This is a genomic window from Acinetobacter pragensis (assembly GCF_001605895.1).
Classification (GTDB): domain Bacteria; phylum Pseudomonadota; class Gammaproteobacteria; order Pseudomonadales; family Moraxellaceae; genus Acinetobacter; species Acinetobacter pragensis.
Genome location: NZ_LUAW01000022.1, coordinates 1 through 57,671, shown reverse-complemented (window position 1 = coordinate 57,671; position 57,671 = coordinate 1). Strand labels below are relative to the sequence as shown.

Sequence of the window (57,671 nt, the reverse complement as noted above, 5' to 3'; positions counted from 1 at the left end):
GCATTTCGGTAAAACGCGAAGATGAAAAAGGCAGCTTGGCGGCAGGCTGGGTATCCAATACCTTGCACAGCCTTGCGGAAGGTTCTGAAATAGAAGTTTCTGCACCTAATGGAAATTTCTACTTAATTGCCCCGAATAAGCGCAATGTATTCATCAGCGGCGGCGTAGGCCTGACCCCAATGATTGCAATGCTGAATCAGCTGGTCACTTTAGATATGCTGCAGCCTGTGACGTTCATTCATGCCTGCCGCAGCAAGCAGGTTCATGCCATGAAGCAGCATGTTCATGATTTGAAGGCAAAATATCCACGCTTAAATACAGTGACTGCCTATGAGTTCCCGCATGCCAGCGACAAATTAGGTGAAGATTACGAAATCGAAGGCCGTCTAGACCTCAGCAAAATTGACAGCGCTTTACTGCCGGCAAATGCAGACTATTACCTGTGCGGCCCGATGCCATTTATGGCTGAACAGCACAAAGCCTTGGTTGCCCGCGGTATTCCAGCTGAGAACATCCACAGCGAGGCTTTCGGCACAGGCGGTGTTAAGCACTAACTTGCGCGTCAGCCTGAAATAGACAGAGGGTTAGTTTAGGTATGCTAGACTAACCCTAATTTATTTCCCCCAAATTTACAGTATTATCATGCAGCTGAATAAATTCACCGATTACGCATTACGAGTTTTGATGTATATCGCTCAGCCCAAAGAGATGCCGTATACCATTGCGGAAATTGCAGAAAGCCTGAATGTCTCGCAAAATCATTTGGTGAAAATTGTGCATTTCATGGCGAAACAGGACTGGCTGATCACCTCTCGCGGCAAAGGCGGCGGCATTCGCCTCAACCCGCAAGCCCTGACCTTGCAGCTGGGCCAGATTGTTCGGATCCTGCAGCGCGAAACGCCAATTGTCGAGTGCAATACACCCCCTTGCGTCCTGCGCAGCAACTGCGGGCTGAAAGGCATTTTAGATCAAGCCATGGAACAGTTTTATCAAACATTGGATCAATATACGCTGGCTGATGTGCTGAGTACTCCGCCGTCATCAAAATACACCACTCACTCGCCAATTCAGATGATCAATCTTTAATTCTGCTTGCTCCTCTGCATAGTATTGATCAAAGTTCGCTTGACCGAACGACTTCCTTTATAATAGCTGCTTGTAAATCAGTCATTGAAGTTAAGTTATGCATCAGCACAGAGGAAAATCCAGAAACAGTAAGACAGCAAATGCGCCTAAGCAAAAGATCAGCTATGAAAAAAAGGCTGATCCTGCCATTACTGAATACTCTGAACGCGCTCTGAATTGGCTGCGCAGAGCTGAATTCTTAATGAGTGCGCCTAAACTGAATTTATGCGTAGAAGATACAGGCTATGAAATTGCTTTTGCTGGCCGCTCCAATGCCGGCAAGTCCAGCGCTATTAATGCGCTGACCAACCAAAAGCAGCTGGCGCGTGCATCGAAAAAACCCGGCCGCACCCAAATGATCAACTTTTTCAGCCTGGGAAACCCTGACCAGCGCTTGGTCGATTTGCCCGGCTATGGCTATGCCGCCGTGCCCGAAGCCATGAAAATTGTCTGGCAAAAAGAGCTGGAAAATTACCTAATTCACCGTGAAAGCCTGCAAGGGCTTGTTCTGCTGATGGATATCCGCCATCCCTTGCAGCACTTTGATATCATGATGCTGGAATGGGCGTATTCACGGAAGCTGTTCGTGCATGTGCTGCTGACCAAATCAGATAAACTGAACCGCGGCCCAGCGTCTAAAGCGCTGCAGGAAGTGAAAGCGCAGCTGAAAAAAATGAAGCTGCAGTTTTCGATTCAGCTGTTCTCATCGCTGAATAAAGAAGGCCTACAGGAATTGGCCAGTGTCATGGGCGGGCGCTTAAACTTCACATTGGAGCAGTCTGTAGCGTTTGACTTAGACAGCATTCCTGATGCCGAAGCAGATGACGGCGAGATGGATAATGACGAGTTCGAACATGATACGGACGATGAATTTATCGATGAAGCGCTTGAAGATGCTGCAGCCTTAGAGGAAGAGCAGATGCCGGAGGCTGACAGCAAATAAACCTCAGCGGCGTTTTGTCTGACAAAAAGCATCATGTTTTGATATTAAATGTCCTGTATTGCTAATCACAATACGGGATTTTTTTTTCATACTGGGCCCATGATACGCAGCGCCAAAATTGAATCACTCAATGCACGGCGCGCAAAAAATAAGGATATTTTCATGACCCTGCTCTCCCGCCTTAAAAAAACAAAAATCGGCTCATCTATCCGCTACAGCATTAAACCCCGGAAAGTGAAATTTGAATGGCAGGATACGCCTGTCGACTGGATTCCGAACCAGCCCTTTGTCAGTTACTTCGTCAATGAAATCAATATGATTCTTCCTGCGGGTGAATTTTGGTTCTGCCGCCTGTATAACAAAGTCCTGCCTAAAATTACCGATGAAAAACTGGCTGAAGACGTCAGGGCCTTTATCCGCCAAGAAGCGATGCATGCTCAAGCCCACAGCTCCGCCAACAAAGAATATCTTACCCTTCAGCATATCGATGTCAGCCGTAATCTGAAAGTCATGGATTATCTTTTTGGCACCATGCTGGCGGATCAGCCCATGGGCCTGAAAGTACCAAAGGCCTTAGAACATCAATGGGATCTATTCCGCCTTGGGATTATTGCCACGGTTGAACACATGACCTGTGTACTGGGTAAATATGTCCTGTACAACAAAGAATGGGAACGCTTAGGCGCAGATCCAAACATGCTGGATTTGGTGAAATGGCACGGCGCTGAAGAAATTGAGCATCGCACTGTCGCATTTGATCTTTATCGCCACTTAGGCGGCGGCTATATCTCACGTTACTATCAAAGCGTCATTGTGATTGCTGCCGTACTGGGCCTTTGGGTGGATGGCGCAGCGCATATTATGAAGCAAGACCCGCGGTATGCATCGATTAAGCCAGCCGTATATAAGCCTTGGATTTGGCGCGAATGGGCGCGTATTGCGCAAAAAGACAATCGCATGATGCCGCATCCGCTGTGGCTGGTTTCACAACAGCTCGGCTATCTCATGCCTTGGTACGATCCAGTGCATGAAGCCAAAACAGAAGATGCGATTGCTTATTTAGACCAGTCGCCCGCTGCCAAACGCGCTGTGCTGAAAGTCGCTTAAGGCACTGCATATCCAAATTTAAAAGCAGGGTTTGGCCCTGCTTTTTTTGTATCTCGTAGATGCCCTGAGCCACATTGCCCCCTGCCTAACCATCAGATGCTGCAGCAGATTCAAGTAGGCGCCCAAAAAGTGCCTGCACAGCCCATTTTTTACGGCAGCTATGCAAGGCTATTTTCAAGGCGTAGATATGTCTGCGGGAAACTGCAATCCTCAGTTCAATTCAAACTGCGTTTAATTCGATACTGCAGGCTGTTCTAAATCTTTGGTATGGCGGTCCACCACCACGCTGATCATCATATCGCCCTGCACATTCACTACTGTGCGCACGGTATCCAGCAAACGGTCGATCGGCAGCAAAATTGCAATGGCTTCGGCAGGCAAGCCCACCGACTGCAGCACCATAATCATGGTGACCATACCTGCGCTTGGAATGCCGGGCGCGCCCAGTGATGCAATCATTGCGGTCGCGCAGACAATCAGCTGCTGGCCCAGACTTAAATCCAGCCCCATTAAATTGGCAATAAACAATGCCGCTGCCGCTTCATATAAAGCGGTGCCATCCATATTCAGCTGCGTGCCTAACGGAATCACAAAACCTGCCGTTTGCGGCCGCACGCCCAAATTTTCCTGCGCGCACTTCATTGACAGCGGCATGGTGGCAGAGCTTGAGCTGGTTGCAAATGCCGTAATGAGCGCTGCACGCGTGCCTTTAAAGAACGTCATCGGACTCATTTTGCCAAAAATCCACAGCAGCAGCGGCAGCACCACAGCGCCATGAAAAATAGTCGTTCCCGTCACTACGGCCGCAAATTCAGCCAAGCGGCTTAGCACCGTAATATCTTCAGTCGAAATCAATTTAGCCAGCAGCGCAAAAATACCGAAGGGCGCCAGCTTCATTACCCAGCCAATCATCAGCATCATGATGTCGAAAAACTGCTGGCTGAGCTTGCGCACGCTGCGGAATTTATCTCCGCCTTTGACCAGCGCCGCGCCAATGAATAAGGCAAACACCACCACAGCCAAAACATTGCCTTCAGCAAAAGCTTTAAACGGATTGATTAAGGTATTTTGAATAAAGTTGGTAAAGAAGGATGCTGGCGTTAAGGTATCAGGGGTCTGATGCTGATTCATCGCATCCTGAAACATCACAATATCCACACCCTTGCCCACTTGGAAAATATGCGCGCACGCCAAGCCCAGAATCAGCGCTAAAGTAGTGGTGGTGACGCAGCAGGCCAAGGTGATTTTCCATACCCGGCTGAGCTGACCGCCTGCCTGGAGGTTAGATACCCCCACCACAATAGAACTGAAAATTAAGGGAATCAGCAGCATTTTCAGCAGGCCGATAAATACGCTGCTGATGATGCCCAAACCGTATAGGCTGGCATCAAAAAATTGAGTTTGCGGAAACAGGTTCAGTAAAAAACCAAAGGCCACGCCCAATATCGCGGCTATTAAAATCTGTGTATTCAAGCTCATGGCATATGCTTATTGATATCTTCCTGCTGGCACTATGCCATGCCGAACCTGCAGAATCGAGAATTTTTTTGTCACAAGCTCAGCATAAATCCATCTATTTAAATGCTGTTTGAGCGCTAAAACCAGCCGTAAAAAAACCGGAAATCATTTCCGGCTTTTTGAGTCTGCATGATCTTTACTGCGTTTCAATTTCACGCAGACGGATTAAGCCTTCCTGCGTGGTGCTGCAGACCAATTCGCCATTTTGCCACATGCGGCCAAAATTCAAACCGCGTGAATTGGCGCTGACTGTTGCATCCATGTCATACAGCATCCACTCATCGACGCGGAAGGGCTTATGAAAATACATGGCATGGTCAATGCTGGCGCATTGCAGGCTTGGCGATAAATAACTCAGCCCGTGCGGACGCAATGCGGTGGTCATTAATGTGAAGTCTGAATAAAATGCGGCAATCGCCTGATGCAGCGATATTTCATCAACCTCAGCCGCGATCTGATCATGCGTGCGCAAATAATGCGCATAGGTCGGCGCTTCCGGCTGCGGCTGATACGGATTGCTTGGATTGATCGGGCGGATTTCGATATGGCGGTCGCGCATAAAGCTGGCGCGGACATTTTCCGGCACAAATTCTACGATTTGCTTTTTCAGCTCGGCTTCATTTTGCAAAGTTTCCGGCGCAGGAAACTCCGGTTCTGAAATTTGATAATTCAGCCCTTCTTCCGCGCCTGCGAATGAAATCATCGCGGTAAAAATAGTCCGGCCATGCTGAATGGCGCGAACTTGGCGGCTGACAAAGCTTTTACCGTCACGCAGGCGGTCGACTTCATAAATGATCGGGGCATGGATATCGCCGCCATATAAAAAATAGGCATGCAGTGAATGCGCTGGACGGTCTGCTGTATATGATGCAGCCCGCAAAGCCTGCCCTAGAACCTGCCCGCCAAAAACCCGCTTGCCAACCAAATTGCGGCTTTGGCCGCGGAAAATATTTTCTTCCAGCTTTTCCAAACTAAGCAAATCTACCAGTTCTTGTGTTAAGGCATTCATAAGCAACCTATCAAATGTGGGATAGCCCTAAGTCAGGCAAAAAACAATGGGTGCAGCATACGCTTATATTGCCATAAATCCAGAGTAAATCCCTAGAGATTGGTTGACTGCCGTGTCACATCGCCTTTTTTTAATAATCTTATCAAAATACGCTTTTTAACGATAAAATCTTACACTTAGCCTGTGAATTATCAGAAAATAGCATACTGATTTTCAGTACAATGACGCAAAATAGCCGGCCGCCGCTGTATTTCTGATGCTTGGGCCGTTTAACTAGGAGTTTGTATGTCCAAAAGTGGTTTTGGTCAAATGTATAGAAAGCTTTCCAGTAAGCTTCTTGACCTTGTCGTAACCCCGCACGTTCTAGGAGAAGTCCCTGCTGAACCGGCAGTGCCCGCTCAGAGCGAAGACAGCGCAAGCTCCCCGCAGAAAGTTGTGTGTTATGTACTGCTGAATCATTCCCGCAGCAATGCGCTGGTGGTAGATGGCGAAACACGCCGCCTGAAGCTTCAGCCTGCGCTGAACCCTTTAGTGCTGGGCAGCCATTCAGAAAAAGCCTCTGTGCTTTTTTTACAGCACCGTGATGAAAACAATCTGCTGAACCCGCCGCCGCATGCATTTCCGCCGCGCTTATTGCGTTTAATTGAAGCCTTAGAAAAGCAGCCCGAGCTAGATGTAGAACTGATTCCTGTAACCCTGCTGTGGGGCCGTGATCCAGAAAAAGAAGATTCTTGGCTCAAGCTGTTATTTACCGATACCTGGTCAACACCCAGCAAAATCAAGCAGCTGGTGAATATTGGCTTGCATGGCCGCCAAACCTATATCGAATTTCATGACGGCCAGTCTTTACGTGAACTGATTGCCCATGCAAAAACCACGCACCCGAATTCCTCCCCAGCCACCTTTATTACCAGCGCGTTAAATGATTATTTAGACGCGCAGCGGGAAGTAGTACTTGGCCCCGATTTATCGGACCGCCGCAATGTCATGCATGGCCTGATTAAAGCGCCGGATGTGCAGGATGCGATTCGCCGTGAAAGCATCCGCGGAAAAGTCAGCATGGTTGAAGCTGAACGGCGCGCCATTGGCTATTTAAACGAAATTGTTTCTGACTATTCGCATTCGACCGTGCGCTTTGCCGATGTAGCCCTGACCCGCTTATGGACACAGCTCTATGACGGCGTTGAAGTGCATAACTTCAGCACTGTGCGTGAATTGGCGAAAGATTATGAAATTATCTATACCCCATGCCACCGCAGTCATATTGACTACCTGCTGCTGTCTTACGTCATTTATAAACGCGGCTTAATGGTGCCGTACATTGCCGCCGGCGATAACCTGAACATGCCTTTTGTCGGTCAAATTCTGCGTGGCGGCGGCGCCTTTTTCATCCGCCGCACCTTCCGCGGCAACGGCCTTTACACCACCGTATTCAAAGAATATTTATACAGCATTCTGTCGCGCAACACGCCAATTGAGTACTTCATAGAAGGCGGGCGTTCACGGACCGGCCGCCTGCTGCCGCCTAAAACCGGCATGCTGGCCATGACCGTGCACAGCCACTTGCGCGGACGCGCCAAACCGATTGTGTTCTTGCCGACCTACGTCGGTTATGAACGCCTGATGGAAGGCGCAACCTATGTCGGCGAAATGAACGGCAAGCCCAAAGAAGGTGAATCCATTTTAGGCATTGTGAAAACCTTGCGTAAAATCGAACGCATTTTTGGCAAAGTGCATGTGAACTTCGGAGAGCCGGTATTTTTGGATGATATGCTGAAAAAGCATGGCGCAGACCAAATTACCGTAGACCGCAATGATGCGCCAATTCCGCAAGAAGTGTCTGATGCCGTAAACAGCTCGGCGCATGCCATTTTAGAAAACATTAACCGCGCTGTCGTCATCAACCCAGTTTCCTTGCTGTCACTTATTTTGCTGGCGACAGCCAAACATACGCTGGATGAAGAAATCTGCGTAAAACAGCTGGATACTTACCGCAATTTGCTGACCGCGCTGCCTTATGATGAGCGCATGCAAGTCACCCCGCTGTCAGGCAAAGAAATTATCGCGTATGGCTTGAAACTCAAGCTGATCAAGCGGGTTAAGCATGTCTTGGGCGATATTATTGCCATTGCAGACAATCAAGCTGTGCTGCTGACTTATTTCCGCAACAATATTCTGCATGCCTTTGTCTTGCCATCGCTGATTGCCGCATTGGTCGAACATAACGGTTCGATCCGCCGCGGTGATTTAATCAATGTCATCCGTACGCTGTATCCGTTCTTAAAAGCTGAACTGTTCCTAAAATGGCAGGATGAAGAGCTGAAAGATCAAATCTGCGCATATGCAGACGCATTGATTCAAGCCAAGCTGATTTCAGAAGATGCTGAAGGCAATCTGCTTTCGCCACTGCCGAACAGTGAAGATCACAATCAGCTGGTGGTATTGGCGGCACCTGTCATGCAAAGCCTAGAACGCTATTACATGACGCTGGCTTTAATTACTCAGCGCGGTTCAGGCAATATTTCGACCCGTCAGGTGGAAGAGCTGAGCCATTTAGTCGGTCAGCGCCTGTCTGTGCTATATGAATTTAATTCGCCTGAATTCTTTGATAAGGCGCTGTTCCAAAGCTTTATTAAAGTACTGACCGAGCAAGGCTATATCGACAAAAATGAAGAAGGCGCTATTGTCTTTGACGATAACTTCAAAAATGTCGCACAGTACGCCAATTTGGTTTTGGATGATGTGACCCTGCAAATGCTGCAGCATATCACCACCTTCAGCGATGATGAACTGAAAGATACCTTGGATAAGGTAGCCGCTGAACAGGCGAAAAAACGCCTGAAGCGCAAAAAGAAGTAAAAGCCTTATTCTCCTTCTAAGAAATATGCAGCACTACTGCGCAAGGAAGAAGTTTCTTATGAGCTGCTAATCAAGCATTGATTAGCAGCTCAAGTAAAGACTGGTATTAGGGGGAAAAATTTTTATAAGATTGCCCCTCATCCTGATCTGTTTAGCCATACAAAGCCATAAGCAAATAAAATCATAAAGGATTTCGTATAATCGCCATTATGTTAAATAATCATATTTCAAAAAAATTGATAGAAATATAGTTTAAATTAGTGATCTAAGTCATTCAGACTATTAAAAGCAATGAAAATAAAAAATTATCGCCCGTCTAAAGGTTTTATGTGGACTTTATTAATCATCATTTTGATGGCATGGATAGTTCCTAAATGTATTCCTTTAACTAAGAAAAAGCAGGATTCTCTTATTCGTTCAAATATAGAAAGACAGAGGCTTAGATTGGCTCAAGAGTTTGACATAGTTAAACCAGAGGAACGCGCAAGATTACCTAAGTTTGATTCTCGAAAGTATGCTCTAGAAAAGCGTAATGGCCGATTTTGGTTAATACCAAGGCAATACTATGGTGATACTGGATTTAATATAAATTGGCCTGATACTGTAAATGAAATATTGGGGAAAAAATGGAAAAATGAATTTGGTTATGGGACTTTTTTTAAAATTTCTATGTATTCACCTCAATACTATTATGGAGATTTGAATACTTTTAATCATGAATCGTGTAGCGCTAAAACAGGTCGTTTTAAATGGAATGGGATTCTTATAAGAATCTATAATGCCCATTTTGTTTATGTTACTAATGAACAATACTTAGATATCTGTTTAACAGCGTTAAAAATATTAAATGAGGAAATAAAGGAAATAAAGGAAATAAAGGAACTAAAGGAAAATTGATTAACCCTAAAAATACTAACTTCACTCTTTATTATAAAAATTAAGGTTTTCTACAATTAACATAATACGCGTTATACGAAACAGCCTATTTTAGCCAATTTAAATCAAATACTTAAATCTATACATTCCAAAATTAAGCATACGAAAGCGCGTTTTATATGATTTTTCATGTTTCACACGCTTTTTTTGATTTAATTCTTCCATCTTTTTATAAGCTAAATTACAAAATATTTTCACGGCGCAAACTGACAGCACATTAAAAATCTTTATGCTCCAGCTCAAAACCACTTTCCACCATCCGCGCTGCATAAATCCTTTTCCCTGCTTCCTTCTGACTTTCTAAAACCAACTCAGGCAAACTCAATGACCGTTGAACACTTAAAATTTTTTCATGCAAAGGTTGCGGTGTGTTATTGGTACAAATATATGATTTTTCTGCATGTTCCACGTGAAGCAAATGCACTAAGAATCTCGCAAGGTCATCAATATGGATGCTGTTCGACCACTGTATATTCGGATAGTTTTGCGTAGTTTCCGCCAGCTTTACCATACGCGCAGCAGATGTTCCGTAAATTCCTGTCGGCCGAACAATAACACATGCAGCAGGATAAGCCTGCTGATACAGCTGTTCCATTTTTAAGAGCAGCCTGCCCTGTGCATCTATCGGCTTGGGCGCAGTATCATCATCAACACGCTCACCGCCATTTTCGCCATAGACCCGCGTAGAAGACACTACGATGATACGCTGAACCGGATGAATTTTTAACGCTTGGATAATAGGTAAAACCGTATCAACATAAGTCTGCTGATAGGCTTCGATTGTCGATGCGCTTGGTGACAGCAGCACATACACAGCATCTACTGGCGCAATATTATCCAAATCTAAAGCATGCACATCCTGAATCAGGTGCTTGGCGAAAGCATCCGTTTTCGGGCTACGGCTGATTGTGGTAATTTGGTGGCCCTGCGCAAATAACTGTTTTGCAGCGCGCTGAGATGTTTTACCATAACCTATAAATAAAATATGCATTTAGCACCTAATCACAGACCGGATCACGTTATCGGTCACAATCATACTGAGGGGAAATGGCTGCTGTCCATCAACTGCAAGGCGTAGGAAACGCTGCTGCCGCACTGCTTGAAAAACTGAATATTTTCACGACCGATGATTTACTGTTTCATTTGCCGCGTGACTATGAAGACCGCAGCACAATTATCCCAATGAATCAGCTGACTGTCGGACGCAGCTATTTGCTGGAAGGGATTGTCAAAAGTGTGGACTTTCCGCCCGGAAAACGCAAATCTATGGCCGTGCTGCTGGATGACGACTCCGGCAAAGTGACGTTACGCTTTTATCATATTTATAAAGGCATCACTGACCGCGCTAAAATGGGCAGCCGCCTGCGGGTCTTTGGAGAGGTGCGTGTCGGCGCGCGCGGGCTAGAAATGTATCACCCCGAATTGCAGCTGATCACCGAGCATACCCCGCTGCCGCAGACACAGCTGACCGCAATTTACCCTGCGACCGATGGGCTAACCCAGCCCAAACTGCGCGAATATGTCAAACAGGCGCTGCTGAACCACAGCGACAGCCTGCCTGAACTGCTGCCGCAAAAATTCACCAATGGCTATGCGCTGAAAGAGGCGCTGGATTATATTCACCATCCGCCCGTTAATGCCAATATGCTGCAGCTGACCCAAGGTTCGCATGCCGCGCAGCAGCGTTTAATTTTTGAAGAATTAGTCGCCCATCAAGTCAGCCTGCTGACACGGCGCGCCTATATTCAGCAGATTGAAGCGCCGTCTTTTAGCCCGAGTAAAACCTTCGCCAAAGCACTGCTAGGCAGCTTGCCTTTTGAAATGACTGGCGCGCAAAAGCGGGTATCAAAAGAAATTACGGCTGATTTAAAACAAAATAAACCTATGCTGCGGCTTGTTCAGGGCGATGTCGGCGCGGGTAAAACACTGGTGGCTGGCGTGGCTGCCTGCCATGCCCTAGAAGAAGGCTGGCAAGTCGCATTGATGGCGCCTACTGAAATTTTGGCGGAACAGCATTATCTGAATTTTAAAAAATGGTTTGAACCTTTGGGTCTCACAGTTTCTTGGCTGTCCGGCAAGCAAAAAGGCAAAGCCCGCGCTGCTGCCGAACAAAGCATTCAAGACGGTTCAGCCAACCTCGTTGTCGGCACACATGCCCTATTTCAAGACAATGTCGCCTTTGCAAAATTGGGCCTCGTGATTATTGATGAGCAGCACCGCTTTGGCGTAGATCAGCGCTTAGCATTGCGCAATAAAGGCTTAAACGGCATGACGCCGCATCAGCTGGTGATGACCGCCACCCCAATCCCCCGCACTTTGGCCATGTCTGCATATGGCGACCTCGACACTTCTGTCATTGATGAACTGCCGCCGGGCCGCACCCCGATTCAAACCGTGACCATTCCGCTGGACCGTCGGGAACAAGTCCTGCAGCGCATTGCCACTAACTGCGCCGAAGGCAAACAGGCCTATTGGGTCTGCACCTTAGTAGAACAGTCTGAAACACTGGATGCGCAAGCCGCAGAAGCCACTTTTGCCGAAATGAAAGAACGCTTTCCCGACCTGAACATCGGCTTAGTGCACGGCAAAATGAAAGCCGATGAAAAGCAGTCCGTGATGCAGCAGTTTAAAAATAATGAACTGCAATTGCTGATTGCCACCACGGTCATTGAAGTCGGCGTGGATGTGCCGAACGCGTCTATTATGGTGATTGAAAATGCTGAACGCTTAGGCCTGTCTCAGCTGCATCAGCTGCGTGGACGGGTGGGCCGCGGCGCTAAAGCCAGCTTCTGTGTACTGCTGTATAAAAATCCGCTGTCTCAAAATGGTCAGGAACGTTTGCGCATCATGCGGGAAACCAATGACGGCTTTCTCATTGCAGAAAAGGATTTGGAACTGCGCGGGCCGGGTGAACTCTTAGGCACCAAGCAAACAGGCGATATGGGCTTTCGGGTGGCTAAGCTGGAACGCGATAACCATCTGCTGAATCAGGCGCACTATGTGGCGCAGCAGGTTCTAACCCATTATCCCAAAAATGCAGAGGCTTTGCTGAAACGCTGGCTGCCTGAAGCGCCGCGCTATGCTTATGTGTAGCAAAGTCAAACCAATATAAAAGCGACGAAAACACAATGCAAAATGATTCAAGGATGAGTCACCGCATTTAAAACCCGCTAAAATAGCGCCTGCAATAAAAATCATAATAATGAGAAAAATATGCTTCAAGCGGCACATTTACTGCTTCAAAACAGCTTTCAGCTGCTCATGCCCTGTGTGCTGTGCGGTATCGATACGCAGCGCAAACACAGCTTATGTGAAGACTGCTGGAACAGCCTGCCATGGTTAAAGACTCCGGTCTTGCGTCAGGAAATGCAGATTTTAGCCGCCTGCCATTATGGCTATCCAATCGACCGCATCATTCAACAGTTTAAATATGAACAGCATTTGCATTACCAAGCAGCCTTAACAGGCTTACTGCGCAATCTGAAATATCCCAAAGTCCATGCGGTTGTCCCCATGCCCGTCTCTTTAGAAAAACTGACTGAACGGGGCTATAACCAATCGCTGCTGATTGCCAAAGGCTTAGCCAAGCACTTGAAAGTTCCCGTCTGGCAACCGGTCATGCGCCTGCAGCAGCATTCGCAAAAAGGACTGAGCCGCTTAGAACGGCTTGCAGACATTCAGCAGCAATTTGTCATCGATGGCAAGCCAAAAGTCCATTACCGTAAAGTGCTGATTGTAGATGATGTCGTGACAACCGGCAGCTCCATCCACGCCCTAAAGCAGTGTTTAGCGCAATTGGGCTGCCAGCAGATTCATGCCGTGTGCTTGGCTGCAGCGGAGTAGCGCATATTAACGCAGCGGTATTACGCCATTGATGTGAGATGTTTTTTACACCAAGGAATCACCACCTCTTTGGTCAGCGGCGCTAAAGACGTTTCTGCATCATCCAAATCGATCCATTTCAGTTCTGCAATTTCAGCATGAACCTCTGGCAGCTGATCTAAAGTGACATGGTAAACATAGCTCACTAGCAAATGATCCGGCTCATTGGCTGTTTTCGTTTCAAAACGCCCCAGATACTGCTGAACCTTCGCCGTACAGCCAATTTCTTCCTCAATTTCCCGTAAGATCGTTCGCTCCGGCAATTCATTCGGTTCGATCTTTCCGCCCACCTGCATAAAGCAGGCAGTATTTTTCTTGCGCACCAGCAGCAGCTGGTGCCGCTCGTTCAGCACAATTCCAGCTGCCACGGTAATGACTTTTTTATCTGCCTTATTCATTTTGACTGCGTTCACCCATGCTTAACTAATGCTTGCTGATCGGCCGCCATTCCCCATTTAGGCTGCGGCGGCACATATGATTCAAACTGAGACAAAATATCGTCAATATTGTCCGATGCAATTAAGCCGCTGCTGAAACGCTGATGGGTAAAGCCCTTATCGGCAGTCATCTGAATAAATTTAAGCAAATCATCATAAAAGCCATCCACATTCAAAAATGCGCAAGGTTTTTGATGAATTCCCAGCTGCGCCCACGTCCATTGCTCAAAGATTTCTTCCAGCGTACCTGCACCGCCAGGAATCGCAATAAATCCATCGGACAATTCAGACATTTGCGTTTTGCGCTGATGCATATTTTCAACCACGTGCAAAGCCGTCAAGCCAGGGTGCGCCAGCTCACGGTCTACCAGCTGCTTCGGAATCACGCCAATCACCTCACCGCCGGCCTGTAAAGCGCTGTCAGCCACCATGCCCATCAAGCCTGAACGGCCGCCGCCATACACCAAAGCAATCTGCTGCTTTGCCAAGGTCTGGCCCACCAATTGAGCAGTCTTTAAATAGACCGGATCTGAACCCAATGCCGAACCGCAAAAAATTGCTATAGATTTCATGATGTATCACCGTGTTATTAATCTGTCATGCTGCTAAAATAAACTTCATTGAGTTTTTTTAATAAAATAACCATTCGAGCAGTGTATTTCTTGAAATCCTTGTCTAAAATACACGCATTCATTTACACGTACTGCGCAAGGGAGAAAAGACGGCATGCTTGAAGCCTTTTACGCCACAGAGCGCGGTAGTTTGGAAGACGCCACCATTAATGGCGACTTTGACTTACATCCTGATTTAGTTTGGCTGGATCTGATTGCTCCCTCTCAAGAAGAACAGCAATGGATTCTGGATGCTTACGATCAAAACATGCCAACCCTGAAATCATTGGAAGACATTTCATCCTCAGCGCGATTTTACCGCGATGATGATGGAATTTTACATATCAGCACGTATTTTTTAACGAAAAATAAAAACTTTCAAGTTGACGGTGAAACAGAAGAAAATTCCAGCATTTTAGCCACGGTTCAAACAGTTGCTTTTATTCTGCATAAAGAGCGCTTATTCACCCTGCGCGGTGAAAAGCTGGTCGCATTCCGGGCATTCCGCGCACGCGCGCGCCGCAATGATTATGAAATTGACTACAAAGATCCGACCTGGATTTTACTGGGCCTGCTGGAAGCCAAGCTGGATGAGCTTGCGGATATCTTGGAAGATATCCACAAGGACTTGGAAAAGTATTCCACAGAAGTACTGAATAACCGTCATCGTGAAATGATTTTAGATCTGGATGACATGATTACGCGCTTAGCGCAGCTGGAAGACATGCTGGGAAAAGCCCAGCTCTGTCTGATCGACTTGCGCCGTGTACTGACCTTCCTGTCGCGTCCGCGCGCTTTAGGCAGCCATATTTACGATGCCGACATCCGAGAGCTCAGTGAAGATGTGCGCTCACTGGTCGAACATGACGCTTTCCTATTCCAAAAAGTGCGCTTCCTGCTGGACACCACCTCTGGATTTATTAACACCGAACAGAATGATACGATCCGCCGATTCTCCATCTTGCCCAGCATGCTGGCGCCGCCTATGCTGATTGCCAGCATCTACGGCATGAACACGGACGTATTGCCCTTTGCGCATGGCACCACCAGTTTCGTCATTGTCAGCTTTATTTTAATTGCGTTCTTGGTTGGACCAATGATTTATTTCCGCTGGAAAAAATGGATTTGAGCAAGCTTTGAAGCATTGCTTCAAAGCGAAGCGCAAGAAACGCTCCAGATTTAATGAATGCCTAATTGCAATCAATAAAAAAGCACCCGAAGGTGCTTTTTTTTACAGGCAATGATTTATTAGATCAGCTGCAAATCATCTTCTAAATGACAGGCCTGAATAATATTCATCATTTTTGCAGGAACACTCTTGAACTGCAGCCCCTGCGCATTCGGTGTCTGGCGCAGCCAGCGCACCAGTACAGCCAAAGCCAATGTACTGCCCTGCTCGAGCTGTGAAAGATTCACCACAATCGGATACTGCGGGTTCGCCTGAATGACTTTCAAGCCATTTTGGTAATATTGCTCAGCATTGCTGTAGTCAATTTTTCCAGCAACCTGCATTTCCTGCTGATCGAATTTAATCATATGCCGCCTGTCTTATTTTTTCTTATCAACCGCTGCTTCAGCATCCGGTTTAAAGTTTGCGATTGCCTTATCAATATTGCCGCCGTTGCGTTTTACAGTCGCCGCAAATTGGTTGCGGAATTGCAGGCCCAGATCAATGCCTGAAACATTGATATTGCGGATTTTCCACTGTGAGCCCTTATCCGCCAACTGGAAAGACACCGGAATCTTTTCGCCGTTATTATTGAAATCAATCGTCACTACAGGGTTTTTACTGCCAGTGTCTTTATACGGGCGCATGCTGTAAGTCTGATTGCTGAACTTAGCAAAAGCGCTGCCGTAATTTTCAATTAAAGTTTCACGGAAGTTCTTTTCGAACTGCGCGCGCTGAGCCGCTGAACTGTATTGATTCGTCGCATAGGTACCCATCACAATACGGGTAAACGCCTGCGAATCGATATAAGGGTCAAGGTTTTGACGCACAATCACTTTAACCGCAGCAGGATTGCTTTGCAGTTTGCCGTGATCTGCTTTCAGGCGTGAAATTAAGCCATCCGCTACTTTTTTAACAAATGCAGGCGGCGCTTCAGACGGTGCAGCAAAAGCAGTTCCCGCAATCATAGTTGAAAGAATGCTTGCTGTAAGCGTCTGTTTAAATAAAGTATTCACGCAATATCTCCTCAAAAATTATTCAACGAATGCAGGCTCTGCATCTGCCGCTTGTGCAGATGTTTTGTCTGAAGGTTCTGACGCACTGCCTGTATCTTCTGACGATTTACCAGCACCGCCAGTTACGAATTTAGTCACTAAATCTTCAATTTCCATCGTACCTTGCGTATTGGCAATACGGTCACCGCGCTTGAGGTAATTCAAGCCGCCGCCCGGTATGATTTTTAAATATTTCTCACCCAGCAAACCGTTGGTCGCAACCATAATGTAAGCATCTTCATCAATATTAGTGATGGATTTCATGTTGTCAGTTAGCTGCTTTTCCATTGTTTTTTGTTGCGCTGGGTCTGCGGCAGTATAGTCGGAGCTGTAGCGCAGCTCTTCCAAAGCATCTTTTTGCACTTGCTTTAACTGCTCTGGATTAAACGTGGTCAGGCTGCCGTCTAAAGACATATGCACTGTAGCCAAACGGGTCACTGGGTCTAAAGTGACGGCATCAACCTGACCGATTTTAACACCGCTCATTGCTACTTTTGCGCGCGGCTTAATGCCGTTGACATTTTCAAAGACTGCCGTCATTTCATACGGGTCTTTCATGGTGCTGCCCACCAAGCCGCTGACACGCATAGCCAAGAAAAATAATGCGATACCAAATAAAATAACAAATACACCGACGGCCAGTTCACTTGCACGTGATTTCATTAAACACCTCCAAACATGACCGCAGTCAACACAAAATCAAAACCTAGAACACACAGCGACGAGTACACTACAGTACGGGTCGTGGACGTTGCAATTCCTTCAGAAGTCGGCTCACAGGCATAGCCTTGATATACCGCAATCCCTGTGCAAATAAATGCAAAAACAAAACTTTTAACTATGGTGCCGTTAAAGACATCTTTATAAAACTGCACGGCATTTTCCATACCGCTCCAGTAAGAACCTTCATCTGCGCCAAGAAAATCGACGCCAACCATTTTACCGCCCATAATGCCGACAGCGGCGAATATCACTGACAGCATCGGCAGGCTGAAAATACCTGCCCATAAACGCGGTGAAATCACGCGCTTCAATGGGTCAACCCCGATCATTTCCATACTGGACAGCTGCTCAGTCGCTTTCATCAAGCCAATTTCAGCCGTTAACGCAGAGCCTGCCCGCCCAGCGAACAGCAGTGCCGCCACAACAGGCGCAAGCTCACGCAGCAAGGTTAATGAGACCGCCGCGCCCAGCATCGCTTCACTGCCAAAAGTGACTAAAATACTGTACATCTGCAGGCCCAATACAGCGCCAATAAATAAGCCCGAGACCACAATAATCAGCAGCGACATCACGCCGACACGGTACATTTGATAAATGAACAGCTGAACGCCCAGCCAAGTCGGCAAGGAAAATAAAACTTGCAGCAGCAGCAGTGAGGCTGTACCAATGCCGCGGACACGCTCAATGACGCGTCTACCCAATGAGGCAATAGCATTCATTTAGCGCACCTCATGACTTAAATACGGTTGATGGCTGAACTGATAATCTACAGGGCCTTCGACCGAACCCGTTAAAAACTGCTGTACAAACGGCGATGCATGCGCTTTTAACTGTTCCGGCGAACCTTCACCCTGCACTTTTCCTTCAGCCACCACATAAATGTAATCAGCGATGGAAAGCGTTTCTGCAACATCATGCGAGACAATAATCGTCGTCAGATCAAGAGCTTCACGCAAAGAACGGATGAGACGGGTCAGTACCCCCATCACAATCGGGTCCTGCCCTGCAAAAGGCTCATCATACATGATCAGTTCCGGATCCAGCGCAATGGCGCGCGCCAAAGCCACACGGCGGTTCATGCCGCCCGACAGCTCTGAAGGCATCAATTGCTCTGTGCCGCGCAGCCCGACAGATTCGAGTTTCAGCGCCACCATTTCAGCAATTAAATGCTCTGGCAGCTTGGTATGCGCGCGGATTGGAAAAGCCACATTTTCGTAAACCGACATATCGGTGAACAAGGCCCCGCTTTGAAACAGCATGCCCATTTTTGCACGCGCAGCGAAAAGCTCTTGGCGGGTCATCTGACCAATGTGCTTTCCATCCAGCAAAACTTCGCCCTGATCCGGCGTTAATTGTCCGCCAATCAATCGAAGAAGAGTGGTTTTACCGGTCCCAGAAGGCCCCATAATTCCCGTGATTTGCCCACGGCGAATATTTAAACTGACATTGTCATAAATGACGCGGTCGCCCCGCTTAAAGCTCAAGTTTTTCACTTCAATCAGTGACTGAGCTTGCAGAGATGCTTGATTATTCATAGCTGAGCGTTTTCCTGCATTTTTTCAGCATGCATACTATAAAGGATTAGAGCTCAAAATGTTACCATTCCATGTAATCAGTTTTTACCGGAATGCGGCAGTCTTGTGGTTATTCTTACTGCGCCTTTGAATTATTGCGCATCAATGCAGGTCAATTGAAATAGTTGTACACATAATAAAGGATATTGCACAAAAGTAATATCAGCCCAAAGAACGGCAAAATGATAGGCGATACTGTCTTTTTCAACTCAATAGATTCACTATCCATAATCATCAAAAAATATTAAAAATATGAACCAGTATACATTTTATTCAATAAAACGTGCAATAAAAAAAAGCCAATGTTTCCATTGGCTTTTTTCACTTGATCACTAAAATCTAAATTTTAGTCATTAAATTTACGGCGCGGGCGATCTTCATTGAACTCGCGCTTTGGACGATCTTCGCCAAAAGTACGTTTTGGACGGTCATCAAAAGAACGCTGCGGACGGTCACCGAAGCCGCCTTCACGGCGCGGCGCTGGACGGTCGCCAAAATCACGTTTTGGACGGTCACCGAAACCGCCTTCACGGCGCGGCGCTGGACGGTCGCCAAAATCACGTTTTGGACGGTCACCGAAACCACCTTCACGAGCTGGTTTGTAGTCTACACGGTTGCCGCGGTTGTCATCATTCGAACGCGGACGGTCACCAAAACCGCCTTCACGGCGCGGTGCTGAACGGTCGCCAAAATCACGTTTTGGACGGTCGTCAAAAGAACGCTGCGGACGGTCACCGAAACCGCCTTCACGGCGCGGTGCTGGACGGTCGCCAAAATCACGTTTTGGACGGTCATCAAAAGAACGCTGCGGACGATCACCGAAACCGCCTTCACGGCGCGGACGATCAGAGTTGAATTCGCGACGTGGACGATCTTCACCACCAAATGATGGGCGATCACCGCGAGGCTTGTCATCATAGCTGCGACGCGGACGATCATCACCGCCTTCACGGCGCTTGAAGTTGCTTTCGCCTTCAAAACGACGACCGCCACCGAAACCGCCACGACCGCCATCACGGCCGCCACGGCCACGACCGCCGCCATCACGGCCACGACCGCCGCCATCACGGCTGCCGCGTGCAGGAGGTGGAGATGGCTCAAGGCCTTCAATTTCAGATACTTCTAAACGAGCATCCAAGTAATCTTCTAACGCACGGATTTTACCGCGTTCACGGTAAGTCGCTAGTGTAATCGCTTTACCAGTACGGCCAGCACGGCCAGTACGGCCAATACGGTGTACGTAGTCTTCGTTCTTCATTGGAAGGCCGAAGTTAATTACGTGAGAGATTGTCGGTACGTCAAGACCACGTGCCGCTACGTCTGTAGCAACAAGGATTTTTGCACGGCCTTCACGAATGCTGCGTAAACGACGGTTACGTACAGTTTGCGGCATAGCACCATGAAGCGCTACAACTGAAAGACCAGCTTCTGCAAGCTCTTCAGCCAGCATGTCAGTGTCTTCTTGAGTTGACGCAAATACAACTGCTTGATCTACATCTTCAGCACTTAACCAATGCGTAAGCAATTTTTTCTTATGCTCGAAGCCATCAGTCCAATGCAAAGTTTGGGTAATGTCTGTGTTTGTAGAGTGACCCGTTTCAATTGCAATACGAACTGGATCATTCATCATGCGTTCAGCAAGATTAATAATACGCGGCGCAAAAGTTGCAGAGAACATTAAAGTTTGCTTGCGGTTTGCAGCCAAATCACTGATTGCTTCCAAGTCTTCAGAGAAGCCAAGGTCAAGCATGCGGTCAGCTTCATCGACGATTAAAGCATCAACTTTATCAAGCTTAATTTGACGGCGGTTAACAAGGTCAAGCAAACGGCCTGGAGTTGCAACAACAACTTGCGCGCCTTTTAATTGCTGGATTTGCTTACCGAAAGGCATGCCGCCCATGATTGCAGCAACACGTACGCCTTTCATGTGGCGAACAAATGCGATTGCATCTTGGCAAACTTGCTGTGCAAGTTCACGTGTCGGTGAAATAACCAAAATGTTCGGTTGAGTCACAGCTTTCATGCGTTCTTTAAATGGAACTGCAGATTCTTCACCCGCTAAAGCATTTAACGTAGGAAGTAAGAAAGCAGCAGTTTTACCAGAACCGGTCTGGCTTGATACAAGAAGGTCTTTCCCTTCCATAGCAGCAGGAATTGACTGTTCTTGTACAGGAGTAGGTGTAGTAAAACCAAGAGTCTCAAGTGCTTGTTGTAGAGACTGGTCTAAAGAAAAATCAGCAAAAGTTTTGCTCATAGAGATATTCACCCTAATGTGGGTGCTCCATTAAATATATGGTCTGATGGACATCGGCAAAAAGCGGCACAGCAATAAACGCTGAAAATATATAGAATCAGCGGCGATCCGAGAACGACGATGCGTATAACGCACACATGATTACAGCCGCAACCTGAAGGAATCGCTTAAGCGATTGGGTGGGGCGCGAAATAATGTCCTCTCTTTGGACCGGACGCGCATACACAATATAGAAGAGAATGTTCAGGTAATGAACGAAATTTAGTGCGTGGCCGGATTATAGCAGAATATTTTTAAAAGTCATCTATTTTAGTTGGAATGACACAATATTTTCTAAAATACCTCATTTATATAGCTTTCAGCAGGATTTTTTTGACCGCTTAGGAAATATTACCGCATCATTTCTTGGATCTGCAAAATTCAGGCCTGCATTTCCATAACCTTTTTTCAGCCGTGAAGCGATCGGTTCCGGAGCGGTATACCTAAAATCAAGTTCACATCTCAGCGCATTCATCTGCAGAAGTGAGCAGCCCATTAATTCAGCCCATCCATTTAAAATAGTGGGCAAATTTTATCTACAGGGTACGAACGGATTAGGCGACATACTTCAGGCTCATAAGGCACCCATAAAAAAAAACCCTCATCAATGAGGGTTTTTAAAAACTTAAACAGTATAAGGCAGAGGCTTATTTAGCCGCTTCGCCCCATGCAGGAACAACAGCCTGCATCAATGGCTTCAGCATTTTCATAGAACATGCAATCACTTGGCCATTGTCCATAGAGTCTGAACCGCCGCGTGCGTCAACCACTGTGCCGCCCGCTTCTTTCACAATCAGTTCGCCTGCTGCGATATCCCAAGGCTTTAAGCCAAGTTCAAAGTAACCGTCTAGACGGCCCGCTGCCACATAGGCCAAATCCAAAGCTGCAGAACCTGAACGGCGGTATTGAGCGCCTGCTTCAGTCACATTCAGCAATGAATCAAAATGATTTTTGGCATAAGACACCACTTCGCCGTTACGCACTTTACGGAAGGCATGGCCTACACCCATAAAGGTATTTTCCAGGCTGTCTTTCACGTTTACACGAATACGGCGCTGATTCAGCATCGCACCGCGGCCGCGGCTGGCAGAGAATAGCTCATCTTTTACAGGGTCATAAATGACGCCGTGCTGAGTTACACCTTTATGCTGAACTGCGATAGATACACAGAAATGAGGAAAACCATTGATAAAGTTCAGTGTGCCGTCAAGCGGATCGATCACCCAGCACCAATCTGCATCGTGACCTTTGCCTTCTTGAAAACCAAACTCTTCGCCAAGGAAGCTGTGGTTTTTATAGCTTTTACGGAGCGTATCGATTGTCAGCTGCTCGATGTAGCGGTCTACACGAGTAACAGGACCATCAATACCTTTCTCTTCGACTTGCAGATCGAGTTTATGACGATTTTGATGCGCTTTTAAAATCTCTTGACCAACTAATTGAGCCGCACGCGCAGCCATCACCACCATAGGTTCCATTGAACACCCACTACAAATTTGAAGATACTGATAAAGAATAATGCATAAAAGCCCGATGATTTTAGCAAATATTCGGGCTTTTAGGGGAAAAATGTTTCTAATTTTTGATAAAGGCGCTAAGGCGCAACCTGCATGACTTTCTGCCAGGCCTGTTCAATGGACTTTTCAATGCCTTGCGCATCCAGTCCGGCCTGATGCAGCATTTGGCCATGCGTCGCCTGATGCAGGAAGCTGTCATCCAAGCCTAAATTCAGCATCGGCTTTACAATGCTGGCTTTGGCCAGATACTCATTGACAGCACTGCCTGCCCCGCCCATCACAGCATGCTCTTCAACCGTCACAAACAGTAAAGTGCTGTCCGCAATCGCATCAATCAGCTGCTCATCCAGCGGCTTGACATAGCGCATGTTCACTACACGCACAGCAATATCATGCTGCGCAGCAAATGCCTGCGCGGCTTCCAGAGCCGGCTGCACACGGCTGCCAAAAGCTAAAATTGAAATAAAATCGTCATGCTGCTCATTCAGCACAGCAATAATTTCAGCCTTGCCGATTTCCATGGCAGTCAGCTGGCTTTGAATCTCGACACCCAAGCCATTGCCCCGCGGATAACGCACAGCGGCAGGGCCATTATACAAATAGGCGGTATGCAGCATCTGACGGCATTCGTTTTCATCTTTAGGCGCCATAATGACCATATTCGGCACAGTGCGCATATAGGCGTAATCATAAGCGCCTGCATGCGTCGGGCCGTCTTCGCCAACCAAACCTGCACGGTCTATGCCAAAAGTGACATCTAAATTTTGCAGCGCCACATCATGCACCAGCTGGTCGTAGCCGCGCTGCAGGAAGGTCGAATAAATCGCAACGACCGGCTTTAAGCCTTCACAGGCCATGCCGGCGGCTAAAGTCACTGCATGCTGTTCTGCGATGGCAACATCAAAGAACCGTTCAGGATACTGCTGGGCAAATTTCACCATGCCTGAACCTTCACACATCGCTGGAGTAATCGCCAACAGGCGGTCATCCTGCGCGGCTTCATCGCACAGCCAGTTTCCAAATACATCGGAATACTTAGGCGCAGTGTTTACTGCGGCTGGCGCATTGATTTTGCTGATGGCATGAAACTTAATCTGGTCGGCTTCCGCAGCTGCAAAGCCCTTGCCTTTTTTAGTGTAGATATGAATTAAACGCGGGCCTGAACGCTTCTTCAACGCCTCAAACACCTGCGCCAGCTGATTCACATCATGCCCGTCAAATGGGCCGAAATAGTCAAAACCGACCGCCTTAAACAAATTATCGGCGGCATCTGTTGCTGAGCTGTGCAGGCGCGAATTATAAGTCCATTCAGGATGGGGCTGCACAAAGGCATCGCCATTTTCTGAAATACTGACCGATTCACCGCGTTCCCACAATGCGGCCAAATGCTTTGCAAAGCCGCCTGTGCTGCATGAAATCGACATATCGTTATCATTCAGCACCACAATCAGGTCAGCATTGTGCGCGACGGCATCATTCATCGCTTCAAAAGCCATGCCTGCGGTCATTGCGCCGTCACCGACAATGGCAACAACATCGCACGGAACTTTTTGATAGCGGCGCGCCAGCGACATGCCAAGACCTGCGGAAATAGCCGTCGATGAATGACCCACACCAAAAGTATCAAACTCAGACTCATCCCGCGCAGGGAAAGCGGCCAAGCCATCTTTCGAACGGATAGTCACCAGCTGCTCACGGCGCCCCGTCAGGGCTTTATGCGGATAAGCCTGATGGCCCACATCCCAGATCAGACGGTCATGCGGCGTGTTAAAACAATAGTGCAGCGCAACGGTCAGCTCAATCACGCCAAGGTTTGCGCCAAAGTGTCCGCCGCTTTGTCCGGCTGCATACAAAATAAATTGACGCAGTTCATCCGCCACCTGCTCAAGCTGGCTGCGCTTGAGCAAACGAAGCTGCTGCGGATGATCAATCGTATCCAGCAGCGGTGTATTTGGACGGTGAGACGGTATTTCTGTATACAGCATAATATGGCAAAGCCTTCTAAAGCCTGGCAAATTCTAAGCTAGGTCAAATGGATATCCGATCATATCGTCGGATTGTATCACCTGCAATCAGCCATATTTCTAGCGTTGCAATTTTGAACAGCACTCAAAAAATCGGGTGTTTGTTGAATGATGGAGATTATCCTGAATAATCTTACTATTTATCAACTATTATCGTTCGCTTTATACAAAAAAGAAAATGTTCTGCATAAATTCATAGTAGCAATTCTACCAATGTCCAAGCATTACGCTATACTTTAGCCAATTTTTAAACGAAAAAACGGGTTTGACTGTGCCTATAGAATTTGTCGCAACATCGAGATTACCTACTGCATTTGGTGAATTTAAAATTACGGTATTTCAAGATCCTCAAACCGGCGAAGAACATGTGGCACTCTCTAAAGGACTGGAAACGCCTCCAGAGGGGCCAGTGCTGGTGCGCATTCACTCAGAATGCCTGACAGGCGATGCCTTTGCCTCGTTAAAATGCGATTGCGGACCGCAGCTGCAGGCCACGCAGAAACTGATCAATGAAGCCGGCCAAGGGGTGATTTTGTATTTGCGCCAGGAAGGCCGCGGCATTGGCTTGACCAACAAAATCCGCGCCTATGCGCTGCAGGATCAGGGACACGATACGGTAGACGCCAATTTAATGCTGAATTTGCCGGCAGATGCGCGCCGCTACGATATGTGCAACATCATGCTGGATCATTTGCAAATTAAAGAAGTGCTTTTAATTACCAATAACCCTCTGAAAATTAAAGCGCTGACTGATTTGGGCATTCAGGTGGTTGACCGTGTGCCGCTGACAGTCGGCTTAAATCCATTCAATGAACAGTATTTAAAAACCAAGCATGAGCGCATGTCGCACATGTACGATAAAGATGATTTTTAAATAACCTCCCCTAACCCCTCTTTTAAAAAAGAGGGGAAAATTAAGCCTCCCTTTTTAAGGGGAGGTTTGAAGGGATTATATCGTCATCGAAAAAATCCGGTTTTCCGGCATTTTGCGTTTTAAGTGCAAATCAAACGCCATGCAGATGTTCCGGACAAAAGGTTTGCCCTGCTCCGTCACCTGCAGGGTATCTGCGCTGATTTCCAGCAAGCCATCCTGCTGCATTTCGGTCAGCTGCTCCAGCACTTGCGGCAATTCTGGGAAATGGCTTGCTGGTTCATTCCAAGAAGTTTCAAAACCGCACATCAAATTTAAAATGTGCTTGCGGATAATCAAGTCTTCATTCGATAAAATATGCCCGCGGTAGACTGGAATTTCATCCAGCGCTAAACGCGCATAATAATCTTCCAGCTGCTTTTCATTTTGCGCAAAGCTGTACCAGCTGTCACTGATAGAAGACACACCTAAACCAATCATCACTTGAGTTTTAGAGGCGGTATAGCCCATAAAATTGCGGTGCAGCGCGCCTTGCTGAAAGGCCTGATGCATCGCATCGGACGGCAGCGCAAAATGATCCATGCCAATTTCATGATAGCCATGCGCCAGCAAGTGCTTTTTGCCTTCTTCATAGCATTGACGCTTCATGTCATCTTTGGGCACATCCGCATCCTTAAAGCCGCGCTGGCCATTGCCTTTAATCCACGGCACATGCGCATAGCTGTAAAAAGCCAGCCGGTCCGGCATCAAGCGCTTGGTCTGATCAATGGTCTGCAGCACATCGTCCAAGCTCTGAAACGGCAAGCCAAATACCAAATCGTGAGAGATAGAGGTATAGCCAATCTCCCGCGCCCACTGCGTTACGCGCTCTACATTTTCATAGGGCTGAATGCGGTGAATAGCCTTTTGCACCCGTTCATTGTAGTCCTGCACGCCATAGCTGACACGGCGGAAACCCAAGTCATACAATGCCTGCAGATGCTCCCGCGTGGTGTTATTCGGATGCCCCTCAAAACTGAATTCATGCTGCGGCGCAACTTCCGCCTTGGATAAAATGCCTTGAATCAGCTGGGTCAAATGTTCCGGTGAAAAAAAGGTCGGTGTACCGCCGCCCAAATGAATTTCTTTAATGACCGGAGTATCTTCAAGCAATTGACAATACAGTAACCATTCTTTGAGCACCGCCTGAATATAAGGCTGTTCCATCTCATGTTTTTTAGTGACTTTTTTATGGCAGCCGCAAAAAGTGCAGAGGCTTTCACAAAACGGCAAATGAATGTACAGGCTGATGCCTTCACTGCGGTTGGATTCATCAAATGAGCGCTTCAGCGTCTGCTTCCACGCCTCTAATGAAAATGACGGCTCATCCCAGTACGGCACAGTCGGATAACTGGTATAGCGCGGTCCCGGCACATTGTACTTTTGAATGAGTGATTTAACCTGCTGCATGCGCACTGCCCTGCCTGAATAAAAAGATTCAACTGGCATCTATTCTGCGGAGCTTCATTTTTGAATTCAACCTAGGCTTTTGGTCGGGATAATTCCATGAATGCCCAGACATCCTGAAAGCTCAGTTCAAGCACCCAATCATAACCATCGGGAAAAATCCCTTAAGTTTTTACTGAATCTGTGCTTTGATTAGAACAGTTTTTGATTTTTCCTTTTTGAAGGTTCAGATGCAGCACCCGACTTCAGCTGATATTCAGCGCGTTCACGATTTTCTCACCGATTTGCAGGCCCGCATTTGCGCAGCGCTGGAGCAGCAGGAACGTGCCGGCGGCGGCACAGCCGAATTCATTATTGATGACTGGGAGCGCCCAGAAGGCGGCGGCGGACGTTCACGCGTGCTGCAGAACGGCACCGTGATTGAAAAAGGCGGGGTGATGTTTTCGCACATCAATATTTCAAAACTGCCGGCATCCGCCACTGAACGCCACCCCAATATCGCCGGCGCCAAAGCGCAAGCCATGGGGGTTTCACTGGTGATTCACCCAAAAAATCCCAATGTGCCGACCTCACATGCCAATGTGCGCCTGTTTGTGGCCGAAAAAGAAGGCCAAGACTCGATCTGGTGGTTCGGCGGCGGTTTTGACCTGACGCCGTTTTACCCGAATGATGAAGATGTCCTGTCTTGGCACCAAACAGCACATGATCTTTGCGCGCCGTTTGGCGATGAAGTGTATGCCGAACACAAAAAATGGTGTGATGACTATTTTTATTTAAAGCACCGCGATGAACAGCGCGGCGTGGGCGGTTTGTTTTTTGATGATCTCAATCAGTGGGATTTTGAAACCTGCTTTAAATATATGCAGGCGGTCGGCAATGGCTATTTAGAAGCAATCCTTCCCATATTCCAGCGCAATCAGAATAAGCCATACACTGAAGCGCAGCGCGATTTTCAGCTGTACCGCCGCGGCCGCTATGTCGAATATAATCTGGTTTATGACCGGGGCACATTATTCGGCCTGCAGACAGGCGGGCGGATTGAGTCGATCTTAGTCAGCATGCCGCCGCTGGCAGGCTGGTCCTACCGGCCAGAATGGGATGAGCATTCTGCAGAAAAAGAATTGACTGATTACTATCTAAAACCGCAGAACTGGCTCGGCAAGCTGAAATAAACATATGCTGTTGCAGCCCTTAAAAGCAAAAAACCTCCATTTCTGGAGGTTTTTTCTCTGCAGCATCCATACACATGTTTACATCGGCAGCCAGCCATTCACATCTTTTACACCGGCGCTGCAAAGATTAACCCGTCAACACAAATTTCTGACTGGAAGCCCTGCTAATTTTTCAACAAATTCACCCTTTATTTTTTGGCTCGTGTAGTATCAGCATAGACATAGAAATGACATGCAGATTCTATCTATTTATTCATCTTAATCTGCAGGCTTAGATTTCCTCTCGATTGAATGAGGCAAAACAAAATGAATACCCATAAAATCAGCCCGACCGCTCTGCTGTTCTGGAGTTTTCTGGCTGTTATGCTAGGATCCATCAGTATCGCTGTTTTCTCTGGAAGCTCATTCCATGATAACTTTGCCTTCAGCATGATGGCGCTTGCACTGACAGGCATCCTGATCAGCGCGGCTTTTCTGATGGTGGATGCCGTATTGGCGGTGTGCAATCCATAGCGCCCGTACTTAAATCCTCCATCAAATCTTGCCGAAATTTTACAATAGCGCTTTAGAGCGTCCAAAATTTGCCGTATATTGATGCACATTTCTCCACACGGACCTTGTGCGATGAGCAAGCAATTTGCCGTTATTGGCAACCCGATTGAACAGTCCCGCTCTCCAGAACTGCACCATGCCTTTGCTGAAAAAACCGGCCTTGAGCTGCACTACAGCAAACGCTTAGCGCCTCTTGACGGTTTTGACGCCAGCATGCATGAATTCTTTGCACAAGGCGGCGCCGGCATGAATGTAACCGTGCCATTCAAAGAACAGGCGTTTGCCGCCTGCGCTGTATTGAGCGAACGCGCAAAAATCGCCAAAGCCGTGAATACCCTATGGATGCAGGATGGCCAGCTGCACGGTGACAATACCGATGGCCAAGGGCTGGTCGAAGCCATTCAGGCGCTGGACTGGATTTTGCATAACGCGTCCATTCTGATTATCGGCGCCGGCGGCGCAACACGCGGCGTGATTTATCCGCTGGCTCAAGCCGGTGTTAAAAAAATTGTAATCGCCAATCGAACTCTTGCCCGCGCAGAACAGCTGATTGCTGACTTAAAAGAGGCTGTGCCTGAAACAGACTTATCTGCCCTCAGCTTAGAAGCGCTGCAAGGCAATTTCGATATTGTGATTAATGCAACCTCTGCCAGCTTAAGCGGCGATGCGCTGATTTTGCCGGAAGCGCTGCAGTTCAAGCAGGCCTATGAAATGGCGTACGGCAAGCCCTCCAGCTTTTTAGACCAAGCCAAAGCGCGCGGTGTACCGACCTCTGAAGGATTTGGCATGCTGGTCGGTCAAGCCATTGAGTCTTTCCGCATTTGGAATGGCATCAAGCCAGAATTGAAAGATTTTCTATAGAACCATAAAAGCGCGATAAAAAAGAACCTCCACTGAGGTTCTTTTTTTAAATACTGCTGTTTAATTAGGGTATTAAGTTGAACAGCCTCGAAAGCTAAGCCATCAAAAAGATGACTTTACTGGGAAAAATGCGTGATGACATCCCGATACGCGATTCGGTAAATATCCTCATCAAATAAATCTGCATCGTCTTCATGCAGATTTTGAATGGAATGCTCCGACAGTTTATTGTTCAAATCATCTGCAAATGCCTGCGCTACGGTTTTTGCAGTTTTCGGCAACTGCTGTTTTTGCTCATCATTAAGTGAATATTCATCGGCAAAAACTTCTGCATAATAGGCCGCGAAGACCGCCTGCCTAGTCTTATGCTGCTTGATCCGCTGTGTCCATGCCTGCTGCGCTTGATATTCTTTCACCGCATCATTCACTATTCTATTTACCGAATAGCCCAGATCATCAAAGCTGTCACGGCTCTTCAACTGGTGCTTTTCTGTCAGCCTATTCAAGCGGGCCAAAGCCGCGCCTTTGGGCTTCGGCAAGTCCGCATTAAAGTGATAAGCAGAGACTTCAGCAATTTCATTCAGTTCTGCTGACGTATAGTGCTGGCTTAAATCAGACTGCTTCATGACCGCATACAGTCCGAATACCGCTTGATAGGCTTTCACCCATGAATTGGTTTTTTTATAGCTATCCCGCGCAATTTGATTCAAATACTCATCAGCCGTTTTAGGTGCAGGAGCCTCTGCAGTTTCAGCGGCCGCACTTGCAGCATCAGCGCTTAATGGCGCCAAAATGCCTTTCGAAAAACGCTCCAGCAATGACCCCTTGGTAATTTCTTCAATGGATTTAGCATTTTTCAGCACATTGCGGTCAATGGCTTTGGCTTGGCCATAATTGGAAATCTGGTTGGTGCTGCTGAAACGGAATTCACCATATTTTGTGTCCTGTTTCACAACCGCATAATCTACAGACTGCAAACGCCCGGCCGCATCCAAACCCACATCCATCGTTAACGGAACAGAATCTGAGCGTTCAGCTTTCAGCGCCTGCTGAATCTCGGCCTGATGCTTCTGCCACAGCGGCTTAAAGCTTTGAGCATCAGTGAATTGAGCAGATTGATAGGCTGTAAAAATAGGCGTCAATTGTTCAAAAGCAGACTGCTTATATGCTGCAGGTTCAGCCGCGCGGTCACGCGCTTCTGCAGAAGCCGGCTTAAATACGTCTACCCCGAACCGGTCACGGCATTGTGTAAAGTACCCTGCCGGAACTTTGGATGCATTGATTAAAGCTGCACAGGCTTCTACGGACAAAGCTGATGAGTCTTCTGCATTAGTCTCTATTTCAGCTTCAGCGCTGCCATAAGCATCGCATTCATCAGCCGCAGCGCAAGCGGCCTCTGCTGCAGCGCCTTGATCAGCATCCTCTGCATAGCCTGACGCGGCTTCATCGGCATCGGCCACAGTGATTTCTTCAGCCGCATAAGCCTCGGGCTGATGTTCATTATGGTGATACATCATTTCATGCACTTTGCTGCGCACCAAATCTCCGACACGCTCTGCGGATTGATACGACTTTACATCCAGCTGCTCGACTGCTGAATCTGCAATTGCTGCCTGATCTGCAGATATACCGGCAGGCGCGCTGGCCTCCTGTGCAGACGCAGCTTGAACAACCGCCTGCGCATCAGAAAGATTTTTCTGGCCTTTTACCTGTTCTGTGTAATACGGTTCATTCACCAATTCAAAAAGGCTTAGCTGCAGGGCCAGATCTTCAAGCGTACCCTGATAGCGTATTTTGCTGTTCAGCCCTTGCTGTTTTTCCGCTGTGGTTAACGTGACTGCGCTCAGCTGATTCGGCGCGGCTAAAACAAAAGGCACAGCATTCATCTGCTTCAAATAAGCCGCTAATTTTTTAAAATCGACTTGATTGAAATTATCTTTATATTTAGACAAATCGACATAAGCGTAAGAAGCCTGACTATCACGGTTCACCATAAAAGGCATAAATGCGAAATAATTGGTGTACAGCTTGAAGTCATTGAAATCAACAATCACCGGCAGCTGCGCCTGTACTTGAAGTGTCGGCTTCAAATATTTCAAATTAAAATTCAGCGCCGCCATTTTTTGACGGTAATGCACTGAACCGTCATAACTGAACTGCAGATCATTCAGTAAATTGATCATGGTCTCCGCCGCGCCTGCACGCTCACGCCCGCCACCCAGAAAGCCATAAGGATCCTGTTCTTTGGCAATGGCATCATACAGCTGATTTTTCTCTTTCGCGCTCAGCTGTATACTGTTGGCTTTGAGGGCCAGATCAATCTGTTTTTTCTGCTCCATGCTCAAGCCCGAAGCATCGGGCGCTTTAGAGGGCTTTTCTGCCGCTGTTTGCTGATTCAGCGGCACCTGTACGGAAAATTGACCTTTGACATCATAGCTAGAAGTTTCCAGCATGGCATTGATGCCCTGCGCTGCGCGCTCGCCCAGGCCTTCACTGGCTAGAGTGGACTTTATGACATGCTGTGTGCAGGCGCTTAGGCTGAGACCCAATAAGCAGAAAGTTAAATATTTTAAACGCATAAATTGTTTTAATACCCAGTTTATTTATACTTTAATTATAGAAAGTGACCAAAAGGTCAACACCGACTGTAACAGATCTGGATGAAAACTGAATTTGCTTTAACTGCCAAATTCGCATTTCTGACATTTTGTTCAGTCGCTGATATCAATGCAATTTTACCATTATTGTGAATAATCAAATCATCGATTCAGATAATCCAAAACTATTTCTAAATTAGGATTAACACTATGCCTGCTTATAAAGCCCCTTTACACGACATCCGCTTTTTGATGAATGAAGTGCTTGATTACCCAGCACACTATAAAACACTGTCAAACGGCGAAGCGGCGGATGCAGATACCGTAGACATGATTCTTGAAGGCGCCGCTGATTTTTGCGAAAACATTCTGTCCCCGCTGAATCAATCCGGCGATGCAGAAGGCTGCCATTTTGAAAACGGTGAAGTAAAAACGCCAAAAGGCTTTAAAGAAGCCTATGACCAATTCGTGCAAGGCGGCTGGCAAGGCCTGTCTTTTCCTGAAGAGTTCGGCGGCCAGAACCTGCCACAGTCTTTAAATCTGATCAAATCAGAAATGATGGGTACCGCCAACTGGTCATTCCAAATGTATCCTGGCCTCAGTGTCGGCTGCATCAACACCATCATGCAGTTCGGTACAGACGAACAGAAAAATGCATATTTGCCGCATCTGGTTGCCGGCACATGGTCAGGTACAATGTGCCTGACAGAGCCTCAATGCGGTACCGATTTGGGCCAAGTCAAGTCTAAAGCAGAGCCGTTAGCTGATGGCTCCTATGCAATTTCCGGGACAAAAATCTTCATCTCGGCAGGCGAGCATGACCTGACTGAAAATATTGTGCACATTGTCCTTGCGCGCCTTCCGGATGCGCCAGCAGGCACGAAAGGCATTTCCCTGTTCATTGTGCCTAAATTCAATGTCAATGCAGACGGCTCTCTCGGTGAGCGCAACCCTGTAACTTGCGGTTCGATTGAACACAAAATGGGCATCCGCGCTTCAGCGACTGCTGTGCTGAACTTTGACAATGCGGTGGGCTATTTGATTGGTGAGCCGAACAAAGGCCTGCACGCAATGTTCACATTTATGAACACTGCCCGTATCGGTACGGCTATTCAAGGGATCGCGCATGCGGAGCTGGCATTCCAAGGCGCTTTGCCGTATGCCAAAGACCGCATGTCGATGCGTGCCCTGTCCGGTAAAAAAGATCCAGATAAAGTGGCGGACGCGATCATTCACCATGCCGATGTGCGCCGTATGCTGTTAACGCAAAAAGCCATTGCTGAAGGCGGCCGTTCAATGATTTATTACGCGGCTCAGCTGGCGGATAAAATGGCGGATGCTTTAGGACGCGGCGATACGGCTGCATTTGAAGCGCATGACGATCATTTAGGTTTTTATACCCCTATTCTGAAAGGCTTCTTGACTGAATTAGGCTATGAAGCTGCCAACCACGGCATGCAAGTCTACGGCGGCCATGGCTATATTAAAGAATGGGGCATGGAACAGATTGTCCGTGACTCGCGCATCTCTACGCTGTATGAAGGCACAACCGGGGTGCAAGCGCTGGACTTGATCGGCCGTAAAGTGCTGTTAACGTCTAAAGGCAAAGTGATCCGCGACTACACTGCAGAAATCTTAAAATTCTGCGGTCAGCATGCACGCAACAAATACATGCGCCGCTTCGCATGGGACTTGACTAAACTGTGCGCACAATGGAACGCATTAACTGTCCGCATTATGCTGGCTGCGCGTAAAGACCGCGACATCGTTTCTTCAGCCTCAACAGATTTCCTGATGTTCTCCGGTTACGTGATGATGGCGTACTTCTGGGCGCAGCAGGCAGCTGTAGCGTCCGCTAAGTTAGCGTCTGGCGAAGGTCAGGAAACACCTGAATTCTATAAAGCAAAAATTAAAGTGGCGGATTTCTACTTTGAACGCCTGTTGCCGCGCACTCAAGGCCATGCAGAGTCTATGGTGAATCCGTCTAAAACCATGACATCTTTGGCTGCTGAACATTTCAGCTTTGACTATTGATGCCTCAAGCTCAGCACCTTTAATGCTGACATAAAAATCATTTAAATTTTCAAAAAGAGCGCTTCTGCGCTCTTTTTCTGCCTTTACTCTAGAGTTTTTCTATTCAAATTTTCTTCATTTGATAAAAGCAATGTAAAAAAATGTAGAATTTAAGAAGCTATTCTGGCTTTTAATTCAGCAATTCCGTCTTAAAATCTAAATACACTTTTAAATAATTCATAATATTCAAAGCTTTATTTTTAAAAAAGCAAAAGCTTCCTAAATTACACAACTCCTCCCCGTCTCTCCACGGATTCTTCACATCTCCGTCCTAAGATGCAGTTATTAAATAAATTAACGAGGAATGCCCCATGAAAAAAATGATTGCAATGCTGATGGTTGGCGCTTTGGCTGCAACAGGCACCATGTCTGCCATGGCTGCGCCTGCAGATCATAAAAAACCTGTACCAGCGGCTCATCATATGGACAAAAAACCATTGCCGCCGAAAGCAGCGGCGCATGCGCCAAATCATAAAGCGCCTGTTAATCATTTTGCAAAAAATGACCATAAAGCGCCAATGAAACATGATGTGAAACATCCGCAAAAAAATATTCACAAAGCGCCCGTCAAACATGATGTGAAGCATCCGGCCGGCCCAGATCATAAACTGCCGCAGCATCAACGTTAAAAGATAAACGGACCGCTTCGGCGGTCTTTTTATATTTAAAATTTTTCTTTTTTTGAGAAATGACATTGCTTTGCCTCCGAGTGGAAGCATTTTTCAGCCGGTGAAGCTGCGAATACTTATTTGCTTATTTTAAAATCTGAAAAGAATGCGGGTCGCTTGATGCTATCTTCTGAATTAGATGCCTGATGCATTTCTGCCGCTGCGGCTTTAGCTGCCTTTAAAGAGTATAGATTTATCCAGACCGCTCAATATATAAACTTTCACAACGGCGGAAAGAGCATAAATATTTATAATGAGGCATTGTTTCAATCAGTCTAGATTGTGAAAAAATTAATTATCACGTTCATTTCCGCAATAACGTCTCTACCTGTATTGGCATATACTCAATCGGAATTCGAAACGCGCTTTAATACTTTGAATTTTAAAGATACTGAATATGTAGATGAATTTTTCGCTTCAGTGGATCGGTTTCCCGCAACATCCAATGAAGAAGAAAAGATCCAGCTCTATGCCAGAAGCATCTATCTGAATTGCAAAATTTATCTTAATACGTCAGCAATTCAGGATTTAATCGAAAAATATCCTCAATATTATAAAAAACAATTTGATGCCCAAAGCCGAACAAAACATCAAACTGGAATTCAAAGCAGATTGAATTTCAACAGCATGTATTTTCAGCTTTTGCAAAAACCGGCATCATCTTGCACTGAGACATTTGGCATTTATTCAGATTAAAATGATGGGTGCAGTGATCCTGCGCTTTCAATCACTGCTTTAATTAATCAATTCGTTAGTCAGTTAAAGGAACTCTTCCAGCACCGAATTTAAAAAGATATGCCCCTGCGCTGTACATGACAGCACATTTGCATCGGCCTCCATCAATTGACGCTCACGCAATGACTTTAACAGCGGATCTAAAGTTTCTAAACTTTGCCCAGTCCTTTCTGCATACAGTTTTGCCTCTACACCGTTATTTAAGCGCAATGCATTCATCATAAATTCAAACGGCATCTCATCCAGCCCAATACGGCGATACTGCACATGTTCTGCAGGAACTTTGGCTAAATAATCTTTTGGCAAACGGGTCTTTTGGTAGCGGTACACACCGTCAGGCTGAGTCACTTTGCCATGCGCGCCGGCGCCGATGGCCAAATAGTCGCCAAACTGCCAATAATTTAAATTATGCGCGGACGGTTTTTCCTTGCGCCATGCAGACACTTCGTAATTGATAAAGCCTTGCGCTTTTAAATACACCTCACCCTGCTCCTGAATATCTTCCAGCACTTCATCTGCCGGCAAAACCGGCTGAGTGCGGAAAAACACCGTATTCGGCTCAATCGTCAGCTGATACCAAGACACATGCGTCGCGCCATTTTCCACCGCCAGTTTTAAATCCAGCAGCGCCTGCGCTAAGGTCTGCTCCGGCAAGCCGTGCATGAGATCGACATTAATACGCTCAAAACCAGCCTCTTTGGCCAAACCGATTGCTGATATTGCGTCGTCATTGCTGTGAATACGGCCTAATTTTTTCAGGTGTTCGGTATTAAAGCTTTGCACGCCAATAGACAGGCGGTTGATGCCCGCAGCCAGATAGCCGGCAAAAGGATCATGTTCTACAGTACCCGGATTGGCTTCCAAAGTAATTTCGCAGCCGGCTTCAAATGGAATCAGCACTCTGAGCTGGGCAAACAGCCATTGATACCCTTTGGCTGAAATTAAAGATGGCGTGCCTCCGCCAATAAATACGCTGTGGATCTCACGGCCTTGGGCAAAGCCTACTTGGGTTTTAAAGTCTTCAACCAGCGCCTGCAAATATTCCTGCTCTAAATCTAAAGACAGTTTTCCATCCGGCACAGCATGCGAATTAAAGTCACAATACGGGCATTTACGCACGCACCACGGCATATGAATGTACAAAGACAAGGGAACCAGTGCAGGATTTAATTCAGACAAGGACAGCGCTCAAAAGGACAATTCAGATATGGGCGCATTTTAACATGAGTCCATCAACACGCTTACCTATTCTGCAGCCCAATCCGTTAAACTGAATAAAATTAAATAAAAATCAGGGGCCATAGAATGAAAATAACTTCCCAGCTGCTGATGCTGCTGCCGCTTGCCATGGGCATCGGCATTGCCATGACCATTCAAACGGCAATCAACAGCCAATTGCGGGAATATCTATATTCGCCGCTGCAAGCTGCCCTTTTGTCCTTTTTGATTGGTACAATAGCGCTCGCTGTTCTGGTGTTTTTTCAATCGGCCGAAAAACCCAGTGTAGGCGCCTTAACGCAAATTCCCTGGTTTTTATGGCTGGGCGGATTTCTCGGCGTCTATGCGATCAGTGCCAGTATTTATACTGCACCGAAGCTGGGTTTTTTAACGCTGTCCGGACTGATTATTTTTGGACAGATTGTCATGTCAATGATTGTCGATCAATATGGCTGGCTCGGCACTGAAAAAACGCCGATAAACTGGCAGCGCCTTTTAGGTAGCGTGGTGATTTTTACGGGTGTGCTTCTCACTTTACAGCGCTAAACCATCGTCCTAAGCACATGATGAAATGAGTGATTTTTGTGTCGAATGCAGCATCTGCAACAACCAACCGCTATGAAATAAAAAAACTGCTTCACTTGATGCTCCCTATTTTAGTGACTCAGTTTGCGCAAGCCGGCTTTGGACTGATTGATACCATTATGGCAGGGCATTTATCTGCAAACGACTTAGCTGCCATTGCGGTCGGTGTCGGACTGTGGATTCCTGTCATGCTGCTGTTCAGCGGCATTATGATTGCAACTACACCGCTGGTGGCGGAAGCCAATGGCGCGCGTACCCCGGAAAAAATCGCCATTATTGCGCGCCAGTCCTTATGGGTTGCGCTGATTTTGGGAATTATTGCCTGTTTAATTTTGCAAATTGCGCCATTTTTACTGCCCATCCTCGGCGTGCCTGAAGCGCTGCTGCCTAAAGCCAGCCTGTTCCTGCATGCCATCGGCTTAGGCATGCCTGCTGTAACCATGTACGCAGCCTTACGCGGCTATTCAGAAGCCTTGGGATTCCCCCGACCAGTCACTGCTATCAGCCTGATTGCGCTGCTGGTGCTGATTCCGCTGAATTTTATTTTTATGTACGGCCTTGGGCCAATTCCAGAATTAGGTTCTGCAGGCTGCGGTTTCGCCACAGCGATTCTGCAATGGCTGATGTTCTTTGCTTTAGCGGCCTATGTGTTTAAGGGCAAAGCCTATCAGTCGACTCAGCCCTTGACGGTGTATGAACCTATCGACAGCTATTGGGTCAAGCGGATTTTAAAACTGGGGCTGCCTATAGGCTTAGCGATTTTTTTTGAAGTCAGTATTTTCAGCACCGCGGCGATTATTCTCAGCCCGCTGGGGGAGATTACCGTAGCGGCGCATCAAGTGGCCATTTCAATTACATCGCAGCTGTTTATGATTCCCATGTCACTGGCGATTGCATTGACCATTCGCGTAGGCACCTATTATGGTGAACAGAACTGGCTGGCCATGCGCAAAGTGCAAGTTTTGGGATTAATTACTGCAACTGTACTGGCGCTGGCCACCATGAGCTTGCTGTGGCTGCTGCGCTATGAGATTGTCTCGCTGTATACCAGTGACTATGACGTCGCAGTTGTTGCTGTCTATCTCGTGCTGTTCGCTATCGCTTATCAGTTGATGGATGCATGGCAAGTCAGCGCTGCGGGCTGCCTGCGCGGCATGCAGGACACCAAAGGGCCAATGTGGATTACCATGATCGCCTATTGGATCATTGCCTTCCCTGTCGGCATTTATTTGGCGCGCTTTACAGAAATGGGCGCAGCGGGTGTCTGGATTGGCCTGATCGTCGGGCTGACTGTCGCCTGTGTGCTGCTGCTGACACGGCTGTTTATGAACAACCGGCGAATCGCTCAATAGCCTTCTTTTCAATTTTTCAATTCATCCAGTCAGTTTGACCTTTGCACTGGATGAGTCCAACAATCAAAAAAGGATCAACGGCATGTTTAGCAAAATCTTTCAGAAAACTGCTCTTTGCGCGGCGCTGCTCATTCCATTTTGTACGCAAGCGCTTGAAGAAATCCAGCACGATGCTTTTCCTGAGTATTCGGCACCCATTAAAGCCCAATCTCAAAAAGATTTTGATTATTTAAATAAGCACCTTGGGCTGGCTTATCGCTTTTATAACGATCAGCAAGCAGATTCATTTACCGCACGGATGAAATTAAGCTGCCAGCAATCCGGCATGGCCTATACCTATCAAGACTTTGTGCTAGCCAATAAACAATATACGTCTGCAGATGATTTGGATTTTTCGGCCAGCGATACCTTGCTTCGCATCAATGCCAGCCAGCATGGCAATCAATGTTCAAAATATTTAAATCCGAACGATGAGCTTGAACACAGTTCGGTGCCGAAAAATCAAATTTAAAAATGAAAGCCGGACCAATCTTAACTGAGCGCGGCAAGGGCATTTTTTAAGCCCTGCGGCAGCTCTGATTCATCTGAGGCATCTTTGGTAATGACCTGCCCGACAATTACGTCCGTGCCATTAAATGTCATGGTCGGTGAACCATACAGCTCATAACCTTCATTTAAGGCTTTGGTGACCCGGGCGCAAAAATTCACATCGTCTTTGCCTGTCAAATATTTATAAATTTTCATGCATTATTCTGCTGGATATTTCACTTCAGCTTATTCTAAGGCATATCCTGCAGATATGTACGGCGCGTCGCGTATAAAGTGCTGTTTTATTCTAAAGAATCAAACAGAAACAAAGATTTAACAATTTAAAGTAGGCAGCTTAACAATAAGCGCCTATGATCAGAAGCATATTTAAAATATAAAACTTGAGGCATCACACATGGCAAAAACGGCAAGTACACCCGGCCGCCGCTTTATGAAACTTGCCAGCATGACAGCAAGCATTGCAAGCAAAACTGTTTCAAATTCAATTAAAAACTTAACTGCCGATGAAGAGCAGAAAAATGCATCCCGCAGTAAACTTTTTCAGGATATTGGCCTGCAAATTGCCGATACTTTGGGTGAGATGAAAGGCGCAGTGATGAAAGTCGGGCAAATCGCGTCACAGTACAAAGATATTTTCCCGCCTGAAGTCGCCAAAGCCATTGGGAAACTGCAGCGGCAAGCGCCGCCGATGCCTTTTGCCGAAATTAAGGCGCAAGTCGAAAGAGAATTGGGAAAGCCTATTTTAAATATCTTTCAAAGCTTTGATGAAACTCCGTTTGCGGCAGCCTCTATTGGACAGGTTCATAAAGCAGTATTGCCCAATGGCCAGCAGGTTGTGGTGAAAGTGCAGTATCCCGGCGTCGATGAAGCCTGCGAAAGCGACTTAAAACAAGTCCGTTTAGCGCTGCGCCTGATGGGCGTATTAAAAGTGGACCGCAAGCTGCAGGAACGCTTATTTAACGAAATTCAGGAAAGCTTGGATAATGAACTGAATTACCAAATCGAAGCGCAAAATCTGGAAGTCGCCCGCGCCTTCCATGAAAAACTCGACAGTAAAATCATTATTCCTAAAGTTTATCCGGACTATTCTTCGCGCCATGTGTTGACCCTGAGTTTGGAACAGGGCGAAAGCATTGAAACCGCCAGCACTTGGCCGCAAGAAATCCGCAATGAATTGGGACGCCGCCTGTTCCGCGCCATGGGGCAGGAAATTTTTTACCTGAAGCGCTTCCACTGCGACCCGCATCCGGGAAATTTTGCATTTCGGGAAGACGGCACGGTCATTATTTATGACTTTGGCGGTGTAAAAACCCTGTCCAGCGATATTGTGCATCATTTCAAAGAACTGATTCAGGCCGCACGTGAAAGCAATGTCACTGAAATGGAAAACCAGCTGGATGCCCTGCATTCTCTGTCCGAGAAAGGCAAATTCCCTGCCGAACTGTATCAGGCTTGGCTGGAAGTGCTGATGCGGCCGCTGACCACCCATTATGATTTTGCTGAAAACTCAGCGCATCATGATGGTGTAGAGCTGGTGAAATCGTCATTGAAATATTGGGATGTATTTAAACCGTCTCCGGATACCCTGATGGTCAACCGGACAGTTTCCGGCCACTATTGGAACATGATCCATTTAAAAGTGCATGATAATCTGTCTGATGTGTTTGATGAGCTGGTGCCGCCCCGCAGCTGATGCCCGCCGAAGATGGCCTAGAACCCAGATCATATTCTTTGGTCTGGGTTTTATTTGCAATTCAATTTGTTATGTTATAACATTTCCACAAATTAACAGTTTCAAGGAAAGTTCTTATGCGTCCGAATATTCATCCCAACTACCGCGAAGTCCTGTTTCATGACACCAATGCCAACGCTTTTTTTGTGATCGGCAGTACCTTAGAAGCCGCTCAGACACGGGACTATGAAGGCAAGACTTATCCTTATGTGACTTTGGATATTTCCAGCGCGTCACACCCTTTTTATACAGGTGAACAGCGTCAAACCAGCAATGAAGGCCGTGTTGCCAGCTTCAATAAACGTTTTGCGCGTTTCAAACGCTCACAATAAGTTCATATTCAGTTAAGGTTTTACTTTTACAGTAGAACTATTGAAGAAGCCTAAGAAAATCTCCTCCAGCTTAGGCTTCTTTTTTATGCGCAGCATTTCCCGTACATCTTAAATCAGGCAGAGAAAGAGTTTAATTTTTCAAAACAGCCTGAAATAGATAAAAGCCTAAACTTAAAACAATCACGCCCACCATGAGGCTGGAAAAGACATACATTAAAGCCCAGCCGTTTTGTCCTTGCTTCAGCAATTGAAATGTTTCTAAGCCAAAACTGGAAAAGGTCGTAAAGCCGCCCAAAATGCCGACCATTAAAAATAGGCGTGTTTCCTGCTGCAGCACTGGATATTTTTGTGTAAAAGCAAAAAATATCCCTGCCAAAAAACAGCCCAGCATATTGACCCACCATGTTGTCCATGGAAATAAGCCGCTGGGCTTGATAAGCCAGAGGCTGGCGCTGTAGCGTAAGCTTGCCCCAATTGCGCCGCCCAAAGCGACCAATAGCCAATTCATGGATATTCCATTTAAAAAAGTGAAAAAGAAAATGCGCCTGCAGGCAATTGCCTCACTATAACGCAAAAAATCATCAGAATTCTAATGAATCTGAAAGCCAAAACTTGCTATATTGCCTGCGTTTTTAATTATTTTTCTATGGATTGATGGACTCATGGCTCAAGAATTACTGAACCAGCTTCAAGCGGGCAAAGCGGCATTTTCAGATGTGATTGCATTTATTGAAGCGCGCTATGCGCATACACCAACGGCCTTCAAAAATGGCCAGCAGGACAATGGCGCCAATGAAAACCAAGGCAGTGCAAAAGTCTTTTCATTTGCGCAGCTCAATGGCTTCGATCAGGCGCAAACCTTAAGTTTATTTGCCGAACATTATGCAGCGGTTTTAGCGACGCCTGAAGGCGCAGATCATCAGAACATCCGCCAGTTCATGCAAAATGGCTGGGACGGCATTCAGTTTGAAGGTCAGGCTTTAACAGCAAAATAATGCACGCAAGCTTCATCATTGAATGACACCCGCGAATTGATACGCGGCTGCCAGCAGGGATGCTGCCCGTTTTTCTGTGATGTAGCAATGCATCATCAGAAAAACAGGGCTTTTATTACTTTTGGCCCGAAAAAAGTAACGCCAATATTTCAAAGATGCCTAATAAAAAAAGCCGAAATACAGAATAAACTTAATATATGAGTATCAGTTATGAAATTCTGACCCGGCATTGCCACTCATCAACCGGCGCATTTTCCCAAGCCCGCACATGCTTTAAATGCAGCAGCTCTTCACCGGCCTGAGTTGCGGTAAAGCGGTAAATTTTCTGACCGCCTTTGCCAATGGTCGGCACTTCAGATTTAGCCTGATCGGCCTCATAAATTTCTTCGGTCTTAAACAGTTTTAAATTTTCGGCAACGGTCCAAACGTAGCCTGTGCTTGGATTCTCATCCAGAATCACTTCCAGCGTTTGACCGCGGTCCATTTCCAGCAGTGCAGGACAAGACTGCCCGCCGGTAAAAATATGCGTTTTGCCATCGACAGTCGAACTCATGCCGGTACATCCGCTTAGCCCTAAACCTAAAATGAGCGCGAGGCCCAGCGCCTTGATCTTCATGCTTTAAACCTTTTAACTTTTCTTCAAGGGCCGCTTTTAGCCCTTAACCCGCTCTATCCATTGTATTGAATCCACACGGAAGACTTCACATGCGCCATCTCCGGTATCCGTCGGCGTTAATGACGAAGTCCACACCAAATCTTTATCTTTAATTTCAACCAGACTGCCTTGCAAGCGCACCAAGTCACCGCGTTTCACTTTTTGAATTTGCTTGGCGATTTCAGGGTTAGACGGAATAATGTGCATATTTGACACCATCATCATCGCCTGTTCTGTCGGTACAGGAACCTTATCCATTTTCCAGTTTAAATAGCGGTCATATTGGTTGACTGTAATATGGCGGGCAATTTCCGGTTCTGCAAATAGGCCCCAGCTCACGGCATAATCAATGGGAGAAAATTTTGCCTGCTCATCTTGGGTATATTTTTTTGAACCCAAAATACGGAAATCCCCCTTAAAAGGCTGCAGGACAGAGATTGACTGATCTTTGGATGCCGGCGCCAAACCTTTGGCAATATTGTAATCTGCCGATGCATGCACGCCCGAATTCAGCAGCAACGCAACAGCAGCTGCACTGAGTAAAATACGTTTAATCATCGGCTTACCTCTTCTGTGTTGGCATTTAAATTGCGCGTTCATCGCTTTAGCTCTTCCGCTGAATATTGCGGGCAGGATAAGATTCATCCGCTTGACATTACATACGCAAAATTAAATGCAGCTTAAATATATAGCTTGAGCTTAGTTGTAACTCTATATTACGCAAGAAATCTGAAGAAACCTTAGCGTCTTGGTAACAATGCGAAAGAATCCGTCAGCGCAGCCCTTAAACTCGGCTGCAGCTTTGGCTAAAATGAAAAAAACTGTAAAAAAAGAAGAGAGATGATGATTTATAAATTCTATCAGCAGCATATTTTTCCGCATCTGCTGAATCAAGTCATGCAAACGCCCAGCCTGATGGATAAACGGCGCGAGCTGCTGCTGCCCATCTCAGGCGAGGTGCTGGAAATAGGCTTTGGCACGGGCCTGAATCTGCCGTTTTATCAGCAAGTTGATACCCTGTATGCCTTAGAGCCGAATCCTGATATTTACCATTTGGCAGTGCCGCGTGTGCATGCAGCGCCTTTTGAAGTGCAGCATATTCAAGCCAGTGCGGAAAAACTGCCGTTTGCAGACAGCAGCTTAGACCATATTGTCAGTACATGGACCCTCTGCAGCATTGCCAAGCTTGAACCGGCACTGGATGAAATTTACCGTGTGCTGAAGTCCGGCGGCACTTTCCACTTGGTCGAGCACGTTTTGCATAATGAAAGCACGCCTATTCAGCGCCTGCAAAACCTGCTGACGCCGATTCAAAAGCGCGTGGCGGATGGGTGCCATTTAAACCGCAATATTCAACGCGCTGTAAAAGATGCAGAATTAGAACTTAGCGAATGCCAGTATTTTGATGCCGCGGGTATTCCCCGCATCGGTCAGCGCATGCTGCTGGCGCGCGCCGTTAAACGTTAAATGGAACTTAGCCGCTTAATTTCTGTATCGACGTGATTTTAACTATCGCGCATTGAGGGCGCGGACGCGGAATATTCATGCCAACAGCAAAATGCTGCTGTGCCTTCAGCTGCATGACATGGGCATATTTTCCTTGAAGCTGCACCTGCTGCCCTGTTTTCAGCTGGCGCAGCTGTTTAGCAATCCGCTCATTTGCCGCAATCACACTGATATTCATACTGTCGGCACGGACAGTATCCGCCTGCAAACCTGACTGCGGCTGAATTTTAAATTCATAGCACCGGCTGTGCTGGTCAAAATCAATCTGACGGTAAATACTTGCACTGGCTAAACGGCCCTGCCCCAGCAATACATCCATATTGCTGAGATAAGCCAAGTCATTGAACGCACCAACCCATGGCGAGGTGGCATACAGCACCCGCCGTGCAGGCCCATAGAAACGCTTATCCAGCACAGTAAAGTTTCCGGAAAAATCATCCCGCTCTTCAACCTGAAAGTTTTTCAGCACGCCGGGCTGTTCCAAATGCGGAATTTCCCTGAAATATTCTTTCCAGCCCCAAATCAGCGCCGTCAGTGCAGCCAATGCCCAGAGTAATTGCTTCATATTGAACGGCTGCTATTCATCAAAATTAATTCGAACAGTTTCAAAGCGGATTCTGCCTAAAGCAATGGCCTGCGCAATCGCCTGCTGGCCTTTGGTCAGGCGCGCCCCGCCGCTCTTAATATCAATCAGCACGACTTCAATGTCGTCCGCCGTACCGTCACCATCACGGAAATCGGTATAGCCATCAAAGACGATATAATCAACCGGATCGCCAAGAAATTTAGCGTCACTGGGCAAATACTGAAATTCTGGCAAGATCGGCGCCAGCTGCTCGGCCATTTTGCCTTTCAATACCGCGCGGCTGGTATTTACACTGCGCTTTTGAGCGGCAGCCAAGGACTGCTGATGTTCCAATTCCAGTTCCGCAATATATGTTTCATATTCTGCCCGCACACGTCCATTGCGTGTATTGCTTAAAATCAGCGTGGTCAGCACCACGCCTATGCAGGCGCCAATCAGCATTGCCATCCATACGGACATTATCTCTTCCTAAATTAAAACGGTGCTTCTCTTTAATTCTGCTGCGACTTTTGTCATGGGTCCTATCCAGCGCTGAAAAGAATGATATGCTAGGGATGAGCAGAATAAAATCATTTAGGGTCATGAAAACAATTTTAGTTGCCAATCAAAAGGGTGGATGCGGAAAAACAATCACTGCGATCAATCTTGCGTCTGCATTAGCGCAAAAAGGCTATAAAGTCGCCTTGGCTGATGCCGACAATCAAAAATCCGCTTTGCAGTGGCTGAAACAGCGGCCGAATACGGCGGCGCCCATTCAAAGCTTGGACTGGCGCCATGAAAAATCAATTGGCGATACCCCTAAAAATACTGAATATTTGATTATTGACGCGCCAGGCGCGCTGTCCGGAGAACATGCGGAGCAGCTGGTCAGTGAAGCGCATGCGATTATTACCCCGCTCCAGCCCTCTTTTTTTGATATCGACTCGACCCGCCGTTTCCTAAAGCATTTACAGGATATTAAGCGCATCCGTAAAGGCAAGGTGCAGATTCTGCTGCTGGCGAACCGCGTCAAGCCGAATTCTGCCAGTTCTAAAGATATTCAGGATTTTTTTAATAAAATTGAACAGCAGCCCGCCGCCTGGATTTCGGAGCGTACGGCCTATGGTCAGCTGGCTATGCAGGGCTTAAGTATTTTTGATAAAAGTCAAAAAAACTATTTAAGCATGCAGGCGCAATGGCAGCCGCTTTTAAATGCGATTATTGATGATCCCAGCAATTGGTTTTAATTTAAAATCAAAAGATTAAGTACTGTACAGTGTATTTTTTACAATACTTACCAAGCGCTCATGTTCGAGTGCTTTTTTTTCAGTTAATATGGGTTCCCGGCCCAAGTCAGTGATCATGAATTCAGTGCACCAATACGCGCCTACCTTACAAAGATTCTTATTGTTCGGGCTGTTTTTTGCCCTGCTTTTCCTAAGCTTCAGTGTCCTGAAATATTTCATTGTGCCTGTAGTTTGGGCCGCCATTATTGCCTATATGACTTGGCCGCTGTATCAGCGGGTGCAGCGTTTTTGCAAAAACCGCTCCACGCTCAGCGCGACCTTAATGATTCTGCTGGTGATTTTAGTGGTTGGCCTGCCGGTGATTTTTTCAATTTTCCTGCTGCAGCATGAAGGCCGGAGCTTATATTACGAATTGCAGAAACAGGTATTTTCCGGCCACGTGAATGTGCCGGATTTTATCCGTCAGCTGCCGTTTATCGGCAAAGAAGTATCCCGCACCTTGCGCGAATTGAACAATGACCCGAACAGCATTATTCAGTCCGTACAGCTGTGGTTTCAAGGCCATCTCAATTACGGCAAAGTACTGCTGAACGAAGTCAGCAAGAATATTTTCAAACTGTGTTTTGCCGTAATGTCACTGTTCTTTTTCTACCGTGACGGCCCAACTATTTTAAACCAAGTCAGCAAAGCCTTGGAAATGGTGATTGGTCCGCGCGTGCACCACTATCTTGCCACTATCTCAGATACCACCCGCGCCGTAGTATACGGTGTGGGATTAACCGCCGTCGCGCAGGCAGCTTTGGCTGGCCTCAGCTATTTTGTGGCTGATGTGCCGAACCCGATGCTGCTGACGATTGTGACGTTTATACTGGCGCTGATTCCGTTCGGCCCCCCAGTTGCATACACTTCTGTTGCGCTCTGGCTGTTTTCACAAGGACAGACCATTGAAGCCATTGGCGTGATGGCCTGGGGCGTTTGCGTAGTCAGCACAGCAGACAATGTGATCCGCCCGCTGGTGATTTCAGGCGCAACGCAAATTCCATTCCTGCTGATTATGTTTGGCGTATTGGGCGGACTGGCCAGTTTCGGCATGGTTGGCCTGTTTGTTGGCCCGGTGATTTTAGCTGTACTGCTGGCGATTTGGCGCGAATGGCTGCATGAAACCCACATCGAACCCGTGATGATGCCAAAAGCAAGCATGGTTCATGATCTGGATGACCAAAACACGCCATCAAAAAAATAACAGAACCGTCAATACCGTACTGCAAAGTGTTACAAAGCCTTCACGTAAACGGCATGGCAATCCTATTTATGATCTGTTTCAATAATTTAGATTATAATAGACAGGATGCTTAGTGATGATATCGCCTTTGCTGAAACTCAAACTCGGTGCTGCCTGCGCCTTGACGGCCTTATTCGCCGCGGGCTGCTCCACAACAGCAACCTTGCCCACTGCAGACAATGAACAGACCATCACGGTGAATGCGGTGAGCGCACAAGGCATCGGTGCCGGCATCGGCACAATTTCGCTGCGTGACAGCGCCGCAGGACTGGTGATCACCACCAATCTCAGCCAGTTGCCGCCAGGCCCGCATGGTTTTCACATTCATGAAAAAGGGTCGTGCGATCCTGCCATGAAAGACGGTAAAGCCGGCGCTGCTTTAGCGGCAGGCAGCCACTACAACCCGAATCACGCGCCCAATCACGGCAACCCGCTGACGGGCCATATGGGTGATTTGCCCTTACTGAACGTAGCCGCTGACGGCACAGCGAAAGTGACCGTACTGGCGCCTCGCATCAAAGCGGCCGACGTGCAAAATTTAGCGATTATGGTGCATGCAGGCGGTGATAATTATTCAGATACACCGAAGCCTTTAGGCGGCGGCGGTGACCGGATTGCCTGCGGCGTCATTCAATAATTCAGACAATATTCTTTTTTTCAGGATGTTCTGTGGATAAGTATTCAGTTATTCACAGCCCAAACAGCGGACGATAAGTCCGTTGTTTTTTTATAATTCGGCCCCTGCGTCACTGATGCTTAACTCCAGATTTTTTATGTTTTTCTTTTGATATTAAATTGACAGTTTTTACAAATCAGTTCAGGCTTATTGCATAATAAATTTGGCCTTGATCATTCAGCCGTGAACAGCGTCCGCCAGTGGTTTCAGTCTTTTCAATCCAATGCAATATTCATTTACTGCCTGCAGATCTGCATCGTTTTAAGCGGCACAACGCTCGGTTTATATTTCTTAGGCCTATATCCATTTATTGTGCCAGTCACTTTAGGCGCGATCGCCACGGCGTTAACCGATTTTGATGACCGGCTTAGCATACGCCTGCGCAACTTAACCTATGTCTGCATTTTATTTTTCAGCGTCAGCAGCATCCTAGATTTTCTATCCCCTTATAAATTCTTTTTTATTTTATATTTATCGCTCTCCAGCGCAGCCTTCATCCTGATGGGCGCTTTGGGCCAGCGTTATGCCGCCATTTCTTTTGGCACCATTCTGCTGTCCATTTACACCATGTTTGGCTTAGGAGAGTATCCGCACTGGTATTTTCAGCCCAGCTGCTTTGTACTTGGCGCCCTGTGGTATGGCTTTACGGCAATTCTGTTTTATCTGATTAAACCGACACTGGCGGTTCAGGACAATCTATCGCGCTGCTTTCATCAAATTGCAGATTTGCTGAATGCCAAAGCCTGGCTGTTTGATCCGGATAATCAAGACAATGTTGAAACCCTGCTCTACAGCCTATCCCTGCAAAACAGCACCGTAGTGCAAAGTTTCAACAGCACCAAAAGTTCGTTATTGACCCGCTTAAAAGCGTCCCGCGCCAACAGCAGCACTATTTATTGGCTGAATCTGTATTTTTTAGCGCAGGATATTCACGAACAGGCAAGCTCCAACTATCTGCATTATGAACAGCTGCATCAAAACTTCAGCCGTACAGACCTAATTTTCCGCATTCAGAAAAATATCCGCCTGCAGGCTCTGGCCTGCCATGAACTGGCGCAATGCATTTTACGCAATGAAATGTATCAGCCCAGCGCCAATGCCAGTCTGGCGCTCAACCATCTGCACAGCTCGATGCAGGATTGGGTACGGGATAATCCGCATAATATTGAAGTCAAAAACCTGCAATTGATTTTAAATAATTTAGACAGTGTGCATGAACGTTTTCTGCATCTGAATGAATTGCAGAACCGTCAGCAACAGCGCTATCAGCAGCATATCGACAATCTGAATTTATACGATGACGATATTCATGGCTGGCATGATCTTTGGCTGAAATTAAAACAGCATTTAACGCCGCAGTCTGCGCTGTTCCGCCATGCGGTGCGCATCGCCTTTGTATTTGCCGTCGGCTACAGCATTTCCCTGCTGCCGTTTGCAAAAAATGGCTACTGGATTTTGCTGACCAGTTTATTTGTCTGCCAAATGCGCTATTTTGCGACCAAAAGCCGGTTAAAAATGCGGACATTAGGCACAGTGCTGGGGGTAATTCTGGGCGTGCCGATTTTATATTTTGTGCCCAGCATCGAAGGCCAGCTGCTGCTGACGGTAATTTTTGGCGTGAGTTTCTTTTATCTCAGCGCTAAAAAATACGCCATGGCAACATTAATGGCCACGTTAATGGTGCTGCTGATTTTTAATTTAAAAGGTGCAGGCTACGCTATTATTTTACCAAGAATAGTGGATACGCTTCTAGGCTGCCTCATTGCTTGGCTTGCCGTCAGCTTTATTTGGCCCGACTGGAACTTCCGCAATATTTCCGCCACCATTAAAAAAAGCACGCATGCCACGTTGAACTATTTTAATGCCGTGACAGAACAGTATCAACACGGCCATAACAACAGCATTGACTACCGCCGTGCACGGCGCGCCGCCCATAATGCGCAAACTGAACTGGCCAGCATGATTTCCAGCCTGAGCACAGAACCCAACCCTGACCCGCAGCTGATTCATCATGCATTCCGCTATTTGGTGTATAGCCATAGCCAGCTCAGCTATATTTCAGCGCTGGGCAGCCACCGTGAAAAAGTACAGGATGCGCAAGTACTGGATTTAATGCTGTGGTGCAAAAATACCTTAATGCATGTATTGCTGCATCAGCGCACGCTGCCCGAGCAGGAAATTCAGCAAAAACTTCTGGAAATTCAGCACTTAAATACTCAAGCACAGCTCAGCAGCCGGCTGCAGCTGGTCTTAAAGCAAATCAGCCTGCTGCTGGAAACCTTACCTGAACTGCTGCATTTGCAGACCGAACTGCTGCGTCAGGACATTAAATAAAGCGCTTATTCAAAATCAAGTTAAACTATTTTTTGAAATGGACAGCCCCGTGCCTTTAAAAATTTTCAGTACAAAAACCTAGCCCTTAGCTTGGTTTTAATATTTGATTTTTATCATAATAATTAAATAAGCATAGTTCTTTTTCGGGTTTAAATTCAGTACACTCAGGGTTCATCCTCATTAAAGCAGTGACCATGAATATTCAAACTTTACGCATTGTTGGCGCGCTCGAAGGCATTTCTTTTTTGTTGCTGCTGTTTATTGCCATGCCCATGAAATATTGGCTGGATAATCCGATTTTGGTTAAATATGTCGGCATGGGGCACGGACTGCTCTTTATTGGATTTCTGGTTGTTCTATTTGCCGTCTGCGAAAAGCAAAAATGGTCTATAAAAATGTTTTTACTGGGTTTGATTGCATCTATCCTGCCATTTGGGCCTTTCGTTTTTGATGCTAAATTAAAAAAAATTGAACAGCCTCAGGCCGAAGCTTGAGTCTGATTAAATAAAAGTTCCTGCTCCATCATTACGCATCCATAAAGAAGACATCACCGCTTGAATGGGGCCTTTTAAGCCAGCCCTGCGCACCCTGTAATTTTTATTGTCTATCCCATAAAAAATCCCCCATTGATTGAGGGATTTTTTATGGCGGGTGTTAAAACTCCCCTTCTGCCTTTCTTTGCTGCAAAATACTTTTCAATACACCGCGCGGAAAACTGAACCACAGTGCAATAAGGGCAAAACATGACACCCCGTAGGCCCAAATATGGAAGTGTTCATACAGTACCCGCACCAGTTCAATCACAATAAAGAAGCAGAACATCATCAGCACGGAAACAGCAGCAGCCACAGTGCCTTTTGAGACTTCGGAAGACATTAAGGCAAAGCGGTACAGAACTGAAAAACTGATGCCTTCGCCAAAACTGACCAACGTCATGCCTAAAATCGCGCTGTATAAAAAGTATTGCGGGAAAATGCTTCCCAGCAGTACGGCTCCTGTACCTACGAGCATCAGCGGCAAGCCAATCAAGATCGTTTTGCCTAAAGGCAGCTTGTCGATGATTTTAATCAGCACGATATTGCCGACAATCAGTCCGCCCAATACAGGAAACTGCGCTAAGCCATATTGCATGCTGCTGAGTCCCAGCTCTTCGACCAGCATGACTGGAGACAGCGCAATCCACAGCATCAGCGGCATGGCAACCATCGGCAAACCTAAAGTCAGGCCTAAAAAGCGCTTATTTTTAAACACCTGCTTAAAGTCATCTAGAATATAGCCGATCGGCTGCTTAGGCATGCTGCGCTGCTGTTTCGGCATTTTTGCTTTCAGGCCAAACCAGCTTAAAAAAGACAGCATGGCAATGCCGATAAAGCCCCAATGCCATGACACATGATCAATTAAAAATGCGCCCAGCACTGGCCCAAGCAAAGGCGCCAGCAGGGAAATATTCGCCATCAGCGCCATCACTTTAATGGCATCACGCTCTTCAAAAGTTTCCTGAATCGCCGCATAGCCCACAGCGGAAATAACCGATAGACCAAAACCCTGCAAAAAGCGCAGCGTTAAAAAGCTTTCAATGCTATGGGTCAGCAAAATCGCTAAACAGCACAGGGTGAAAAATGCCACGCCGCCCAGCAGGACCTTCTTGCGCCCGACACGGTCAGACAGCGGGCCTAAAACAGCCGCAACACAAGCGCCGCCCAGCAGATAAAATGACATGGATGATGGCGCCCAAGAACTGCTGACGCCAAAATCCTGAGTAATGGCCAGCATGGCTGGCTGGACTAAATCGTTACCGATATAGACGGAAAATTCAAATAAGACCAGTGCCAATGGAAACATTAAGGTGGCACGGCTTAACTTTGCAGTATGTACGTTTTGCATTGTTATCTACATATATGATGCGTACAGGATTGGGCATGGTCTATTTTCGGGGAGAGACACGTCAGCCCAACGACAAGCACTGTAATAAATAATTAAAATTTGGAGATCACAGAGAGCGCCGCATTCACAAGGCGCTTAAAAGAAATAAAAAACAGGGTGAAATAAGATGCACTTAAACCCGTACACCCGCAGATTTAAGTCCCTGTATTTTAGCAGTGTTTGCCTATATTGTATTGTAAATTTTTTGAAGCCGCCTTCTGCGCAGGCATTCACGCATTAAGGCTGAATGAACTGATTGTTCTTAAGATCTTCATACGCCTGCACTATTTCATCAAAAGTATTCATTACAAAATAGCCGCGGCCAGATATGGGTTCGTTTAGCGGCTGGGCGCTTAAATATAAAATTGAGCAGTTCCGCTGTGCGGTCAATTCAACCTGTTGACCGTGGCTGGACATGACGGCCACAGCATGATCTGTCAGTTCTTCATTTGTTTCGGCAAATGATGCGCGTCCAGAACACATATAAATAAGCGTAGTGTCACCTTCCTGCGCAGGCAGCTGCAACGTATGGCCTTGATGCAGGTATACATCATACACCTGCATAGGGGTATGGGTTTGCGCGGGGCCAGTTTGCCCTTGAAACTCCCCCGCTATCACACGGACAAAGCCTGCATCATTGGCTAAATCTGCTTTGGGTATGCTGGCTTTACTCAAGCTTTGGTAGCGCGGCGGATTCATTTTATCTTTGGCCGGCAAGTTAACCCACAGCTGCAGCATCTCAAAGGGCCCGCCGCTTTGAGAAAAAGCGTCGCTGAATACTTCTTTATGAATGACTCCAGATGCAGCTGTCATCCATTGCACATCACCCGCAGAAATGATTCCACCGCCGCCTGTAGAGTCGCGGTGTTCCAGTTCGCCTTTAAACATAATGGTGACGGTTTCAAAACCGCGGTGCGGATGTTCATCAACCTCTTTACGCAGCTGAATAGGCTTAAGTGTGCCGGGGCCAATATGGTCAAGCAATAAAAAGGGTGAAACGGTATTGCCTAATTCATAATGGGAAAAGACTGAGGTGACTGGAGCAAAGTCACCTACAGCGGATCGGGTTGTGGTGTTATGAATAAAGGCGAGGGTTTTCATGTTATTATTTGAATACTTGAAGATGATTCATTTTAGCCTCTCACTTTAATCTGTTCGAGAGGCTAATGTTGTTTTCTGTGTTGCAGATTTAGGATACTTGATCCACATCTAAACTCTCTTGAGCAAAAAACTTAATCTCTGGGTTAGGCTTAAAGCAAAGCCATTTATTTTTCATCCATTGTTCAACTTTATCTTTACCTAAAATGGCTAATAAATTATTAAGTAATGAAAATTTTGCAGTTTTATCAAAGTAATAAACTGTAACTCGAACATTTCGATCGATATCATCATTTAGGCTAAAGATATCTATAATATAATCCTTGTCCGAGACATCTAGTGAATGTCCCCAAATGCTAATATTTAAATTAAGTTTACTATCTACTTCCATTAAATCTTGTCTAGCAAATTTTTTAGCTAATGGATCATTATAGCCAAGATCTTTTTCAAAATATTCAACTTTTCTTTTATGTATCTCAACATCTGATTTATATTTATCCAAAAATAAATAGTCAGTGTCTTTAAACAATTTTTGATGGTACTTCGTAAAGCCAAATGCCTTTAGTTTCTTTAAGCCATCATCTTCAATATCAGAAATACCTAAAACAATATTTTGATACTGACCATGACCTCCATGTAGATATTCAACGTCTACTAAATCATAAATACGCTGAAATGTATTCGTATAATTAAATGAAAAAATTTTATCAGGATAAACCCAATCCTTTGAATCAATTCCAAGTAAGCAATTAGCTGTTAACTGCGATACGACCAACTCTAAATACAAATCAAAAATTTTTATAAATTCTTCTAACTGTTCATATGCAAATGATAAAAATAATACTGAATTCATTCCATGACTATCATTGCTTCCATAACAAAATTGTTTATTAAATCCATTTCTTTGCCCCTTTATTTCAAAAATATTAAAACTTTCCAAAATTATAGTATTCTTTTTACCTACTTCTTGCTTCCACTCACTCATACTAAAAGAGTTTGATGAGTTTCTATTTTGCTGTTCAATAAATGGAATTGCCTGAGCAAAGCTAAATATGACTTCCTCGATTTTTAATTCAAAATCAATCCAAGTTTTTACTTCTTTTACATGCTTTTTAAAATATTGATACCAACGATTTAACTCTAAACGACATTGTAATTTCAAAACATCTTTTGTTGATATTTTAATGTTTTCAGTTAAATAAAATTCTTTCGTTTTCTCAATAAAATTGAATTCTCTTGTTTTAGAAAAAAGTGCATCAAAACTCATTGCATAATCAGGAAACTCCCAATCAGTTTTTTTCTCAAGCATTTTATCTATTTTTTCCATCCATTCATCAACCTTATAAATTGATAAATCCTTGATTTTTTGCCCTGTATCTTTTTCCTCGATTGCTCTCATCACATCCATAAAATGGTCATACTTCGTCGGCAAATAGTGCGACAAATCAAAGCCATTACCCACAATTAAAATATTCATTGTTCTTATTTATCCAATAAAAAAGCGCATCCACCGATACGCTTTTTATGAGGCATTACAGCCCGAATTTCAATCATAAATCAAAGATTGATTAAGGGCATTTTGCAGTTTGGAAAGTTTTGGTATTTTTCCCGCGCTGGCATTGGTATTCCTTTTGCGTGCTCGTACGTTCCCAGTCACCATCCACATGCTTAAAGCGGTAAATGGTACGGACTGAACGGACGGAATCATCCATTAAACCCGTTTCTGTCACTTTCACTTCTGCCGCCGTTGGCGACTCCACACGGTTAAAGTACTGACGGATTTCAACTGTGGCTAAATTCTTACGCAAATCCGGACGCTCTTTCAACACCTGAGCCAGTGGTGTTTCTGACGTACCCACTTTATTGACAATTTTCTGTGTTGTCGCACAGCCAGACAAAACGCCTGCGCAAATTACGGCTGCAGCCAATACTCGCAACATAATTCTTACCCCAAGTTTATAATAACCTTGCACATCATGCCGTTTTTCTATCTTTTACACTATTTAGCAAATGTAAGCCTGTGTAGAGCATAAATAAAAAACAGCCATAAAAAAACGCATCCTCAGATGCGTTTTTTTAAATCTTTAAAAATTAAAGATCGAATAATTTGCCTGGGTTCATAATGCCATGCGGGTCAAACACTTTTTTCAGTGCTTTCATGTATTCAATTTCTTCTGCTGAACGGGTGTAGCCCAAATACGGCTTTTTGGTCATGCCCACACCGTGCTCTGCAGAAATTGAGCCATCGTATTTTTGCACAATTTCAAAGACATATTTGTTCACCACTTTGCATTTATCAAAGAATTCATCTTTGCTTAAATCTGCAGGCTTTAAAATATTCAAGTGCAGGTTGCCGTCGCCAATATGGCCGAACCAGCAAATTTCAAAATCAGGATAATTCTGTGCCACAATTGCATCAATTTCTTTAATAAATGCAGGCACATGCGTAATTAACACTGAAATATCATTTTTGTACGGCGTAAATGGCGCAATCGTTTCAGAGATATCTTCACGCAGACGCCATAAGCTGTGCACTTGTTCCAGACTTTGGCTCATTACCCCGTCCAACACCCAGCCCTGCTCCATGCAGTGCTCAAAAATTTCCATCGCCGCATCCATAATCGGCTCATACGGCGCTTCAAATTCAAGCAAGACATAAAATGGGCATTCAGTTTCAAACGGGCGCTGCACATGACCGCGGTCAAGCACTTTCTGCATGGCCAATTCACCAAAGAATTCAAATGCAGTTAAATCAATTTTATTTTGGAAGGCATGCAGTACCGGCATGATCGCATCAAAATCCGGCACACCCAGAACCATCACTTGCAGGTCTTGCGGTTGGCGCTCAAGCTTAATTTCCGCTTCAGTCACTAAGCCCAAAGTGCCCTCACCGCCAATGAATAAATGCTGCAGCGCATAACCCGTTGCATTTTTAATCATGCCTTTGTTTAAACGCAGCACATCGCCTTTGCCGGTTACCACGGTTAAACCCAGCACCCAGTTGCGGGTCATGCCGTATTTAATCACTTTAATGCCGCCAGCATTGGTGCCGATGTTGCCGCCAATTTGCGATGAACCTGCCGATGCAAAATCTACCGGGTAGTACATGCCCTGTTCTTCGGCATAGTTCTGCAGCTGTTCGGTCACAATGCCCACCTGCACACGAACCATGCGGTCTGCTGGGAAAAACTCCAGCACTTGGTTCATTTTATCCATGCTCACCACAATTTCGCCATTGGTCGCGACTGCGCCGGCAGATAAGCCTGTGCGTCCGCCAGATGGGGTGATTGCGGTATTAAATTGATTCGCAAGCTTAACAATGGCCTGCACTTGCTCGGTCGATGACGGAAAAACGATGACCGACGGGTTTGGGTCGAAGTGCTTGGTATGGTCACGTCCCCAATTTTCGAGACTGTCCGCATCAGTTTTAATGCGGTTTTCACCGACAATAGCGGTCAATTGGGTTAATAACTCTGGGGTTAAAGCGACTGGAGCATTCATCGTTTTCAGACCTTGCAAGAAGTAAAACAAGTTGTAAATAGCCTAGAAATCATTCAGTTGCGCATTAGGAGATAGTGGTATCTAAGGCTTGCATAAAAAAGCCAATAGATGCCAATAAAACCAGTACTCGAAATTCAGGCTGCAGTTTATTGTGTTCTTCCATTGAACGCCTCATTTATCATTTCAAAATAGAGTTTTTCATTTTCCACATACTCAAATATTAATTACATATTCGGGTAATTAGGGCCGCCGCCGCCTTCCGGTGTTACCCATGTGATGTTCTGAGACGGATCTTTGATATCGCAAGTTTTGCAGTGCACGCAGTTGGCCGCGTTAWTTTGGAAGCGCTTTGAACCGTCGTTCTC

The 57,671-nt window shown here is 46.3% G+C and carries 56 protein-coding genes and 1 pseudogene (1 of these 57 running past the window's edge); 28 read left to right on the top strand and 29 right to left on the bottom strand.

The window, feature by feature from the left end; translation table 11 throughout:
- The 4 genes from hmpA to AZH43_RS10150 all read left to right on the top strand — a co-directional run.
- Positions 1-554, top strand: partial view of an NO-inducible flavohemoprotein gene (gene hmpA / locus AZH43_RS10165; RefSeq protein WP_067669312.1) — the 3' end only. It extends 655 nt beyond the left edge of the window; only the last 554 of its 1,209 coding nucleotides appear in the window; its start codon lies beyond the left edge, outside the window; it ends in the stop codon at positions 552-554.
- 88 nt (positions 555-642) lie between these two features.
- Positions 643-1,086 carry an RrF2 family transcriptional regulator gene (locus AZH43_RS10160; protein ID WP_067669310.1) on the top strand — a complete coding sequence of 148 codons (444 nt, stop codon included), beginning with the start codon at positions 643-645 and terminating at the stop codon, positions 1,084-1,086.
- A 97-nt stretch (positions 1,087-1,183) separates the two neighbouring features.
- Complete coding sequence (gene yihA, locus AZH43_RS10155) at positions 1,184-2,068, top strand: ribosome biogenesis GTP-binding protein YihA/YsxC (protein WP_067669308.1); 885 nt, start codon at positions 1,184-1,186, stop codon at positions 2,066-2,068.
- A 162-nt stretch (positions 2,069-2,230) separates the two neighbouring features.
- Complete coding sequence (locus AZH43_RS10150) at positions 2,231-3,175, top strand: metal-dependent hydrolase (protein WP_067669388.1); 945 nt, start codon at positions 2,231-2,233, stop codon at positions 3,173-3,175.
- A gap of 231 nt (positions 3,176-3,406) precedes the next feature.
- Here the strand turns inward: AZH43_RS10150 and AZH43_RS10145 are convergent, their stop codons facing one another.
- Both AZH43_RS10145 and AZH43_RS10140 read right to left on the bottom strand, forming a co-directional pair.
- Entirely contained in the window at positions 3,407-4,654 is a 1,248-nt protein-coding gene (locus AZH43_RS10145) for a dicarboxylate/amino acid:cation symporter (RefSeq protein WP_067669306.1), read from the bottom strand.
- Positions 4,655-4,829: 175 nt separating this feature from the next.
- Positions 4,830-5,702 carry an acyl-CoA thioesterase gene (locus AZH43_RS10140; protein WP_067669304.1) on the bottom strand — a complete coding sequence of 291 codons (873 nt, stop codon included), beginning with the start codon at positions 5,700-5,702 and terminating at the stop codon, positions 4,830-4,832.
- Positions 5,703-5,987: 285 nt separating this feature from the next.
- Between AZH43_RS10140 and plsB the strand changes: the two genes are divergently transcribed.
- Positions 5,988-8,561, top strand: a complete 2,574-nt coding sequence (plsB, locus tag AZH43_RS10135; RefSeq protein ID WP_067669302.1) for a glycerol-3-phosphate 1-O-acyltransferase PlsB — start codon at positions 5,988-5,990, stop codon at positions 8,559-8,561.
- A 327-nt stretch (positions 8,562-8,888) separates the two neighbouring features.
- Positions 8,889-9,458 carry a hypothetical protein gene (locus AZH43_RS10130; RefSeq protein WP_227509810.1) on the top strand — a complete coding sequence of 190 codons (570 nt, stop codon included), beginning with the start codon at positions 8,889-8,891 and terminating at the stop codon, positions 9,456-9,458.
- 256 nt (positions 9,459-9,714) lie between these two features.
- Here AZH43_RS10130 and AZH43_RS10125 read toward each other — a convergent pair whose 3' ends face one another.
- A complete protein-coding gene (locus tag AZH43_RS10125; protein WP_067669298.1) occupies positions 9,715-10,488 on the bottom strand; it encodes an NAD(P)H-binding protein in 774 nt (257 codons plus the stop codon).
- A 56-nt stretch (positions 10,489-10,544) separates the two neighbouring features.
- Here AZH43_RS10125 and recG point away from each other — a divergent pair, with 56 nt between their 5' ends.
- Both recG and AZH43_RS10115 read left to right on the top strand, forming a co-directional pair.
- Entirely contained in the window at positions 10,545-12,590 is a 2,046-nt protein-coding gene (gene recG / locus AZH43_RS10120; protein WP_067669296.1) for an ATP-dependent DNA helicase RecG, read from the top strand.
- A gap of 120 nt (positions 12,591-12,710) precedes the next feature.
- Positions 12,711-13,340: a ComF family protein gene (locus tag AZH43_RS10115; RefSeq protein ID WP_067669294.1), complete on the top strand. Its 630-nt coding sequence runs from the start codon at positions 12,711-12,713 to the stop codon at positions 13,338-13,340.
- A 20-nt stretch (positions 13,341-13,360) separates the two neighbouring features.
- Here the strand turns inward: AZH43_RS10115 and AZH43_RS10110 are convergent, their stop codons facing one another.
- Positions 13,361-13,777: an NUDIX hydrolase gene (locus tag AZH43_RS10110; protein WP_067669386.1), complete on the bottom strand. Its 417-nt coding sequence runs from the start codon at positions 13,775-13,777 to the stop codon at positions 13,361-13,363.
- An 11-nt stretch (positions 13,778-13,788) separates the two neighbouring features.
- Positions 13,789-14,388, bottom strand: a complete 600-nt coding sequence (locus AZH43_RS10105; protein ID WP_067669292.1) for an LOG family protein — start codon at positions 14,386-14,388, stop codon at positions 13,789-13,791.
- A 154-nt stretch (positions 14,389-14,542) separates the two neighbouring features.
- Between AZH43_RS10105 and AZH43_RS10100 the strand changes: the two genes are divergently transcribed.
- Positions 14,543-15,556 carry a CorA family divalent cation transporter gene (locus AZH43_RS10100; RefSeq protein WP_067669290.1) on the top strand — a complete coding sequence of 338 codons (1,014 nt, stop codon included), beginning with the start codon at positions 14,543-14,545 and terminating at the stop codon, positions 15,554-15,556.
- A gap of 119 nt (positions 15,557-15,675) precedes the next feature.
- Here AZH43_RS10100 and AZH43_RS10095 read toward each other — a convergent pair whose 3' ends face one another.
- The 8 genes from AZH43_RS10095 to dxs all read right to left on the bottom strand — a co-directional run bounded on the left by AZH43_RS10095 (position 15,676) and on the right by dxs (position 24,742).
- Entirely contained in the window at positions 15,676-15,963 is a 288-nt protein-coding gene (locus AZH43_RS10095) for an STAS domain-containing protein (protein ID WP_067669288.1), read from the bottom strand.
- A 12-nt stretch (positions 15,964-15,975) separates the two neighbouring features.
- Positions 15,976-16,611 (bottom strand): MlaC/ttg2D family ABC transporter substrate-binding protein, encoded by a 636-nt coding sequence (locus AZH43_RS10090; RefSeq protein WP_067669286.1) that lies wholly within the window; start codon positions 16,609-16,611, stop codon positions 15,976-15,978.
- A gap of 18 nt (positions 16,612-16,629) precedes the next feature.
- Positions 16,630-17,313, bottom strand: a complete 684-nt coding sequence (gene mlaD / locus AZH43_RS10085; RefSeq protein WP_067669284.1) for an outer membrane lipid asymmetry maintenance protein MlaD — start codon at positions 17,311-17,313, stop codon at positions 16,630-16,632.
- The gene (gene mlaE, locus AZH43_RS10080; RefSeq protein WP_067669282.1) at positions 17,313-18,092 is read right to left on the bottom strand and encodes a lipid asymmetry maintenance ABC transporter permease subunit MlaE; all 780 of its coding nucleotides are present in this window, start codon (positions 18,090-18,092) and stop codon (positions 17,313-17,315) included. Before mlaE ends, mlaD begins: the two co-directional genes overlap by 1 nt.
- Positions 18,093-18,908, bottom strand: a complete 816-nt coding sequence (locus tag AZH43_RS10075; RefSeq protein ID WP_067669280.1) for an ABC transporter ATP-binding protein — start codon at positions 18,906-18,908, stop codon at positions 18,093-18,095.
- A 385-nt stretch (positions 18,909-19,293) separates the two neighbouring features.
- Positions 19,294-21,201 (bottom strand): DEAD/DEAH box helicase, encoded by a 1,908-nt coding sequence (locus AZH43_RS10070; RefSeq protein WP_067669278.1) that lies wholly within the window; start codon positions 21,199-21,201, stop codon positions 19,294-19,296.
- A 686-nt stretch (positions 21,202-21,887) separates the two neighbouring features.
- Positions 21,888-22,718 (bottom strand): inositol monophosphatase family protein, encoded by an 831-nt coding sequence (locus AZH43_RS10065; protein ID WP_067669276.1) that lies wholly within the window; start codon positions 22,716-22,718, stop codon positions 21,888-21,890.
- A 116-nt stretch (positions 22,719-22,834) separates the two neighbouring features.
- Entirely contained in the window at positions 22,835-24,742 is a 1,908-nt protein-coding gene (dxs, locus tag AZH43_RS10060; RefSeq protein ID WP_067669274.1) for a 1-deoxy-D-xylulose-5-phosphate synthase, read from the bottom strand.
- A 310-nt stretch (positions 24,743-25,052) separates the two neighbouring features.
- Between dxs and ribA the strand changes: the two genes are divergently transcribed.
- Positions 25,053-25,655 (top strand): GTP cyclohydrolase II, encoded by a 603-nt coding sequence (gene ribA, locus AZH43_RS10055; RefSeq protein ID WP_067669273.1) that lies wholly within the window; start codon positions 25,053-25,055, stop codon positions 25,653-25,655.
- Between the two features lie 75 nt (positions 25,656-25,730).
- Here ribA and hemN read toward each other — a convergent pair whose 3' ends face one another.
- On the bottom strand, positions 25,731-27,101 hold the full coding sequence (gene hemN, locus AZH43_RS10050; protein ID WP_067669384.1) for an oxygen-independent coproporphyrinogen III oxidase: 1,371 nt from the start codon (positions 27,099-27,101) through the stop codon (positions 25,731-25,733).
- Between the two features lie 227 nt (positions 27,102-27,328).
- On the opposite strand from hemN, the gene hemF reads away from it, so the two are divergent.
- The 3 genes from hemF (at position 27,329) to aroE (ending at position 29,683) form a co-directional block, all read left to right on the top strand.
- Entirely contained in the window at positions 27,329-28,270 is a 942-nt protein-coding gene (gene hemF / locus AZH43_RS10045; RefSeq protein WP_067669271.1) for an oxygen-dependent coproporphyrinogen oxidase, read from the top strand.
- A 306-nt stretch (positions 28,271-28,576) separates the two neighbouring features.
- The gene (locus AZH43_RS10040) at positions 28,577-28,783 is read left to right on the top strand and encodes a hypothetical protein (RefSeq protein WP_067669269.1); all 207 of its coding nucleotides are present in this window, start codon (positions 28,577-28,579) and stop codon (positions 28,781-28,783) included.
- 111 nt (positions 28,784-28,894) lie between these two features.
- Positions 28,895-29,683 (top strand): shikimate dehydrogenase, encoded by a 789-nt coding sequence (gene aroE / locus AZH43_RS10035; protein WP_067669267.1) that lies wholly within the window; start codon positions 28,895-28,897, stop codon positions 29,681-29,683.
- 116 nt (positions 29,684-29,799) lie between these two features.
- On the opposite strand, the gene AZH43_RS10030 is transcribed toward aroE, so the two are convergent.
- On the bottom strand, positions 29,800-32,262 hold the full coding sequence (locus tag AZH43_RS10030) for a hypothetical protein (protein WP_067669266.1): 2,463 nt from the start codon (positions 32,260-32,262) through the stop codon (positions 29,800-29,802).
- A 228-nt stretch (positions 32,263-32,490) separates the two neighbouring features.
- Between AZH43_RS10030 and AZH43_RS10025 the strand changes: the two genes are divergently transcribed.
- From AZH43_RS10025 to AZH43_RS10015, 3 genes are all read left to right on the top strand, one after another.
- Positions 32,491-34,314: an acyl-CoA dehydrogenase C-terminal domain-containing protein gene (locus tag AZH43_RS10025; protein WP_067669264.1), complete on the top strand. Its 1,824-nt coding sequence runs from the start codon at positions 32,491-32,493 to the stop codon at positions 34,312-34,314.
- 350 nt (positions 34,315-34,664) lie between these two features.
- The gene (locus tag AZH43_RS10020; RefSeq protein WP_067669262.1) at positions 34,665-34,982 is read left to right on the top strand and encodes a hypothetical protein; all 318 of its coding nucleotides are present in this window, start codon (positions 34,665-34,667) and stop codon (positions 34,980-34,982) included.
- Between the two features lie 321 nt (positions 34,983-35,303).
- Positions 35,304-35,717, top strand: a complete 414-nt coding sequence (locus AZH43_RS10015; RefSeq protein ID WP_067669260.1) for a hypothetical protein — start codon at positions 35,304-35,306, stop codon at positions 35,715-35,717.
- A gap of 63 nt (positions 35,718-35,780) precedes the next feature.
- Here the strand turns inward: AZH43_RS10015 and hemW are convergent, their stop codons facing one another.
- A complete protein-coding gene (hemW, locus tag AZH43_RS10010) occupies positions 35,781-36,935 on the bottom strand; it encodes a radical SAM family heme chaperone HemW (protein WP_067669258.1) in 1,155 nt (384 codons plus the stop codon).
- Positions 36,936-37,061: 126 nt separating this feature from the next.
- Between hemW and AZH43_RS10005 the strand changes: the two genes are divergently transcribed.
- The 3 genes from AZH43_RS10005 (at position 37,062) to AZH43_RS09995 (ending at position 39,422) form a co-directional block, all read left to right on the top strand.
- Positions 37,062-37,520: a DMT family transporter gene (locus tag AZH43_RS10005; protein WP_067669256.1), complete on the top strand. Its 459-nt coding sequence runs from the start codon at positions 37,062-37,064 to the stop codon at positions 37,518-37,520.
- Between the two features lie 98 nt (positions 37,521-37,618).
- A complete protein-coding gene (locus AZH43_RS10000; RefSeq protein WP_171254455.1) occupies positions 37,619-38,911 on the top strand; it encodes an MATE family efflux transporter in 1,293 nt (430 codons plus the stop codon).
- 82 nt (positions 38,912-38,993) lie between these two features.
- A complete protein-coding gene (locus AZH43_RS09995) occupies positions 38,994-39,422 on the top strand; it encodes a hypothetical protein (RefSeq protein WP_067669254.1) in 429 nt (142 codons plus the stop codon).
- 20 nt (positions 39,423-39,442) lie between these two features.
- Here the strand turns inward: AZH43_RS09995 and AZH43_RS09990 are convergent, their stop codons facing one another.
- On the bottom strand, positions 39,443-39,655 hold the full coding sequence (locus AZH43_RS09990; RefSeq protein ID WP_067669252.1) for a DUF1737 domain-containing protein: 213 nt from the start codon (positions 39,653-39,655) through the stop codon (positions 39,443-39,445).
- Positions 39,656-39,854: 199 nt separating this feature from the next.
- On the opposite strand from AZH43_RS09990, the gene AZH43_RS09985 reads away from it, so the two are divergent.
- A complete protein-coding gene (locus tag AZH43_RS09985; protein WP_067669250.1) occupies positions 39,855-41,153 on the top strand; it encodes an ABC1 kinase family protein in 1,299 nt (432 codons plus the stop codon).
- Between the two features lie 116 nt (positions 41,154-41,269).
- The gene (locus tag AZH43_RS09980) at positions 41,270-41,524 is read left to right on the top strand and encodes a type B 50S ribosomal protein L31 (protein ID WP_067669248.1); all 255 of its coding nucleotides are present in this window, start codon (positions 41,270-41,272) and stop codon (positions 41,522-41,524) included.
- Between the two features lie 130 nt (positions 41,525-41,654).
- Here AZH43_RS09980 and crcB read toward each other — a convergent pair whose 3' ends face one another.
- Positions 41,655-42,032, bottom strand: coding sequence for a fluoride efflux transporter CrcB (crcB, locus tag AZH43_RS09975; RefSeq protein ID WP_067669246.1), 378 nt, complete (start codon positions 42,030-42,032; stop codon positions 41,655-41,657).
- Positions 42,033-42,186: 154 nt separating this feature from the next.
- Between crcB and AZH43_RS09970 the strand changes: the two genes are divergently transcribed.
- The gene (locus AZH43_RS09970; protein WP_067669244.1) at positions 42,187-42,519 is read left to right on the top strand and encodes a HopJ type III effector protein; all 333 of its coding nucleotides are present in this window, start codon (positions 42,187-42,189) and stop codon (positions 42,517-42,519) included.
- A 208-nt stretch (positions 42,520-42,727) separates the two neighbouring features.
- Here the strand turns inward: AZH43_RS09970 and AZH43_RS09965 are convergent, their stop codons facing one another.
- On the bottom strand, positions 42,728-43,135 hold the full coding sequence (locus tag AZH43_RS09965) for a protease inhibitor I42 family protein (RefSeq protein ID WP_067669242.1): 408 nt from the start codon (positions 43,133-43,135) through the stop codon (positions 42,728-42,730).
- Positions 43,136-43,171: 36 nt separating this feature from the next.
- Complete coding sequence (locus tag AZH43_RS09960; protein ID WP_067669239.1) at positions 43,172-43,732, bottom strand: hypothetical protein; 561 nt, start codon at positions 43,730-43,732, stop codon at positions 43,172-43,174.
- Between the two features lie 285 nt (positions 43,733-44,017).
- Between AZH43_RS09960 and AZH43_RS09955 the strand changes: the two genes are divergently transcribed.
- The gene (locus AZH43_RS09955; RefSeq protein WP_067669380.1) at positions 44,018-44,641 is read left to right on the top strand and encodes a class I SAM-dependent methyltransferase; all 624 of its coding nucleotides are present in this window, start codon (positions 44,018-44,020) and stop codon (positions 44,639-44,641) included.
- A gap of 7 nt (positions 44,642-44,648) precedes the next feature.
- Here the strand turns inward: AZH43_RS09955 and AZH43_RS09950 are convergent, their stop codons facing one another.
- Both AZH43_RS09950 and AZH43_RS09945 read right to left on the bottom strand, forming a co-directional pair.
- Entirely contained in the window at positions 44,649-45,245 is a 597-nt protein-coding gene (locus tag AZH43_RS09950; RefSeq protein WP_067669237.1) for a hypothetical protein, read from the bottom strand.
- A 12-nt stretch (positions 45,246-45,257) separates the two neighbouring features.
- Positions 45,258-45,725 carry a Holliday junction resolvase-like protein gene (locus tag AZH43_RS09945; RefSeq protein ID WP_067669235.1) on the bottom strand — a complete coding sequence of 156 codons (468 nt, stop codon included), beginning with the start codon at positions 45,723-45,725 and terminating at the stop codon, positions 45,258-45,260.
- A gap of 122 nt (positions 45,726-45,847) precedes the next feature.
- On the opposite strand from AZH43_RS09945, the gene AZH43_RS09940 reads away from it, so the two are divergent.
- The 5 genes from AZH43_RS09940 to AZH43_RS09920 all read left to right on the top strand — a co-directional run bounded on the left by AZH43_RS09940 (position 45,848) and on the right by AZH43_RS09920 (position 51,278).
- Positions 45,848-46,492, top strand: coding sequence for a ParA family protein (locus AZH43_RS09940; RefSeq protein WP_067669233.1), 645 nt, complete (start codon positions 45,848-45,850; stop codon positions 46,490-46,492).
- Between the two features lie 115 nt (positions 46,493-46,607).
- Positions 46,608-47,735, top strand: a complete 1,128-nt coding sequence (locus tag AZH43_RS09935; protein WP_067669378.1) for an AI-2E family transporter — start codon at positions 46,608-46,610, stop codon at positions 47,733-47,735.
- A gap of 115 nt (positions 47,736-47,850) precedes the next feature.
- Positions 47,851-48,411, top strand: coding sequence for a superoxide dismutase family protein (sodC, locus tag AZH43_RS09930; protein WP_067669231.1), 561 nt, complete (start codon positions 47,851-47,853; stop codon positions 48,409-48,411).
- 222 nt (positions 48,412-48,633) lie between these two features.
- A complete protein-coding gene (yccS, locus tag AZH43_RS09925; protein WP_067669376.1) occupies positions 48,634-50,784 on the top strand; it encodes a YccS family putative transporter in 2,151 nt (716 codons plus the stop codon).
- 194 nt (positions 50,785-50,978) lie between these two features.
- Entirely contained in the window at positions 50,979-51,278 is a 300-nt protein-coding gene (locus AZH43_RS09920) for a DUF3817 domain-containing protein (RefSeq protein WP_067669230.1), read from the top strand.
- A gap of 160 nt (positions 51,279-51,438) precedes the next feature.
- Here the strand turns inward: AZH43_RS09920 and craA are convergent, their stop codons facing one another.
- The 7 genes and pseudogenes from craA to AZH43_RS18120 form a co-directional block, all read right to left on the bottom strand.
- Positions 51,439-52,668 carry a chloramphenicol efflux MFS transporter CraA gene (gene craA / locus AZH43_RS09915; protein WP_067669228.1) on the bottom strand — a complete coding sequence of 410 codons (1,230 nt, stop codon included), beginning with the start codon at positions 52,666-52,668 and terminating at the stop codon, positions 51,439-51,441.
- A 276-nt stretch (positions 52,669-52,944) separates the two neighbouring features.
- On the bottom strand, positions 52,945-53,808 hold the full coding sequence (locus tag AZH43_RS09910; protein WP_067669226.1) for a pirin family protein: 864 nt from the start codon (positions 53,806-53,808) through the stop codon (positions 52,945-52,947).
- 88 nt (positions 53,809-53,896) lie between these two features.
- Complete coding sequence (locus tag AZH43_RS09905) at positions 53,897-55,282, bottom strand: AbiH family protein (protein ID WP_067669223.1); 1,386 nt, start codon at positions 55,280-55,282, stop codon at positions 53,897-53,899.
- A gap of 91 nt (positions 55,283-55,373) precedes the next feature.
- The gene (locus AZH43_RS09900; protein WP_067669221.1) at positions 55,374-55,745 is read right to left on the bottom strand and encodes a hypothetical protein; all 372 of its coding nucleotides are present in this window, start codon (positions 55,743-55,745) and stop codon (positions 55,374-55,376) included.
- A 151-nt stretch (positions 55,746-55,896) separates the two neighbouring features.
- Positions 55,897-57,306, bottom strand: a complete 1,410-nt coding sequence (locus AZH43_RS09895; protein WP_067669219.1) for an FAD-binding oxidoreductase — start codon at positions 57,304-57,306, stop codon at positions 55,897-55,899.
- A 70-nt stretch (positions 57,307-57,376) separates the two neighbouring features.
- Positions 57,377-57,469, bottom strand: a pseudogene (locus AZH43_RS18885) (hypothetical protein); the annotation flags it as partial.
- A gap of 61 nt (positions 57,470-57,530) precedes the next feature.
- A partial coding sequence (locus AZH43_RS18120) for a 4Fe-4S dicluster domain-containing protein (RefSeq protein WP_131796932.1) occupies positions 57,531-57,671 on the bottom strand: 141 nt, incomplete at its 5' end.

Coding starts and splice junctions, on each gene's coding strand:
- AZH43_RS09965 (WP_067669242.1), bottom strand. CDS start 43,135: ATGAAGATCAAGGCGCTGGGCCTCGCGCTCATTTTAGGTTTAGGGCTA.
- AZH43_RS10005 (WP_067669256.1), top strand. CDS start 37,062: ATGAAAATAACTTCCCAGCTGCTGATGCTGCTGCCGCTTGCCATGGGC.
- hemN (WP_067669384.1), bottom strand. CDS start 27,101: ATGCAGCAGGTTAAATCACTCATTCAAAAGTACAATGTGCCGGGACCG.
- AZH43_RS09935 (WP_067669378.1), top strand. CDS start 46,608: ATGAATTCAGTGCACCAATACGCGCCTACCTTACAAAGATTCTTATTG.
- AZH43_RS10070 (WP_067669278.1), bottom strand. CDS start 21,201: ATGAGCAAAACTTTTGCTGATTTTTCTTTAGACCAGTCTCTACAACAA.
- hemF (WP_067669271.1), top strand. CDS start 27,329: ATGCAGCACCCGACTTCAGCTGATATTCAGCGCGTTCACGATTTTCTC.
- AZH43_RS10095 (WP_067669288.1), bottom strand. CDS start 15,963: ATGATTAAATTCGATCAGCAGGAAATGCAGGTTGCTGGAAAAATTGAC.
- AZH43_RS09955 (WP_067669380.1), top strand. CDS start 44,018: ATGATTTATAAATTCTATCAGCAGCATATTTTTCCGCATCTGCTGAAT.
- AZH43_RS10065 (WP_067669276.1), bottom strand. CDS start 22,718: ATGGAACCTATGGTGGTGATGGCTGCGCGTGCGGCTCAATTAGTTGGT.
- AZH43_RS10000 (WP_171254455.1), top strand. CDS start 37,619: ATGCTCCCTATTTTAGTGACTCAGTTTGCGCAAGCCGGCTTTGGACTG.
- AZH43_RS10150 (WP_067669388.1), top strand. CDS start 2,231: ATGACCCTGCTCTCCCGCCTTAAAAAAACAAAAATCGGCTCATCTATC.
- AZH43_RS09910 (WP_067669226.1), bottom strand. CDS start 53,808: ATGAAAACCCTCGCCTTTATTCATAACACCACAACCCGATCCGCTGTA.
- AZH43_RS09900 (WP_067669221.1), bottom strand. CDS start 55,745: ATGTTGCGAGTATTGGCTGCAGCCGTAATTTGCGCAGGCGTTTTGTCT.
- AZH43_RS10115 (WP_067669294.1), top strand. CDS start 12,711: ATGCTTCAAGCGGCACATTTACTGCTTCAAAACAGCTTTCAGCTGCTC.
- AZH43_RS10130 (WP_227509810.1), top strand. CDS start 8,889: ATGTGGACTTTATTAATCATCATTTTGATGGCATGGATAGTTCCTAAA.
- AZH43_RS09905 (WP_067669223.1), bottom strand. CDS start 55,282: ATGAATATTTTAATTGTGGGTAATGGCTTTGATTTGTCGCACTATTTG.
- AZH43_RS10100 (WP_067669290.1), top strand. CDS start 14,543: ATGCTTGAAGCCTTTTACGCCACAGAGCGCGGTAGTTTGGAAGACGCC.
- mlaE (WP_067669282.1), bottom strand. CDS start 18,092: ATGAATGCTATTGCCTCATTGGGTAGACGCGTCATTGAGCGTGTCCGC.
- aroE (WP_067669267.1), top strand. CDS start 28,895: ATGAGCAAGCAATTTGCCGTTATTGGCAACCCGATTGAACAGTCCCGC.
- AZH43_RS09990 (WP_067669252.1), bottom strand. CDS start 39,655: ATGAAAATTTATAAATATTTGACAGGCAAAGACGATGTGAATTTTTGC.
- AZH43_RS09920 (WP_067669230.1), top strand. CDS start 50,979: ATGAATATTCAAACTTTACGCATTGTTGGCGCGCTCGAAGGCATTTCT.
- AZH43_RS10105 (WP_067669292.1), bottom strand. CDS start 14,388: ATGAAATCTATAGCAATTTTTTGCGGTTCGGCATTGGGTTCAGATCCG.
- AZH43_RS10025 (WP_067669264.1), top strand. CDS start 32,491: ATGCCTGCTTATAAAGCCCCTTTACACGACATCCGCTTTTTGATGAAT.
- AZH43_RS10160 (WP_067669310.1), top strand. CDS start 643: ATGCAGCTGAATAAATTCACCGATTACGCATTACGAGTTTTGATGTAT.
- AZH43_RS10140 (WP_067669304.1), bottom strand. CDS start 5,702: ATGAATGCCTTAACACAAGAACTGGTAGATTTGCTTAGTTTGGAAAAG.
- AZH43_RS10020 (WP_067669262.1), top strand. CDS start 34,665: ATGAAAAAAATGATTGCAATGCTGATGGTTGGCGCTTTGGCTGCAACA.
- dxs (WP_067669274.1), bottom strand. CDS start 24,742: ATGCTGTATACAGAAATACCGTCTCACCGTCCAAATACACCGCTGCTG.
- sodC (WP_067669231.1), top strand. CDS start 47,851: ATGATATCGCCTTTGCTGAAACTCAAACTCGGTGCTGCCTGCGCCTTG.
- AZH43_RS10075 (WP_067669280.1), bottom strand. CDS start 18,908: ATGAATAATCAAGCATCTCTGCAAGCTCAGTCACTGATTGAAGTGAAA.
- mlaD (WP_067669284.1), bottom strand. CDS start 17,313: ATGAAATCACGTGCAAGTGAACTGGCCGTCGGTGTATTTGTTATTTTA.
- AZH43_RS09895 (WP_067669219.1), bottom strand. CDS start 57,306: ATGAATGCTCCAGTCGCTTTAACCCCAGAGTTATTAACCCAATTGACC.
- AZH43_RS10125 (WP_067669298.1), bottom strand. CDS start 10,488: ATGCATATTTTATTTATAGGTTATGGTAAAACATCTCAGCGCGCTGCA.
- AZH43_RS09985 (WP_067669250.1), top strand. CDS start 39,855: ATGGCAAAAACGGCAAGTACACCCGGCCGCCGCTTTATGAAACTTGCC.
- AZH43_RS10110 (WP_067669386.1), bottom strand. CDS start 13,777: ATGAATAAGGCAGATAAAAAAGTCATTACCGTGGCAGCTGGAATTGTG.
- craA (WP_067669228.1), bottom strand. CDS start 52,668: ATGCAAAACGTACATACTGCAAAGTTAAGCCGTGCCACCTTAATGTTT.
- AZH43_RS10145 (WP_067669306.1), bottom strand. CDS start 4,654: ATGAGCTTGAATACACAGATTTTAATAGCCGCGATATTGGGCGTGGCC.
- AZH43_RS09945 (WP_067669235.1), bottom strand. CDS start 45,725: ATGTCCGTATGGATGGCAATGCTGATTGGCGCCTGCATAGGCGTGGTG.
- AZH43_RS09980 (WP_067669248.1), top strand. CDS start 41,270: ATGCGTCCGAATATTCATCCCAACTACCGCGAAGTCCTGTTTCATGAC.
- crcB (WP_067669246.1), bottom strand. CDS start 42,032: ATGAATTGGCTATTGGTCGCTTTGGGCGGCGCAATTGGGGCAAGCTTA.
- plsB (WP_067669302.1), top strand. CDS start 5,988: ATGTCCAAAAGTGGTTTTGGTCAAATGTATAGAAAGCTTTCCAGTAAG.
- yihA (WP_067669308.1), top strand. CDS start 1,184: ATGCATCAGCACAGAGGAAAATCCAGAAACAGTAAGACAGCAAATGCG.
- AZH43_RS09995 (WP_067669254.1), top strand. CDS start 38,994: ATGTTTAGCAAAATCTTTCAGAAAACTGCTCTTTGCGCGGCGCTGCTC.
- AZH43_RS10030 (WP_067669266.1), bottom strand. CDS start 32,262: ATGCGTTTAAAATATTTAACTTTCTGCTTATTGGGTCTCAGCCTAAGC.
- AZH43_RS09970 (WP_067669244.1), top strand. CDS start 42,187: ATGGCTCAAGAATTACTGAACCAGCTTCAAGCGGGCAAAGCGGCATTT.
- AZH43_RS09960 (WP_067669239.1), bottom strand. CDS start 43,732: ATGATTAAACGTATTTTACTCAGTGCAGCTGCTGTTGCGTTGCTGCTG.
- AZH43_RS10040 (WP_067669269.1), top strand. CDS start 28,577: ATGAATACCCATAAAATCAGCCCGACCGCTCTGCTGTTCTGGAGTTTT.
- AZH43_RS09940 (WP_067669233.1), top strand. CDS start 45,848: ATGAAAACAATTTTAGTTGCCAATCAAAAGGGTGGATGCGGAAAAACA.
- AZH43_RS09950 (WP_067669237.1), bottom strand. CDS start 45,245: ATGAAGCAATTACTCTGGGCATTGGCTGCACTGACGGCGCTGATTTGG.
- recG (WP_067669296.1), top strand. CDS start 10,545: ATGGCTGCTGTCCATCAACTGCAAGGCGTAGGAAACGCTGCTGCCGCA.